57 protein-coding genes and 2 pseudogenes (1 of these 59 only partly in view) are annotated in these 55320 nt (G+C 73.0%); 13 read left to right on the top strand and 46 right to left on the bottom strand.

Going from position 1 to position 55320, the window contains the following annotated elements; all coding sequences use genetic code 11:
• The 5 genes in view from AB4Z02_RS09305 to AB4Z02_RS09285 are tightly spaced (at most 59 nt apart) and all read left to right on the top strand, a layout consistent with a single transcriptional unit that may run on beyond the window.
• Window positions 1-808: the 3' portion of an aspartate aminotransferase family protein gene (locus AB4Z02_RS09305; protein WP_056883670.1), read on the top strand. It extends 632 nt beyond the left edge of the window; 808 of the gene's 1440 nt are visible here — the last part of the coding sequence; the start codon falls outside the window, past its left edge; the stop codon is at window positions 806-808.
• A gap of 7 nt (window positions 809-815) precedes the next feature.
• On the top strand, window positions 816-2210 hold the full coding sequence (locus AB4Z02_RS09300) for an NAD(P)/FAD-dependent oxidoreductase (RefSeq protein WP_441970510.1): 1395 nt from the start codon (window positions 816-818) through the stop codon (window positions 2208-2210).
• Between the two features lie 59 nt (window positions 2211-2269).
• Window positions 2270-2659 (top strand): pyridoxamine 5'-phosphate oxidase family protein, encoded by a 390-nt coding sequence (locus AB4Z02_RS09295; protein ID WP_441970508.1) that lies wholly within the window; start codon window positions 2270-2272, stop codon window positions 2657-2659.
• A gap of 24 nt (window positions 2660-2683) precedes the next feature.
• Window positions 2684-3883, top strand: a complete 1200-nt coding sequence (locus AB4Z02_RS09290; protein ID WP_441970506.1) for an LOG family protein — start codon at window positions 2684-2686, stop codon at window positions 3881-3883.
• Window positions 3880-4401, top strand: coding sequence for a DUF1990 family protein (locus AB4Z02_RS09285; protein ID WP_441970504.1), 522 nt, complete (start codon window positions 3880-3882; stop codon window positions 4399-4401). The genes AB4Z02_RS09290 and AB4Z02_RS09285 overlap by 4 nt, the downstream gene beginning before the upstream one ends.
• A gap of 72 nt (window positions 4402-4473) precedes the next feature.
• On the opposite strand, the gene purU is transcribed toward AB4Z02_RS09285, so the two are convergent.
• From purU to pyrH, 6 genes are all read right to left on the bottom strand, one after another.
• Window positions 4474-5358: a formyltetrahydrofolate deformylase gene (purU, locus tag AB4Z02_RS09280; RefSeq protein ID WP_056883666.1), complete on the bottom strand. Its 885-nt coding sequence runs from the start codon at window positions 5356-5358 to the stop codon at window positions 4474-4476.
• 9 nt (window positions 5359-5367) lie between these two features.
• On the bottom strand, window positions 5368-6561 hold the full coding sequence (locus AB4Z02_RS09275) for a monooxygenase (RefSeq protein WP_441970502.1): 1194 nt from the start codon (window positions 6559-6561) through the stop codon (window positions 5368-5370).
• Between the two features lie 74 nt (window positions 6562-6635).
• Window positions 6636-7871 (bottom strand): 23S rRNA (adenine(2503)-C(2))-methyltransferase RlmN, encoded by a 1236-nt coding sequence (gene rlmN, locus AB4Z02_RS09270; protein WP_056883665.1) that lies wholly within the window; start codon window positions 7869-7871, stop codon window positions 6636-6638.
• A gap of 78 nt (window positions 7872-7949) precedes the next feature.
• Entirely contained in the window at window positions 7950-8846 is an 897-nt protein-coding gene (locus AB4Z02_RS09265) for a phosphatidate cytidylyltransferase (RefSeq protein ID WP_056883664.1), read from the bottom strand.
• A 65-nt stretch (window positions 8847-8911) separates the two neighbouring features.
• Window positions 8912-9469 carry a ribosome recycling factor gene (gene frr, locus AB4Z02_RS09260; RefSeq protein WP_056883663.1) on the bottom strand — a complete coding sequence of 186 codons (558 nt, stop codon included), beginning with the start codon at window positions 9467-9469 and terminating at the stop codon, window positions 8912-8914.
• A gap of 81 nt (window positions 9470-9550) precedes the next feature.
• Complete coding sequence (gene pyrH / locus AB4Z02_RS09255) at window positions 9551-10270, bottom strand: UMP kinase (protein ID WP_056884124.1); 720 nt, start codon at window positions 10268-10270, stop codon at window positions 9551-9553.
• A 226-nt stretch (window positions 10271-10496) separates the two neighbouring features.
• Between pyrH and AB4Z02_RS09250 the strand changes: the two genes are divergently transcribed.
• Window positions 10497-12458: a M13 family metallopeptidase gene (locus AB4Z02_RS09250; protein WP_441970498.1), complete on the top strand. Its 1962-nt coding sequence runs from the start codon at window positions 10497-10499 to the stop codon at window positions 12456-12458.
• Window positions 12459-12467: 9 nt separating this feature from the next.
• Entirely contained in the window at window positions 12468-13004 is a 537-nt protein-coding gene (locus AB4Z02_RS09245; RefSeq protein ID WP_441970497.1) for a mismatch-specific DNA-glycosylase, read from the top strand.
• On the opposite strand, the gene AB4Z02_RS09240 is transcribed toward AB4Z02_RS09245, so the two are convergent.
• The 3 genes from AB4Z02_RS09240 to rpsB form a co-directional block, all read right to left on the bottom strand.
• On the bottom strand, window positions 12979-13161 hold the full coding sequence (locus tag AB4Z02_RS09240; RefSeq protein WP_441970495.1) for a heme biosynthesis protein HemY: 183 nt from the start codon (window positions 13159-13161) through the stop codon (window positions 12979-12981). The two genes, AB4Z02_RS09245 and AB4Z02_RS09240, sit on opposite strands and share 26 nt — an antisense overlap.
• Window positions 13162-13291: 130 nt before the next feature.
• Entirely contained in the window at window positions 13292-14122 is an 831-nt protein-coding gene (gene tsf, locus AB4Z02_RS09235; protein ID WP_441970493.1) for a translation elongation factor Ts, read from the bottom strand.
• A 44-nt stretch (window positions 14123-14166) separates the two neighbouring features.
• Complete coding sequence (rpsB, locus tag AB4Z02_RS09230) at window positions 14167-15096, bottom strand: 30S ribosomal protein S2 (protein ID WP_441970491.1); 930 nt, start codon at window positions 15094-15096, stop codon at window positions 14167-14169.
• A gap of 351 nt (window positions 15097-15447) precedes the next feature.
• Here rpsB and AB4Z02_RS09225 point away from each other — a divergent pair.
• Together AB4Z02_RS09225 and AB4Z02_RS09220 are read left to right on the top strand one after the other, a co-directional pair.
• Window positions 15448-16125, top strand: a pseudogene (locus tag AB4Z02_RS09225) (MFS transporter); the annotation flags it as partial.
• A gap of 52 nt (window positions 16126-16177) precedes the next feature.
• On the top strand, window positions 16178-16696 hold the full coding sequence (locus AB4Z02_RS09220) for an MFS transporter (RefSeq protein ID WP_441970489.1): 519 nt from the start codon (window positions 16178-16180) through the stop codon (window positions 16694-16696).
• 3 nt (window positions 16697-16699) lie between these two features.
• Here AB4Z02_RS09220 and AB4Z02_RS09215 read toward each other — a convergent pair whose 3' ends face one another.
• Together AB4Z02_RS09215 and AB4Z02_RS09210 are read right to left on the bottom strand one after the other, a co-directional pair.
• The gene (locus AB4Z02_RS09215) at window positions 16700-17080 is read right to left on the bottom strand and encodes an SET domain-containing protein (RefSeq protein WP_082590441.1); all 381 of its coding nucleotides are present in this window, start codon (window positions 17078-17080) and stop codon (window positions 16700-16702) included.
• 9 nt (window positions 17081-17089) lie between these two features.
• Window positions 17090-18034 carry a hypothetical protein gene (locus AB4Z02_RS09210; RefSeq protein ID WP_441970486.1) on the bottom strand — a complete coding sequence of 315 codons (945 nt, stop codon included), beginning with the start codon at window positions 18032-18034 and terminating at the stop codon, window positions 17090-17092.
• A 69-nt stretch (window positions 18035-18103) separates the two neighbouring features.
• On the opposite strand from AB4Z02_RS09210, the gene AB4Z02_RS09205 reads away from it, so the two are divergent.
• Both AB4Z02_RS09205 and AB4Z02_RS09200 read left to right on the top strand, forming a co-directional pair.
• Window positions 18104-19264, top strand: coding sequence for a pyridoxal phosphate-dependent aminotransferase (locus tag AB4Z02_RS09205; RefSeq protein ID WP_441970484.1), 1161 nt, complete (start codon window positions 18104-18106; stop codon window positions 19262-19264).
• 368 nt (window positions 19265-19632) lie between these two features.
• Entirely contained in the window at window positions 19633-20085 is a 453-nt protein-coding gene (locus AB4Z02_RS09200; RefSeq protein WP_441970482.1) for a murein hydrolase activator EnvC family protein, read from the top strand.
• 61 nt (window positions 20086-20146) lie between these two features.
• Here the strand turns inward: AB4Z02_RS09200 and AB4Z02_RS09195 are convergent, their stop codons facing one another.
• The 10 genes from AB4Z02_RS09195 to rplS all read right to left on the bottom strand — a co-directional run bounded on the left by AB4Z02_RS09195 (window position 20147) and on the right by rplS (window position 28912).
• Entirely contained in the window at window positions 20147-20974 is an 828-nt protein-coding gene (locus AB4Z02_RS09195; RefSeq protein WP_441970480.1) for a DUF3152 domain-containing protein, read from the bottom strand.
• 105 nt (window positions 20975-21079) lie between these two features.
• Window positions 21080-22000, bottom strand: a complete 921-nt coding sequence (locus tag AB4Z02_RS09190) for a tyrosine recombinase XerC (RefSeq protein ID WP_441970478.1) — start codon at window positions 21998-22000, stop codon at window positions 21080-21082.
• Window positions 22001-22068: 68 nt separating this feature from the next.
• Window positions 22069-23187, bottom strand: a complete 1119-nt coding sequence (dprA, locus tag AB4Z02_RS09185) for a DNA-processing protein DprA (RefSeq protein WP_441970476.1) — start codon at window positions 23185-23187, stop codon at window positions 22069-22071.
• Window positions 23184-24722 (bottom strand): YifB family Mg chelatase-like AAA ATPase, encoded by a 1539-nt coding sequence (locus tag AB4Z02_RS09180; RefSeq protein WP_441970474.1) that lies wholly within the window; start codon window positions 24720-24722, stop codon window positions 23184-23186. Before AB4Z02_RS09180 ends, dprA begins: the two co-directional genes overlap by 4 nt.
• Window positions 24719-25105: a YraN family protein gene (locus tag AB4Z02_RS09175; RefSeq protein ID WP_056883650.1), complete on the bottom strand. Its 387-nt coding sequence runs from the start codon at window positions 25103-25105 to the stop codon at window positions 24719-24721. Before AB4Z02_RS09175 ends, AB4Z02_RS09180 begins: the two co-directional genes overlap by 4 nt.
• A 108-nt stretch (window positions 25106-25213) precedes the next feature.
• Window positions 25214-25531, bottom strand: coding sequence for a DUF2469 domain-containing protein (locus tag AB4Z02_RS09170; RefSeq protein WP_056883649.1), 318 nt, complete (start codon window positions 25529-25531; stop codon window positions 25214-25216).
• A complete protein-coding gene (locus AB4Z02_RS09165) occupies window positions 25528-26322 on the bottom strand; it encodes a ribonuclease HII (protein ID WP_441970471.1) in 795 nt (264 codons plus the stop codon). The genes AB4Z02_RS09170 and AB4Z02_RS09165 overlap by 4 nt, the downstream gene beginning before the upstream one ends.
• A 3-nt stretch (window positions 26323-26325) precedes the next feature.
• Window positions 26326-27696, bottom strand: a complete 1371-nt coding sequence (gene lepB, locus AB4Z02_RS09160) for a signal peptidase I (RefSeq protein ID WP_441970470.1) — start codon at window positions 27694-27696, stop codon at window positions 26326-26328.
• Window positions 27693-28481 carry a signal peptidase I gene (lepB, locus tag AB4Z02_RS09155; RefSeq protein ID WP_082590433.1) on the bottom strand — a complete coding sequence of 263 codons (789 nt, stop codon included), beginning with the start codon at window positions 28479-28481 and terminating at the stop codon, window positions 27693-27695. Before lepB (AB4Z02_RS09155) ends, lepB (AB4Z02_RS09160) begins: the two co-directional genes overlap by 4 nt.
• A gap of 71 nt (window positions 28482-28552) precedes the next feature.
• On the bottom strand, window positions 28553-28912 hold the full coding sequence (gene rplS, locus AB4Z02_RS09150) for a 50S ribosomal protein L19 (protein WP_056883648.1): 360 nt from the start codon (window positions 28910-28912) through the stop codon (window positions 28553-28555).
• Window positions 28913-29139: 227 nt separating this feature from the next.
• Between rplS and AB4Z02_RS09145 the strand changes: the two genes are divergently transcribed.
• Window positions 29140-29898, top strand: coding sequence for an ABC transporter permease (locus tag AB4Z02_RS09145; RefSeq protein WP_441970468.1), 759 nt, complete (start codon window positions 29140-29142; stop codon window positions 29896-29898).
• Between the two features lie 9 nt (window positions 29899-29907).
• Here the strand turns inward: AB4Z02_RS09145 and trmD are convergent, their stop codons facing one another.
• The 21 genes and pseudogenes from trmD to AB4Z02_RS09040 all read right to left on the bottom strand — a co-directional run bounded on the left by trmD (window position 29908) and on the right by AB4Z02_RS09040 (window position 49629).
• Window positions 29908-31140 (bottom strand): tRNA (guanosine(37)-N1)-methyltransferase TrmD, encoded by a 1233-nt coding sequence (gene trmD / locus AB4Z02_RS09140; RefSeq protein ID WP_441970466.1) that lies wholly within the window; start codon window positions 31138-31140, stop codon window positions 29908-29910.
• Between the two features lie 10 nt (window positions 31141-31150).
• Window positions 31151-31699 carry a ribosome maturation factor RimM gene (gene rimM / locus AB4Z02_RS09135; protein WP_056883645.1) on the bottom strand — a complete coding sequence of 183 codons (549 nt, stop codon included), beginning with the start codon at window positions 31697-31699 and terminating at the stop codon, window positions 31151-31153.
• 97 nt (window positions 31700-31796) lie between these two features.
• Entirely contained in the window at window positions 31797-32039 is a 243-nt protein-coding gene (locus AB4Z02_RS09130; protein WP_056883644.1) for an RNA-binding protein, read from the bottom strand.
• A gap of 2 nt (window positions 32040-32041) precedes the next feature.
• Window positions 32042-32542, bottom strand: coding sequence for a 30S ribosomal protein S16 (gene rpsP, locus AB4Z02_RS09125; RefSeq protein WP_441970463.1), 501 nt, complete (start codon window positions 32540-32542; stop codon window positions 32042-32044).
• A gap of 231 nt (window positions 32543-32773) precedes the next feature.
• Window positions 32774-34324: an SDR family NAD(P)-dependent oxidoreductase gene (locus AB4Z02_RS09120; protein WP_441970461.1), complete on the bottom strand. Its 1551-nt coding sequence runs from the start codon at window positions 34322-34324 to the stop codon at window positions 32774-32776.
• A complete protein-coding gene (locus tag AB4Z02_RS09115; protein WP_441970459.1) occupies window positions 34321-34794 on the bottom strand; it encodes an RrF2 family transcriptional regulator in 474 nt (157 codons plus the stop codon). The genes AB4Z02_RS09120 and AB4Z02_RS09115 overlap by 4 nt, the downstream gene beginning before the upstream one ends.
• 62 nt (window positions 34795-34856) lie before the next feature.
• Window positions 34857-35177 carry a TOBE-like domain-containing protein gene (locus AB4Z02_RS09110; RefSeq protein ID WP_441970577.1) on the bottom strand — a complete coding sequence of 107 codons (321 nt, stop codon included), beginning with the start codon at window positions 35175-35177 and terminating at the stop codon, window positions 34857-34859.
• Between the two features lie 30 nt (window positions 35178-35207).
• Window positions 35208-35861 (bottom strand): annotated as a pseudogene (locus AB4Z02_RS09105) (sulfate/molybdate ABC transporter ATP-binding protein); the annotation flags it as partial.
• Window positions 35858-36664: a sulfate ABC transporter permease subunit CysW gene (gene cysW, locus AB4Z02_RS09100; RefSeq protein WP_441970458.1), complete on the bottom strand. Its 807-nt coding sequence runs from the start codon at window positions 36662-36664 to the stop codon at window positions 35858-35860. The gene cysW and the pseudogene AB4Z02_RS09105, both read right to left, overlap by 4 nt.
• The gene (gene cysT, locus AB4Z02_RS09095; RefSeq protein ID WP_441970456.1) at window positions 36661-37548 is read right to left on the bottom strand and encodes a sulfate ABC transporter permease subunit CysT; all 888 of its coding nucleotides are present in this window, start codon (window positions 37546-37548) and stop codon (window positions 36661-36663) included. Before cysT ends, cysW begins: the two co-directional genes overlap by 4 nt.
• Window positions 37549-37550: 2 nt before the next feature.
• Complete coding sequence (locus AB4Z02_RS09090) at window positions 37551-38582, bottom strand: sulfate ABC transporter substrate-binding protein (protein WP_441970454.1); 1032 nt, start codon at window positions 38580-38582, stop codon at window positions 37551-37553.
• Between the two features lie 177 nt (window positions 38583-38759).
• On the bottom strand, window positions 38760-39845 hold the full coding sequence (locus AB4Z02_RS09085; protein WP_441970452.1) for an amidohydrolase family protein: 1086 nt from the start codon (window positions 39843-39845) through the stop codon (window positions 38760-38762).
• Window positions 39846-39898: 53 nt separating this feature from the next.
• A complete protein-coding gene (locus tag AB4Z02_RS09080; RefSeq protein ID WP_441970450.1) occupies window positions 39899-40762 on the bottom strand; it encodes an alpha/beta fold hydrolase in 864 nt (287 codons plus the stop codon).
• A complete protein-coding gene (ffh, locus tag AB4Z02_RS09075) occupies window positions 40759-42357 on the bottom strand; it encodes a signal recognition particle protein (RefSeq protein ID WP_441970448.1) in 1599 nt (532 codons plus the stop codon). The genes AB4Z02_RS09080 and ffh overlap by 4 nt, the downstream gene beginning before the upstream one ends.
• 53 nt (window positions 42358-42410) lie before the next feature.
• Window positions 42411-44786, bottom strand: a complete 2376-nt coding sequence (locus tag AB4Z02_RS09070) for a [protein-PII] uridylyltransferase (RefSeq protein ID WP_441970446.1) — start codon at window positions 44784-44786, stop codon at window positions 42411-42413.
• A gap of 134 nt (window positions 44787-44920) precedes the next feature.
• Window positions 44921-45259 (bottom strand): P-II family nitrogen regulator, encoded by a 339-nt coding sequence (locus AB4Z02_RS09065; protein WP_056883635.1) that lies wholly within the window; start codon window positions 45257-45259, stop codon window positions 44921-44923.
• Complete coding sequence (locus AB4Z02_RS09060) at window positions 45256-46587, bottom strand: ammonium transporter (RefSeq protein WP_200949235.1); 1332 nt, start codon at window positions 46585-46587, stop codon at window positions 45256-45258. The genes AB4Z02_RS09065 and AB4Z02_RS09060 overlap by 4 nt, the downstream gene beginning before the upstream one ends.
• 127 nt (window positions 46588-46714) lie before the next feature.
• Entirely contained in the window at window positions 46715-47359 is a 645-nt protein-coding gene (locus AB4Z02_RS09055; RefSeq protein WP_441970443.1) for a maleylpyruvate isomerase N-terminal domain-containing protein, read from the bottom strand.
• Between the two features lie 9 nt (window positions 47360-47368).
• Window positions 47369-48247 (bottom strand): hypothetical protein, encoded by an 879-nt coding sequence (locus AB4Z02_RS09050; RefSeq protein ID WP_441970442.1) that lies wholly within the window; start codon window positions 48245-48247, stop codon window positions 47369-47371.
• Entirely contained in the window at window positions 48244-48705 is a 462-nt protein-coding gene (locus tag AB4Z02_RS09045; RefSeq protein WP_441970440.1) for a hypothetical protein, read from the bottom strand. Before AB4Z02_RS09045 ends, AB4Z02_RS09050 begins: the two co-directional genes overlap by 4 nt.
• A gap of 75 nt (window positions 48706-48780) precedes the next feature.
• Complete coding sequence (locus AB4Z02_RS09040) at window positions 48781-49629, bottom strand: phosphotransferase (protein WP_441970438.1); 849 nt, start codon at window positions 49627-49629, stop codon at window positions 48781-48783.
• Between the two features lie 91 nt (window positions 49630-49720).
• Between AB4Z02_RS09040 and AB4Z02_RS09035 the strand changes: the two genes are divergently transcribed.
• The gene (locus AB4Z02_RS09035) at window positions 49721-51148 is read left to right on the top strand and encodes a lipase maturation factor family protein (protein ID WP_441970436.1); all 1428 of its coding nucleotides are present in this window, start codon (window positions 49721-49723) and stop codon (window positions 51146-51148) included.
• Between the two features lie 37 nt (window positions 51149-51185).
• Here AB4Z02_RS09035 and AB4Z02_RS09030 read toward each other — a convergent pair whose 3' ends face one another.
• From AB4Z02_RS09030 to AB4Z02_RS09015, 4 genes are all read right to left on the bottom strand, one after another.
• Window positions 51186-52265 (bottom strand): hypothetical protein, encoded by a 1080-nt coding sequence (locus tag AB4Z02_RS09030; protein ID WP_441970434.1) that lies wholly within the window; start codon window positions 52263-52265, stop codon window positions 51186-51188.
• A 2-nt stretch (window positions 52266-52267) separates the two neighbouring features.
• On the bottom strand, window positions 52268-53491 hold the full coding sequence (gene ftsY / locus AB4Z02_RS09025) for a signal recognition particle-docking protein FtsY (protein WP_056883628.1): 1224 nt from the start codon (window positions 53489-53491) through the stop codon (window positions 52268-52270).
• A gap of 209 nt (window positions 53492-53700) precedes the next feature.
• A complete protein-coding gene (locus tag AB4Z02_RS09020) occupies window positions 53701-53970 on the bottom strand; it encodes a hypothetical protein (RefSeq protein WP_056883626.1) in 270 nt (89 codons plus the stop codon).
• Between the two features lie 93 nt (window positions 53971-54063).
• Window positions 54064-55320: AAA family ATPase (locus AB4Z02_RS09015; RefSeq protein WP_441970432.1), on the bottom strand; the 1257-nt coding region annotated here is incomplete at its 5' end.

Genomic DNA, 55320 nt, shown 5'->3' with positions numbered 1-55320 from the left:
GGAGCACCTGCGCGAGGACGAGAAGGCGTTCGGCCGCTGGGCCGCCGACCGCATCGCCGAGGCCATCGAGTTCGAGGGCCCCGACACCGTCGCAGCCGTCTTCCTCGAGCCGGTGCAGAACTCCGGTGGCTGCTTCCCGCCGCCGCCCGGCTACTTCGAGCGCGTCCGCGAGATCTGCGACGAGTACGACGTGCTGCTCGTCTCCGACGAGGTCATCTGCTCGTTCGGCCGCATCGGCTCCATGTTCGCGTGCGACGACTTCAACTACGTGCCCGACATCATCACCTGCGCGAAGGGCATGACGTCCGGGTACTCCCCCATCGGCGCGATGATCGCCAGCGACCGGTTGTTCGAGCCGTTCAAGAAGGGCACCAACTACTTCCCGCACGGCTACACCTTCGGTGGCCACCCGGTCAGCGCCGCCGTGGCGATGGAGAACCTCGACATCTTCGAGCGCGAGGGCCTCAACGACCACGTCAAGGAGAACGCCCCGCGGTTCCGGGCGACCCTGGAGAAGCTGCTCGACCTGCCGATCGTCGGCGACGTCCGCGGCGCCGGCTACTTCTACGGCATCGAGCTCGTCAAGGACAAGGAGTCGCGGGAGACGTTCAACGACGAGGAGTCCGAGCGGCTGCTGCGCGGCTACCTGTCCAAGGCCCTGTTCGACGCCGGCATCTACTGCCGCGCCGACGACCGTGGCGACCCGGTCATCCAGCTCGCGCCGCCGCTGATCATCGGCCAGCCCGAGTTCGACGACATCGAGAGCCGGCTGAGGTCCGTCCTCAAGGACGCCGAGCAGCACCTCTGAGCCCGTCGTGACCCTGCCCCTCTGGTCGGAGGGTGCGGGCGAGCAGGCCCCGTACGCCAGCGCACCGGACTTCCCGGTGCCGGCGGACGGGGCCGACTCGTCCGACCTGCCCTCCCACGCCGACGTCGTCGTCGTGGGAGGCGGCTTCACCGGCCTCTGGACCGCGCACTACCTGCTCCTCGCCGACCCGTCGCTGTCGGTGATGGTCCTCGAGGCCGAGCACGTCGGCTTCGGTGCCAGCGGACGCAACGGCGGCTGGGTGTCGGCCCTGTGGCCGGTCGGCCCCGACACCCTCGCCCGCGCCCACGGACGCGCGGCGGCAGCCGCGATGCTCGCCGAGCTCCGCGACACCGTCGACGAGGTCGGTCGGGCGTCGGCAGCGGCTGGCATCGACTGCGGCTACCACCGCGGCGGCAGCGTGGTGCTCGCGCGCTCGGCCGCCCAGGTGTCCCGGGCGAGGGCGGAGGTCGCCCATGCCGACGGCTGGGGCACCGGGACGCAGTGGCTCGACGCGGCGCAGGCGCGCGAGCGTCTCGCCGCCTCGTCGGTGCTGGGGGCGACGTTCACGCCGTACTGCGCCCGCGTCCACCCGCGACGCCTCGTCGACGGCCTCGCGGTCGCCGTCCGGCGGCAGGGAGCCGAGCTCCGGGAAGGGATCCGGGTCGCGACGATCGAGCCCGGCCGGGTCGGCCTCGTCGGGGGTGGGCAGGTCAGCGCGCGGCACGTCATCCGCGCCACCGAGGGGTGGACCCCGGGACTGCCGGGGCACCGCCGCACGGTCGCGCCCGTCTACTCGCTCATGGTGGCCACGGCACCGCTGGCCGCGTCGACGTGGGACGAGATCGGGCTGGCCGACCGCGAGGTGTTCGCCGACCACCGCCACGTCATCATCTACGGCCAGCGGACCGTCGACGACCGCCTCGCGTTCGGGGGACGCGGCGCCCCCTACCACTTCGGGTCGCGCATCCGGCCCGAGTTCGACCACGACGCAACGGTCTTCGCCGACCTGCGTGCCACGCTGACCGGCCTGCTCCCCCAGCTCGACGGGGTCGAGTTCACCCACGCGTGGGGAGGTCCGCTCGGCATCGCCCGCGACTGGCACCCCTCCGTCGGTCACGACCCGTCGACGGGCCTCGGCTGGGCGGGGGGCTACGTCGGGGACGGCGTGGCGGCCAGCAACCTGGCCGGCCGCACCCTCGCCGACCTCGTCCTCGGGCGCCGTACGCCCATCACGCAGCTGCCGTGGGTCGGGCACCGGAGCCGGCGCTGGGAGCCCGAACCCGCCCGCTGGGTCGGCATCAACGCCGGGCTCCGCCTGGCCCACCTCGCGGACGCGGAGGAGGCGCGCACCGGACGGCCTGCCCGGCTGGGGCGGCTGCTGTCGGCGGTGACCGGCCACTGAGCCGAGGGGTCCGTCGGGCGGGGCCGGCACCGTACCGACCCGGCTGGCAGACTCGGCCCGTGTCCACGCCCCCCGCCGAGCTGTCGGCCGCCGCGCTCGAGTTCGTCGCCGTCCGTCACCTCGCCACGCTGACGACACTGCGCCCCGACGGCTCGCCGCACGTCGTGCCGGTGGGGTTCACCTGGGACCCCGAGTCGCTCGTGGCGCGCGTGATCACCAGCGGGTCGAGCCTCAAGGCCCGCAACGCCGCCGCCGGCACCCGGGCCGTGCTGTGCCAGGTCGACGGCCGCGACTGGCTGTCGTTCGAGGGCCCGGCGCGGGTGCTCGACGACCGTGCGTCGGTCGCCGACGCGGAGCGGCGGTATGCCGCCCGCTACCGCGTGCCCCGCGAGAACCCCGAGCGCGTCGTCATCGAGATCGCCGTCGACCGCGTCCTCGGCAACCTCTGAAGGGCGCACCCGTAGGGTCAGGGCATGACGGCCGAGGGCAGGGACAGGCACCGTGAGGTGGAGAGCCTCGCCGCCCTAGACGCGCTCCTGGCGTCGGGGCGCCCGCTGCGCGGCCTGCGGCTGCAGGACCTCGACCTGACCGGCCGTGAGGCGGCCCTCCTCGCGCGGACCGACGTCGAGGGCCTCGTGGTGCTCGGGGGCCGGATGTCAGAGTCCCTCGACGCGCACCTGCGGGCCCACCACGCCCTGGTCTTCCCCACCGACACCCATGCGCCGGTGGACCCCTACCGCGCGAGCCTCTACTCCCCGCTCGAGCTCTACCGCGGGCTGGCCGACCGCGGCTATGCCGCGACGCCCGACGCCCGGGCCTACCGCTGGGCCAGGGAGGCTGCGGTTCACCACGATGCCTTCGTGACGCTGCTGCGCGCCATCCACGACGACTCGGTCACCGACGCCCTGGACGAGTTCGTCGACGGGCGGCCCGTCGTCGGGGTGATGGGTGGCCACGCGCTCGAACGCGGCCGCGCGGCCTACGCGGACGCCGCCCAGCTCGGCAGGACGCTGGCCCGGGCCGGTCTCGTCGTCGCGACCGGCGGCGGGCCCGGGGCCATGGAGGCGGCCAACCTGGGCGCCTACGCCACCCGGGACGACGACCTCGAGGACGCCCTGGCGCGGCTGGCGGCGGTGCCGTCGTTCCGGGACGACGTGGGCCGGTGGGCGCAGCTGGCCCTCGAGGTGCGCGAAGGCCTGGGCCCGGGGTCGGGCCGCAGCCTCGGCATCCCCACCTGGTTCTACGGCCACGAGCCCCCGGGCGTCTTCTGCGACGGCATCGCCAAGTACTTCTCCAACGCCCTGCGCGAGGACGGCCTCCTCGCGCGGTCGACCCACGGCCTGGTCGTGCTCGAAGGTGCGGCCGGCACCGTGCAGGAGGTCTTCCAGGCGGTGACCCCGCTGTTCTACGCCCTGCCCGGGGCGACCCTCCCGCCGCTGGTCCTGGTCGGCCACGAGTACTGGACCGACACCGTCCCCGTGTGGACGGCGGTGACGGCGCTCGCCCGTGGGCGGGACATGGACGGCGTGGTGCACCTCGTCCACAGCGTGCAGGAAGCCGCCGACGTCGTGACCGCCCGACTGTCGGGCGCCGACGCCGCGAGCGCCGGACCCGCGGGTGTTGACGCTCCGCCGGGTGACCGGCCCACCCCCACCCGAGAGGCCCTCCCGTGAAGCTCGCCGACCTGGCCCACCTGCCGCTCACCTACGCGCCGCAGGGGCTCACCCTCGACGGGCCGCTGCCGGCCGGTTTCCACCACCTCGCGGTGGAGCGCCGCATCGGGGCGGGCGACGCGGCCTACGCCCGGGCGGCCGCGGCCCTCATGCACTGGGCGCCGCAGCGCGGGATCGGGCTGCGGCCCGTGACCACGGCTCGCCGCGCCGCGACCGGGGTGGAGATCCTGAGCCGCCTGGTGGTCCTCCCCGTGCCCTGCCGCGTCGTCTGGACCGTCGAGGACTCCCGGCGCACCGGTTTCGGCTACGGCACGCTCGCCGGCCACCCCGAGAGCGGGGAGGAGGGCTTCCTCGTCGAGCGCCGCGGCGACGACGTGTATGCCGTGATCCGCGCCTACGCCCGCCCGGCCACCCTGCTCACCCGGCTCGGAGGCCCGCTCACCTGGGTGGGCCAGCGCGTCGCCGCCCAGGGCTACCTGCGCGCCCTCCAGCACGCCGCCGACGGCCGCCCCCGGTAGCCGCGATCCCGCCCCCGTTAGCGCGACCCCGTCACCGGACGCCGTCACCGGACACGGGGGCCGGTCGGCGCCTCAGTCGAAGACGATGGTGCGGCGGCCGCGCAGGACCACGCGGTGCTCGGCGTGCCAGCGCACGGCCCGGGCGAGCGCCATCGCCTCGAGCTCCTGCCCCACGGAGGCGAGCTGCGCCGGGCTCATGCGGTGGTCCACGCGCCGGAAGTCCTGCTCGATGATCGGCCCCTCGTCGAGGTCGGCCGTGACGTAGTGCGCGGTGGCGCCGATGACCTTGACGCCACGGTCGTGGGCCTGGGTGTAGGGCTTGGCTCCCTTGAAGCTCGGCAGCAGGGAGTGGTGGATGTTGATGACCCGGCCCGGCAGGTCTGCGCACAGCTCCGCGGACAGGATCTGCATGTAGCGCGCGAGGACGACGGTGTCCGCCTCGTAGCGGGCGATGAGCTCGCGCAGCTCCTGCTCCGCCGCTGGCTTGGTCGCGCGAGTGACGGGGACGTGGTGGAAGGGCACGCCGTGCCACTGCGCCAGCCCGCGGAAGTCCTCGTGGTTGGACACGATGGCGGGCACCTCGATGGGCAGCGAGCCGCTCTCCACCCGGAACAGCAGGTCGTTGAGGCAGTGCCCCTGCTGGCTCACCATGACCAGGACGCGGGGCCGGCGCGCGAGGTCGTGCACGGCGTACTCCATGGCGAACCTGCCGGCGACGTCGCGCAGCGCCGCGTCGACGTCGTCCACCGCGATCGGGTCGCCCTCGCGCACGAGGTGCATGCGCAGATGGAACTCCCCCGACGTGGCGTCGGCGAACTGCTGGCTGTCCAGGATCGTCAGGGCGAGCTCGAGCACCACGCCGGAGACCGCGTGGACGATGCCTCGGCGGTCGGGACAGGAGACGGTGAGGACGAACTCGCGTCCGGGCTCGGGGGCGGTGGGGGCGCTCTGCTGCACGCGCCCAGCCTAGGGGCGGGTCACCAGCACGATGCCGAGGCACATCTCGTCGGTGGTGCCCTCGCCCCAGACGACGTAGCGCTCGGGGACTCCCTGCAGCGCCGGCAGCCGGTCGCGCAGCGACTGGTCGTGGCGGCAGGTGACGGTCAGGGTGTCCCCCGGCACCAGGTGCACGGCGGGTGACACCGGTCGGCTGCCCTGGTTGTCGAAGTCCCAGACGGGCAGGTCGAGGATCGTGCGGGCACCTGGCTTACCGTGGTTGACCTCGACCGTGATGCTCCGCCCCAGCAGGTGCATGTGGCCGGCGACCGCCCGGACCGTCTCGGCCCGGCGCACCGTCCTCGTGCACGACTGGGTGCCCGAGGCCCGGATGGGGCCGCACAACAGGTGGAGGGCGTCGGCCGCGAACCCCGCCTCGGCACCGAACCGGCGCTGGACGTCGGCGACCGCCGACGCGCGGTCGCACAGCGGGCCGGTGCGGCCCGGGCGGCACGGCAGCTCCACCGGGCCGGGCAGCAGCACCGTCTGCAGCGCCGTGCGCGTGCCGTCGTCCGCCGCAACCCGCAGGCGCGCCGCACTGAGGTCGGGGTCGTGCCCGGCCAGGAGGTTGTAGTGCACCTGCATGACGATCCGCGAGCCCGCCTCGACCGGCAGGCCGAGGTCCTTCGGCAGCACCTGCTCACCGCCGCCCGGGGCCCAGGCCCCGAGCCAGGGCGCGTCCTCGAGGCCGCTGCCCTGGCTCTCGATGCCGGTGCCGCCGAAGCAGGTCCAGCCCTGTCCCGGCTGGGCCGCGTCGACGGCCTCGGCGCGCGCCACGGCGTCCGGGGGCACCCGGAAGAGGATCACGTGGTGGACCACCTTGGGGTTGCCCGGCAGGACGTCGATGCCGGTGACCATCGACGGCGCCGTGATGCCGGGGTCGAGCAGGAAGCAGCGGTAGTCGTCGGTGCCCGGGGCGGCCGGCGCCTTGGGGGTGTACGCCGCGGGCATCCGTACCGTGACGAGGCGCTCGCCCGGGCCCAGCGGCGCCGAGGGATGCGTCGGCTGCCCGGAGCCGTGGCCGTCGGTGTGACCCGACGAGCCGGACGACGTGACCGGCGCTGCGTTCCCCGGCCGACCCGTGCCGCCGGTCTGCGCGCCGGCGCACCCGGCCAGCAGGAGGGCGGCTGCGGCGAGGGCGGCCGCTGCGCGACGAGGGCTCACCTCACGAGTGTAGGCACGCCCTCCCGGCGTGGCCCCCGTCAAGGGCCCGTCCAGACGTCCGTCGAGGCGTCCGGTCAGGCGGTGGAGGCCGCGAGCTGGCCGCAGGCGCCGTCGATGTCCTGGCCGCGGGTGTCGCGGATCGTGGTGGGGATGCCGTGGGCCCGCAGCCGCTCGACGAACTGCTGCTCGACGCCGGGGCGCGAGGCGGTCCACTTCGAGCCGGGAGTCGGGTTGAGCGGGATCGGGTTGACGTGGACCCAGCCGCGGCCACGCGCGTTGAGCTTCTTCCCGAGCAGATCGGCGCGCCAGGCGTGGTCGTTGATGTCCTTGATGAGGGCGTACTCGATGCTCACGCGGCGCCCGGTGGCCTCGTAGTAGCGGTGTGCCGCGTCAAGGGCCTCGTCGACGCTCCAGCGCGTGTTGATCGGGACCAGCTCGTTGCGCAGCTCGTCGTCCGGGGCGTGCAGCGACAGCGCGAGCGTCACCGGGATGCCCTCCGCGGCGAGCTTGTCGATGGCCGGCACCAGGCCGACGGTCGACATGGTGATGCCCCGCGCGGACATGCCCAGGCCGTCCGGGGCCGGGTCGGTGAGCCGGCGGATCGCGCCGATGGCCGCCTTGTAGTTGGCCAGCGCCTCCCCCATGCCCATGAAGACGACGTTGGAGATGCGCGTCGGGCCGGTGGGCTCGGGCGCCCCGTCCTCGTCGCCGAGCTCGGCGACGTCGGCGTACGCCGTGGAGTCACCGCCCTGCCCGGCGGCACCGGTCGCCGTGGGCAGCTCACCGCGGCGCAGCATCCGGGCGGCCTGGACGACCTGCTCCACGATCTCGCCAGCCGACATGTTGCGCGTCAGGCCGGCCTGGCCGGTGGCGCAGAACGGGCAGTTCATCCCGCAGCCGGCCTGGCTGGAGATGCAGATGGTGACGCGCCTCGGGTAGCGCATGAGCACCGACTCGACGATCGCGCCGTCGTGCAGGCGCCAGGCCGACTTCACGGTCATGCCGTCGTCGGCCGTGCGCTGGACGTGCGGTGTGAGCAGCGTCGGCAGCAGGTCGCGCACCAGGTCGTCGCGGACGCCCTTGGGCAGGTCGGTCATGTCCTCGGGCGACTCCACCAGCCGCTCGAAGTAGTGGGTCGACAGCTGCTTGGCCCGGAAACCCTTGTGGCCCAGCGCCTCGACCGCGGCCTTGCGCTCGGCCGGGTCGAGGTCGGCGAGGTGGCGCGGCGGCTTCCCGCGGCGTGGCGCGGTGAAGGTCAGCGCACCGGGGGCGGGACGCGCGGTCGTGGGCTCGGGCAGGGAGGTCGTCATGGCCCCTCCAGTTTCGCAGGCCGCCGCCGAACCGCCCAATCCCCGGCTGGCAGCGCCAACCGCTCAGCGGGACCGGCCCTAGGCGGGGACGACCCAGGCGAGCAGTGCCCAAGCGACGGGGGCGACGAGGACGAGCGAGTCGAGCCGGTCCATGACCCCGCCGTGGCCGGGCAGGATCGTGCTCATGTCCTTGATGCCCAGGTCGCGCTTGATCGTCGACTCGGTGAGGTCGCCCACGGTCGCGGCCACCGCGACGCAGGCACCGAGGACGGCACCGCCCCACCAGGGTCCGTCGAGGAGCAGGACCACGGCGGCCGCGCCCCCGGCCACACAGGTCAGGACCGAGCCGGCGAAACCCTCCCAGGACTTCTTGGGGCTCACCGACGGTGCCATCGGGTGGCGGCCGAACAGCACGCCGAACGCGTAGCCGCCCACGTCCGAGAGCACGGTCACGAGGATGAAGACGATGATCCGCCGGGCCCCGTCGTCGGGCGCCAGCATCAGGGCGGCGAACCCGGCGAGGAAGGACGGGTAGACCGCCACGAACACCCCGCCGACGACGTCACGCACGGCGTCCAGCACGCCGTCGGCGATCCGCCAGAGCAGGATGCCCACGCACGTCAGGCCGAGGGTGACGATCAGCGCCTCACCGCCGCCGACGTACGCGGAGACGATCATGCTCACGCTGCCGACGAGGCTGGGTACGAGCGGGACGAGGATCGAGACCTGGTGCAGCGCGCGGCGCAGCTCCCACACACCCACGCCGACCGCCGCCACCACGATGACGAGCATGAGCTCCTTGCGCACGACCAGCGACACGATGATCAGCGCGCCGAGCCCGACCCCCACCCCGATGGCGGCCGGCAGGTTGCGGCCCGCCCGGGACGTGGAGGCTCCCCGCGCAGCCGCGCGACCGCCGTCACCGGAGCCGGAGGGGTCCTGGTGGCGCGCGCTGCGGGACTGGGGTCCGGACATGGGCAGGAGCTGCGTCGTGACTGCGTCAGGGGCTGCGTCGGTGCTCGGCAGGAGCAGCGAGCGCCTCAGACCTCGAGGAGCTCGGCCTCCTTGCCCTTGAGCAGCTCGTCGACGCTCTCGACGTACTTCTTGGTCGTGGAGTCGAGCTCCTTCTCACCACGCGCGCCGTCGTCCTCGCCGACCTCGCCGTCCTTGACCAGCTTGTCCAGCTCGTCCTTGGCCTTGCGGCGGATGTTGCGGATGGAGACCTTGGCCTCCTCGCCCTTGTGGCGCGCCAGCTTGATGTAGTCGCGGCGGCGCTCCTCGGTGAGCTGCGGCAGGACGCACCGGATGACGTTGCCGTCGTTGCTCGGGTTGACGCCGAGGTCGGAGTCGCGCAGGGTCTTCTCGATCTCGTGCATCGCCGACTTGTCGAACGGGGAGATGAGGATGGTGCGCGCCTCCGGCGTCTGGAACGACGCGAGCTGCTGCAGCGGCGTCGGCGCGCCGTAGTAGCTGACCATCAGCTTGTTGAACATCCCCGGGGTCGCCCGACCGGTGCGGATGCCCGCGAAGTCCTCCTTGGCGACCTCGACGGCCTTCTCCATCTTCTCCTCTGCCTCGAGGAGGGTCTCTTCGATCATGTCCGGCTCCTTCTGGGCGCTCCCTGCGGGGATCGCCGGTCGTGGGTGGTCAGTCGTGCGGGTGGCTGGGTCGTCGCCGACTCACCCCGGGGTGACCAGCGTCCCGATCCTCTCACCACGCAGGGCCTTGACGACGTTGCCCTCACCCTCCATGCCGAAGACGACCATGGGCAGCTTGTTGTCCATGCAGAGGCTGAAGGCGGCCGTGTCGACGACCCGCAGGCCCTGCTGCATCGCGTCCGAGTAGGTGATCTCGTCGTACTTGGTGGCCTCGGGGTGCTGCCGCGGGTCGGCGTCGTAGACCCCGTCGACCCCGTTCTTGCTCATGAGCACGGCGTCGCACTTGATCTCGAGGGCGCGCTGGGCGGAGACGGTGTCGGTGGAGAAGAACGGCATCCCGGCGCCGGCGCCGAAGATGACCACGCGCCCCTTCTCGAGGTGGCGGATCGCGCGGCGCGGGATGTAGGGCTCGGCGACCTGGCCCATCGCGATCGCGGTCTGCACCCGCGTCTCGATGCCTTCCTTCTCCAGGAAGTCCTGCAGGGCCAGGCAGTTCATGACCGTGCCGAGCATGCCCATGTAGTCGGCCCGGGTGCGGTCCATCCCCTGCTGCTGCAGCTCGGCGCCGCGGAAGAAGTTGCCGCCGCCGATGACCACGGCCACCTGGATGCCCTCGCGCACCGACTGGGCGATCTGCCGGGCGATCTGCCGCACGACGTCGGGGGCCAGGCCGACCTTGCCCCCACCGAAGACCTCGCCCGAGAGCTTGAGCAGCACGCGGCGGTGCGGGTGGGGGGCCAGGGAGACGGACGATCCGGCTGGGGCGGTCTGCTCGGTGGCAGAAGTCACGACAGATCCTCCTGGGTGGTGAGGGGGTGGCGCGGGGGTGGCGCGAGCGGTCACCGAATACTTCCACACGTTGCGCCCGGCGCCCCACCACGTGCTGCCCACCGGTTCCGCCGACCGGTTCGTGGGCCGCCCGGCCGCATGGCAGGGTGGGGCCATCGATCTGCGAAGGAGACGCACCATGAGGTCAGGCATCCTCCCCGGGCACCGCGACGAGACGGTCCGGCCCCAGGACGACCTGTTCGGCTACGCCAACGGCACCTGGGTGCGCGAGACGCAGATCCCGGGCGACCGCGGCCGCTACGGCACGTTCGACCTGCTGCGTGAGCAGTCCGACGAGCGGGTCCGCCGCCTCATCGACCGGGCCGCGGACGACACGACCGCCGAGGCCGGCTCCCCCACCCGCAAGGTGGGCGACCTCTACCGCGCGTTCATGGACGAGGAGCGGGTCGAGGCGCTGGGCCGCACGCCCATCGACGACGACCTCGACGCGATCTCCAAGATCACCGGCACCGACGAGCTCTTCCTCACCATGGGCCGGCTCCAGCGCCAGGGCCTGGCGGGCGTCATGGGCCTGCACGTCGCGCCCGACGCCAAGTCCCCCGAGGACTACATCCTCTACCTCCACCAGGGCGGCCTCGGCCTCCCGGACGAGTCCTACTACCGGGAGGAGCGCCACGCCGCGGTCCGCGAGGCCTACCTCCCGCACGTCGCCCGGATGCTGGCCCTCGCGGGGGTCGGTGACGGGTCGACCGGCGAGGACTCCCGCGCGGCCCGCGTCGTGGCCCTGGAGACCCGCCTGGCCGGCCACCACTGGGACAACGTCGCGACGCGGGACGCGGTGAAGAGCTACAACCCCAACACCCGATACGGGCTGGAGGACCTCGCCCCGGACGTGCCGTGGGAGGACTACCTGCGCGGCCTCAAGGCGAAGCAGGCCTTCGAGCACGTCGTGGTCGGCCAGCCGGAGTTCCTCGAGGGGCTGTCGGTCCTGCTCGACGAGGTCATCATCGACGACTGGCGCGACTGGCTCGCCTTCCACCTCGTCAGCGGCGCCGCTCCCCTGCTCAGCCGCGAGTTCGTCGACGCCGAGTTCGACTTCTCCGGGCGCGTCATCTCCGGCCTCCCCGAGAACCGCGACCGGTGGAAGCGCGGCGTCTCCCTCGTCGAGGGCGCGATCGGCGAGGCCGTGGGCCAGCTGTACGCCGCCGAGTTCTTCCCGCCCGCCGCCAAGGAGCGCATGCTCGAGCTGGTGGGCAACCTCGTCGAGGCGTTCCGCCGCTCCTTCGAGGGGCTGGACTGGATGGGGCCGCGGACCCGCGAGCAGGCGATGGAGAAGCTCGCCTCGTTCACCCCGAAGGTCGGCTACCCCGACGTGTGGCGCGACTACTCCGCGCTCGAGGTCGACGACGACCTGATGGGTACGGTGCGGCGGGCCAACGTCTTCGAGTTCGAGCGCCAGCTCGGCCACCTCGGCGGCCCGATCGACCGCACCGAGTGGATGATGCTGCCGCAGACGGTCAACGCCTACTACCACCCGCTGCTCAACGAGATCGTGTTCCCGGCCGGCATCCTGCAGCCGCCGTTCTTCGACCTCGACGCCGACGACGCCGTCAACTACGGCGCGATCGGCGCGGTCATCGGGCACGAGATCGGCCACGGCTTCGACGACCAGGGCTCGCGCTACGACGCCCACGGTGCGCTGCGCGACTGGTGGACCGAGGAGGACCGGGCCCGCTTCGACGAGCGCACCCAGGCGCTCATCGCCCAGTTCAGCGAGCTGTCGCCGCTGGCCTCCCCCGAGGACAAGGTCAACGGCGCCCTGACCGTGGGCGAGAACATCGGCGACCTCGGCGGCCTGGCCATCGGCTACGCCGCGTACCGCATCGCCACCGAGGGCCAGCACGTCCCCGAGCTCGACGGGCTCACCGGCCCCCAGCGCTTCTTCGTGGGCTGGGCGCAGGTCTGGTCGGGCAAGGCACGCCCCGAGGAGGCCAAGCGCCTGCTGGCCATCGACCCGCACTCGCCGACCGAGGTCCGAGCCAACGCGGTGCGCAACTGCGACGAGTTCCACGAGGCGTTCGGGGTGCGCGAGGGCGACGGCATGTGGCTGGCCCCCGAGCAGCGCGTGCACATCTTCTAGGGCCCGCGCGTGGAGGTGCTGCCGGACATCGTGGGCTCGGACCCCGTCATCCTGTTCTGCGGGACGGCGGGGGCCGAGAGCACCAAGCACCGTGAGCACTACTACGCCTCGCCCGGCAACAGCTTCTGGGAGAGCGCGCACCTGAGCGGCCTCACGCCGCGACGGCTGCTGCCCGAGGAGGACCACACGGTCGTGGAGCACAGCCTGGGGCTGACCGACCTCGTCGGCCACTGGGACCACCACACCGGCCGGGGCTGGGTCGAGATCGACCGCCTCGTCGAGGCCGTCGAGAGGTGGCAGCCGGCGTTCCTCGCCTTCACCGCCAAGGGCACCGCCGCGCATGCGGCCCGGGCGCTGGGCCACCGTCCCCCGGGCCTCGGGATCGCGCCGTGGGGCCTTGGACCCTCGGACGTCTTCGTGCTGCCGGGCACGAGCGGCGCCAACCAGCGCAAGGACTACGACGGGCGGCCCACCCGCATCGCCTGGTGGCGTGACCTGGCCTCGCTGGCGGAGCCGGAGCTCAGAACCCGGCGTACCGGAGCATGAACTCGGTCTCGGTGTCCCGGCCCCCCTGCGGGTCGGGCGCCGGGTCGACGTCCTGGACCGTCCGCAGCTGCTCCGGCGGGACCCGCTCGGGCAGGTGGGTGTAGTCCCGCGGCGGGTGGTCCCGTGGCGGCGGCGTGGCCTTGCGTGCTCTCCCCATACCTCAGTATGCCGCGCGGCCGGCCCCGTCACGCGGCGTACGTCGTCAACGCGCGAGGCCCGCCCCCCGAAGGGGACGGGCCTCGTGTGCTGCGGTGGAGCCTGGCGAGCAGGCCCCGGTGGAGCCGGTGTCAGCTGCCGACGCGGAAGCGCGCGAAGGACGTCGCGGTCGCGCCGGCCTCCTCGAGCACCTTGGCGACGGTCTTCTTGGCGTCCTTGGCGAACGGCTGCTCGAGCAGGACGTTCTCCTTGAAGAAGCCGTTGACGCGACCCTCGACGATCTTCGGGAGGGCGGCCTCGGGCTTGCCCTCCTCCTTCGCGGTGGCCTCGGCGACGCGACGCTCGTTCTCGACGGTGGTCGGGTCGACCTCGTCACGGGTCAGCACGGTGGGGCTGAAGGCCGCCACGTGCATCGCGACGTCGCGCACGACCTGCTCGTCGCCACCCTCGGCGCCGACGAGGACACCGATCTGGGCGGGGAGGTCGGGGCTGGTCTTGTGCAGGTAGGACACGACGACCGGGGCCTCGACGCGGGCGACCCGCTTGACCTCGATCTTCTCGCCGATGGTGGCGTTGGCGTCGTCGAGCAGCTCCTGGACGGTGCGGCCGTCCTCGAGGTTGCTCTTGAGCAGCGCATCGGCGTCGGAAGCACCGGCGGCGACGGCCTGGGCGAGGACCTGGTCGGCCAGGGCGATGAACTTCTCGCCCTTCGCGACGAAGTCGGTCTCGCACAGGACCTCGACGAGGGTGCCCGTGCCGCCCTCGGCCTTGGCGGTGACCAGGCCGTTGGAGGTGGTGCGGCCCTCGCGCTTGGTGACGCCCTTGAGGCCCTTCACACGAAGGATCTCGGTGGCCTTGGCGCGGTCGCCGTCGGCCTCGTCGAGGGCCTTCTTGACGTCGAGCATGCCGGCGCCCGTGGACTCACGCAGCGCCTTGATGTCAGCGGCGGTGTAGTTCGCCATGTGTGTGTCTCAGCTCTTCTCTGTCAGCAGGTGCGGGTGGAAGCTCAGGCCTTGGCGTCGGCGTCGCTGGCCGCCGCCTCGGCGGGGGCCTCGGTCGCCTCGGCGGGGGCCTCGGTCGCCTCGGCAGCAGCCTCGGGGGCGTCGGCAGCAGCGGTCTCGCCGGCCTCGGGGGCCACGGTCTCCGCGGTCTTGGCGGCGTCGCCACCGAGCAGCTCGCGCTCCCACTCGGCGAGGGGCTCGTCACCGGCGACGACACCCTCGGCCTGCTCGCCGTTCTTGCCGGCGGAGCGGGAGATGAGGCCGTCGGCCACGGCGTCCGCGATCACGCGGGTGAGCAGCGTGACGGAGCGGATCGCGTCGTCGTTGCCGGGGATCTTGTAGTCGACCTCGTCGGGGTCGCAGTTGGTGTCGAGGATCGCGATGACCGGCAGGCCGAGCTTGCGCGCCTCGTCGACGGCGAGGTGCTCCTTCTTGGTGTCGACGATCCACACGGCCGAGGGGACCTTGGCCATGTTGCGGATGCCGCCGAGGGTCTTCTCGAGCTTGTCGCGCTCCCGCTTGAAGATCAGGAGCTCCTTCTTGGTGTAGCCCGAGCCCGCGACGTTGTCGTAGTCGAGCTCCTCGAGCTCCTTGAGGCGCGTGAGGCGCTTGGAGATCGTGTTGAAGTTGGTGAGCATGCCACCGAGCCAGCGGTGGTTGACGTACGGCATGCCGACGCGGGTCGCCTGCTCGGCGATGGGCTCCTGGGCCTGCTTCTTCGTGCCGACGAAGAGGATGGAGCCGCCGTGGGCGACGGTCTCGCGGACGAACTCGTACGCGTTGTTGATGTAGGTCAGCGACTGCTGCAGGTCGATGATGTAGATGCCGTTGCGCTCGGTCATGATGAAGCGCTTCATCTTGGGGTTCCAGCGACGGGTCTGGTGCCCGAAGTGGACGCCGCTCTCGAGGAGCTGGCGCATGGTAACGACGGCCATGCCGTGTCTCCTATGTGTCGTTGTCAGTTTCGTCGGACCCGCCATGGGGGCGTGGTCCTGCCTGGCGCCTGCACGCACCCCGCCGGCTGCCGTTGGCGGCCGGACTGCTGTGGTGCGCCCCTGTTCGGAGGTTCCTCGTCACAGGTGGGAAGACGCGCGAATTGGGTCGCCGCGTGCGAACACACGATGACCGTCGTCCATCGTACGTGCAGGGCGGCGTGATCGGGAAATCCGGGCAGGCGCGGGCGCCGCACCGAAACCGGGACGACCACGCCATACCGGCCGGGGTAGGGTCGCGCTCTTGTGACCCCCGTCCTGTCCCGCCTCGGTGAGTGGGTGGCCCCTGCGCGGATGGGGGTGCCGTTCCGCTGGAACCTCGCCTCGTCGTGGGTGGGCCAGCTCGGCGACGGGATCGCCCTCGCGGCGGGCCCGCTGCTCGTCGCCTCGCTGACGCGGGACCCCGCCCTGATCGCCGCCGCGGCGATGGTGCAGAACCTGCCCACCCTCCTGCTGGGCCTGTATGCCGGCGCGCTCGCCGACCGGGTCGACCGGCGGCGGCTCGTGCTCACGGCGAACCTCGTGCGGGTGGCCGTGCTGGCCGTCCTCGTCGTCACCATCGCCACCGGCACGGTGTCGATCGCGCTGCTGCTCGTGACGCTGTTCGCGGTGGGGGTTGCGGAGCTGTTCGCCGACACGGGCTGGCGCGCGGTGCTGCCGATGATCGTGCCCAAGGCCGACCTCGGCATCGGCAACGCCCGGCAGATGTCCGGCTTCCTCGTCGCGAACCAGTTCATCGGGCCGGCCGTCGGCGCCAGCCTGTTCGCCCTCGGCTCGGCGGTGCCGTTCGGGGTGCAGGCCACCGCCCTGCTGCTGGCGGCGGTGCTCTTCGCCAGGGTCCGGCTCCCCCGCGAGGAGTCCTCCTCGCGCCCGGAGCAGCACATCGGCCACGACATCCTCGACGGGCTGCGCTGGATCGCCGGCAACGCGCCCATCCGCACCCTCACCCTCGTGATCTTCATCTTCAACATCACTTGGGGGGCGCCCTGGGGCGTCCTCGTCTACTGGGCGCAGGAGCGGCTCGGTGTGGGGGGCGATCGGGTTCGGCCTGCTCACCACCTGCTCGGCCATCGGGGGCGTCACCTCCGTGCTGCTGTACGACCGCCTCGAGGCCCGGGTGCCGCTGGACCGGCTCATGAAGGCCTGCCTGACCCTCGAGGTGCTCACCCACCTCGCCCTGGCACTGACCACCGTGCCGTGGGTCGCCATGGCGATCATGGTCGTGTTCGGGGGGTATGCGTTCGTGTGGGGCTCGCTGTCGTCGGCGGTCCGCCAGCGGGCCACGCCGAACGAGTACCAGGGGCGCGTCGGCAGCGTCTACTGGCTCGGGCTGATCGTGGGACTGCTGGTCGGCCAGCTGCTCGGGGGCCTCATCGCCCGGCACTTCGGGGCGGCGGCGCCGTTCTGGTTCGCGTTCGTGGGCGCCGGGGTCACGCTGCTCGCGGTGTGGCGCCAGCTCGACCTGATCTCGCACGCCGAGGCGCCCGAGGAGGCCGAGGCGTCCGAGGCTTCCTCAGAGGCCAAAGGCGTCGAGGACCGCTGAGGGTCAGTCGGGGCCGTCGGGGTCGACGCCGTCCACGGCGCGCTGGACCTCCCGCGCCAGGTGGCCGGCGTAGCGCTGCTGGAGCTGCGGGATGCGCCAGTCGTCGCCGGTCACGAGCTGGCGGCACCGGTAGGTCTCGCAGTGGCAGCGCACGAGCAGGTCGGGGTCGGTGCTTCCCGTCGCGTAGTCGACCGTCAGCTCCTCCCCCGCGCCGATGTCGCGGAACGCGACGACCCCCGTGTCGTCAGGCGCCCACGCGAGCGAGGGGTCGCACGAGTGGTTGAGGGTGCCCGGGTCGACGTCCACGGTGGCCCCACGCCGGATGGCGGCGTCCGTGAACACCCCGTTCCCGGCGATCGCTGAGGCACGTCGCTCGGTGGCCATGGCGGCAGGCTACGCGCGCCGCGGTGCGGCGGACCCCCAGAGCCCGGTACGCAGCGCGAGCTGGTGCAGGGGCAGGCCGCGGCTGGCCAGCCACGTGGGCGACACCTCCGCCATGGACCCGGCGAGCCGCTCGGCGCGGTCCTCCCGCCCGATGCCCACGTGGCGGACCTCGAGCACGACGCCGGAACGGACCGTGGTCGCCACCATCGAGAAGCTCGAGCTGCCCTCCGGCTGCCGGCGGACCGACGGCACCGGCGAGTCCGGCTTCGACGGGTCGTTGGTGAGCGACACGTCGACGTACCCGCCGCGGACACCGTCGCACCACCACGAGTAGCGCAGGACGCCCGGCCCGGTGCTGGTGACGTAGCGCGGCTCGCAGCTCGGGTCGTCGCCCGTCGGCACCCAGACCGTGACCCCAGCCGTTCGCACGTCCCGGAGGACGTGCTCCACCTCCACCCGCTCCCCCAGCCACACATCGAGCGAGAGCATGGCCGCGAGGACGCCGATCGCGGTGACGGCCGGGAGCGCCCTGCGCCCGGAGACGAGCGACCACCGTCCGGCCAGCGCGGCGAGGAGCGGCACGAGGAGCCCGATGACCCAGATGAGCCCCGTCGTCTCGAACGTGGAGACCACCAGGACGACGAGCGCCACGGCGACGACGAAGACCGGGCCGGACCGGCGCTGCCCGCGCCAGAGCGCCGTCCCCACCCACGCCGTGGCAACCAGCACCGAGGCGCCGAAGACGAGCAGACCCACGACAAAGGCCGCCAGCGGGTCCGCCCCCGCAGCCAGGCCCAGTGGGAAGACAGCCATGGCGGCGCCGGCACCGACGACCAGCGACAGCACGATCCGCGTGTAGCTGCGCTGCAACGTCTCCGCCAGGGTCGAGGGCGGGACCGGCGCGTCGTGCGGAGCAGCAGCCGGCGCTCCCCCCTCGGACGGCCCTGACGACATGGCGGTCACCCTAGGACGGCGCGCCCCGGTTCGGGGTCGAAACCGGCGTGGACCGCATACCGTCGGCGCATGGCCACCCCGCTCGTCTCCCGCATGCACGGCTTCGGCACCACGATCTTCGCCGAGATGACCGGACTCGCCACCCAGCACGGCGCGGTCAACCTCGGGCAGGGCTTCCCCGACACCGACGGTCCGCAGGAGATGCTCGACGCCGCCAAGGCGGCGATCGACGGCGGTCGCAACCAGTACCCACCGGGCCCCGGGGTGCCCGAGCTGCTCGAGGCGGTGGCCGCCCACCAGTCCCGGTTCTACGGCATCGACCTCGACCCCCGCTCGGAGGTCCTGGTCACCGTGGGCGCGACCGAGGCGATCGCCGCGACCATCCTCGCTCTGTGCGAGGTCGGCGACGAGGTGGTCACCTTCGAGCCCTACTACGACTCGTACGCCGCCTCGATCGCCCTCGCCGGCGCGGTGCGGCGCACGTCGGTGCTGAGGTTCCCCGACTTCGCCGTCGACGAGGCGTCGCTGCGTGCTGCGTTCTCGCCGCGGACCCGGCTGGTGCTGCTCAACACCCCGCACAACCCGACGGGCAAGGTCTTCACACGCGCGGAGCTCGAGCTGATCTGCTCCCTCGCCAAGGAGTTCGACGCGTGGGTCGTCACCGACGAGGTCTACGAGCACCTGGTCTTCGGGGACGCGGTGCACGTCCCGGTCGCGACCCTGCCGGCGATGCGTGAGCGGACGCTGACGATCTCCTCGGCCGGCAAGACGTTCTCCGCCACGGGCTGGAAGGTCGGCTGGGTGGCCGGACCCGCGGAGGCCGTTGCGGCCGTGCGCACCGTCAAGCAGTTCCTCACCTTCGTCGGCTCGGGCCCGTTCCAGCCGGCCGTGGCGGTGGCGCTCGGGCTCGGCGACGACGTGTATGCCGGTCTTGCCTCGTCGCTGCAGGCCAAGCGCGACCTGCTCGTGTCGGGGCTGCGCGGTGCCGGGCTGAAGGTGTCGGTGCCGGACGGCACCTACTTCGTGATCGCCGATGCCGCCGCCCTCGGGGCCACCGACGCCCTGGAGTTCTGCCGTGAGCTGCCCCTCCGCGCCGGGGTGGTCGGCGTGCCGGTGTCGGTGTTCCACGACGACGTCGAGGCGGCCAGGACGCTCGTGCGGTTCGCGTTCTGCAAGCGCGACGAGGTGCTGCACGAGGCGGTCGAGCGGCTGGCCGCCCTGCGGCCGTAGGCGGCTGCGTTCTTCCGCTCCCTGGTGGGAGCGCCTCCACAGGAGGCGTCCCGGCGGTGGTGCGTCCACAGCCCGGCTGCGCAGTGCTGGCCGGGTGTCCCGCCGCCGGGCACGGTCGACAGGTGAGATCACTCCTCGTGTCGACGCTGCTCGTTGCCTCCGCGGCCGCCCTCGCCGGCGCGTCGGTGTCGGCGCCCACGGCACCAGCACCCCCTGCCACCTGGATGCCGGCGCCCCCGTCCATCAGGACGGCGTCGTCCCGTGGTGTCGCGCTCGCCCGGGTCCTGACGGCCGGAGCCGTGCCGCCGCGAACGAGCCCCGCGACATCGACGCCTGCGCGGGCGTCGGCACCGTCGAGGCAGGTTCCCGTGGCCGTCCCCTCTCCCGGTGCCGGCGGCACGGTGCTGCGCGGCCGGTGGTCGTGGCCGCTGACGCCGCGCCCGGAGGTCGTGCGGCCGTTCGTGCGCCCCGCCAGCCGCTACGGCGTCGGCCACCGCGGGGTCGACCTCGCCGGGCAGTCAGGTCAGCCGGTGCTCGCGGTGGACGACGGCGTGGTCAGCCACGTCGGGGTCATCGCCGGGCGGGGCACCGTGACCGTGGTCCACACCTCGGGTCTGCGGTCGACGTACGAGCCTGTGGACGCCGGGGTGCAACGCGGGGACCTCGTCGTCAGGGGCAGTCCCCTGGGGTCGCTCTCCGAGGCGGGTTCGCACTGCGGGGCGCTGGCCTGCCTGCACCTCGGCGCGATCCGCGACGCCGACTACCTCGACCCGCTCACGCTCCTCGGCGGCGCGAGGGTGCGACTGCTGCCACTGCGCTGACGGGCTCGGGTGGGGCGGCTCCGGTGGGGTCAGGCTCCGCCGGAGTCAGGCTCCGCCGGAGTCAGGCTCCGCTGGGGAAGGGCCAGGGGCTGCAGCCGCCGAGGCTCAGGGTCTGCTGCACCATGACGGGTGCGCGCTTGCCCTTCTGCGGGCACTGGCGGTGCTGGTGGCCCAGGCCGTGGCCGACCTCGTGGTTGACCTGGTACATCCGGTAGCGCGCGACGTCGGTGCCGTAGCTGTCGTCGCCGAGCATCCAGCGGCGCAGGTTGAGGACGGAGCGTTCGCCGTTCCAGCAGGACACCTGCGAGAGGGTCTGCATGGGCGCGCACAACTTGTCCGTGAGGCTGGGGCTGGCGAGGGTGACCCGGATGTCGACCGGGGCGCCCTTGGCGGCCTCGGCCGGGCTCACGTTGACGAAGTGGATGCCGTCGACGCCCTGCCAGCCGCGGGAGTCCAGGAGCACGGCTTGCACCGTGCCGGCGACCTGGGTGGTGTCGACACCGAGGCCCCCCTCGACCTCGACGGTGTAGCGGACGGCCCGACCCGAGGTGGCCTCCTTGGCATCGGGCACCGGGACGACCGAGATCTTGCCGTTGCCGTGCTCGGGTACCGAGGCCTCGTCGACCGCAGGCGTCTCCGTGGCGGACGAGCCGTCCTCCGGGTTGGGCGTGGCCGTCGTCCGGGAAGCGGTGGGCGCCGTGGTCGTCGTGGAGCCGCCCGCCGGCACGGCCTTGACCGGCGCGGGGGTGTCGTCCTGCAGGAGGTGGCGGACCCCGAGCGCAGCGAGCAGGACGAGGGCCAGCGTCACCGCGAGGGTGCGCCGCAGGCGCACCTGCCGGCTCGTGCGGGGGTGTGCGAACCGCTTGGCGGTCGTGCGCGGGGCGCTCACGTGCTGGCTCCGAACCTCTCGTGTGGTGCCGCTGCGGTGCGGGACGGGTCCTCGCGGGTGCCCCATTCTCCACCAGGCCGGCCCATCACGGTGAGCGGCACGCCGTCAGGCGCGCGGGTGGGCCTGACGGTAGGACTGCTTGAGGCGGTCGACGGACACGTGGGTGTAGATCTGCGTCGTCGCCAGCGAGGCGTGGCCGAGCAGCTCCTGGACGAGGCGGAGGTCGGCACCCCCTTCGAGCAGGTGCGTCGCGGCGCTGTGGCGCAAGCCGTGCGGCCCGATGTCTGGGGCGTCGGGCACGTGGCTGAGCAGGTCGTGCAGGGCCGACCGGATCTGGCGCGGGTCGGCTCGGCGTCCCCGGCGCCCCAGCAGCAGGGCCGGACCGCTGGCGGGACCTGCGACCTGGGGCCGTCCGAGCTCCACCCAGGCGATGACGGCCTCACGCGCAGGTGTTCCGAAGGGCACGGTGCGCTCCTTGCTGCCCTTGCCCATGACCCGGACGACGCACCGGTCGAGGTCGACGTCGTCGATGTCGAGCGCTGCGAGCTCACCGACGCGGATGCCGCTGGCGTAGAGCAGCTCCAGCGCCGCCCGGTCGCGCAGGTGGATCGGGTCCTGGTCGTCGCTGGCGACCGCAGCGACGTCGAGCAGGGCCGTGGCATCGGCCTGGCGCAGCACCTCGGGCAGGTGACGGCCGCGCTTCGGCGCCACGAGCCGCAGGGAGGGGTCGCTGTCGAGGCGCCCGGTCTGCGTGGCCCAGCCCAGGAACGTGCGTACCGCGGCCGACCTCCTGGCGATCGTGGACCGCGCAGCACCGGACTGGGCCTGCTGCGCGAGCCAGGCCCTCAGGTCCTGGAGCCGGACGTCGCGGAGCCCGCCGACCCCGGTCTCGTCCAGGAACGACACGAGGCTCCGCACGTCGCCGAGGTAGGCGCGGGTCGTGTGCTCCGACCGACCGCGCTCACTGCGCAGGTGTCGCTCGAAGGCAGCCAGGACCTCGCCCCAGCCCTTCTCCCTCGTCTCCACACGGGTCACCGTCGCCCACCGGCCGCCCCGGGCACAAGCCGCCACCCCGCGGACCCCGACCCTGGCGTCTATGTCGGCGATGGCCTGCGCGCTCGGCGGTAGCCGTCCTGGTCGCGAGCCGCGAGGTCGTTGGCGACGAGGATGCCCAGCGCGCTGACGGCCTCCGCGGTGCTGGTGCCGCACTGCCGAGCGACGTCTTCCGCCGTGGTGGAGGCGTGGACCCGCAGGAAACCCAGGACTGCCCGGTGCACGGGCTCGAGGTCGTCCTCCGGTGTGTACGGGCCTTCCTTGTGCGGCGCCAGCTCGCCGATGGGCCCGACCTCCTGTGCGACCTCCGCCGCGTCGGTGACCAGGATGGCGCCGTCACGGATGAGCACGTGGCAGCCTGCCGACGCGGCCGAGCTCACCGGTCCGGGCACGGCGCAGACCACGCGGTGGTGGTCGCGCGCCGTCGTGGCCGTGTTGCGCGAGCCCGACCGCAGGCCGGCCTCGACGACCACGGTCCCCTGGGTCATCGTCGCGATGAGCCGGTTGCGGCTGAGGAAGCGCCACCGGGTGGGCGACGAGCCGGGCGGGACCTCGCTCACCACGGCGCCCACCGCGGTGATGCGGCCAAGCAACCCCGCGTGTCCCGCGGGGTAAGGACGGTCCAGGCCACCGGCGACCACGGCCACGGTGGCGCCGTAGACCGCGAGGGCGCCCTCGTGCGCAGCCCCGTCGATGCCGTACGCCGCGCCGGAGACGACGGTGAACCGGCGTTCGGCGAGGCCGGCAGCGAGCTCCCGCGCCTGGTGGACGCCGTAGCCGGTCGCGGCCCTCGCCCCCACCACCGCCACGCTGCGCGCGCAGGCCTCCCTCAGCTCGAGCGGGCCCTTCACCCAGAGGCAGAAAGGTGGCGCGGCCAGGCCGTCGAGCCCGGCAGGCCACTCCTCGTCACCCGGGACGACCAAGCGGGCCCCGAGCGCCCGGGCGATCTCGAGGTCGCGCACCACGTCGAGGGTCTCCAGCCGTGGCAGCAGCCGCTGCGCCAGGGCGCTGGCGGGGTCGAGCCCGTGCAGCGCCTGTTCGGCACCGACCGCGCCGACGAGCCTGGCCGCGGCGGGGTCACCGGGCTCGACCAGCCGCGCCCAGGCCACCCGTGCGGCGCGGTCACCCTCGGGCACCCGCAGCCGTGGTAGGGCGGTCATGCGGCCACCGGGCCCTGGTTGCGCAGGGTCAGGGCCGTGCCGAGGTCGTCGCGGGACGGCCCGGTCCTGCCGGAGAGGTCGGCCACGGTCCAGCCCAGGCGCAGCACGCGGTCGTAGCCGCGCAGCGTCAGCTGGCCGCGGTCGAGGGCCCGGTCGATGTCGGTCGTCACCGCCCTCCCGAGCCGACGCGTTCCCCTGCGCAGGAAGGCACCCGGCACGTGGCTGTTGAGCTGCCACGGCAACCCGCTCCACCGCTCGGCCTGGACCGCCCGCGCCTCGCCGACGCGGGCAGCCACGCACTCGCTGGACTCCCCGAGCTCACCGCCCAGCGACGACAGGCTCACCGCCGGGACGTGGACCTGCAGGTCGACCCGGTCCAGCAGCGGACCCGACAGGCGCCCGACGTAGTTGCGCTTGGCCATCGGGCTGCACGCGCAGCCGACCCCCTTGCCGAACCCGAGCCCGCAGGGACACGGGTTGGCGGCCATCACGAGCTGGAAACGGGCCGGGAACCGCACGGCGGTCCGCGCCCTGGCCACGACCACCTCGCCGGACTCCAGCGGCTGCCGCAGCGCCTGCAGGGCGCCGGTCTTGAACTCGGGCGCCTCGTCGAGGAACAGCACGCCGTGGTGCGCCTGCGAGATCGCCCCCGGTCGGACCGCGCTGCTGCCGCCGCCGATGATCGCCGCCTGGGTCGCGCTGTGGTGCGGCGCGACGAACGGTGGAACCCCCTCGACGTCGAGCTCGGCAGCGGTCACGCCCAGCAGGGACTTCACCGCCAGGACGTCGATGGACTGCTCGCGGGTCAGGCGGGGCAGCACGGAGACGAGCCGCTCGGCCAGCATCGTCTTCCCCGAGCCTGGTGGGCCTAGCAGGAAGAGGTGGTGGCCACCGGCGGCGGCCAGCTCGAGGGCGGTCCGGGCCTCGGGTTGCCCCACCACGTCGGCGAGGTCGTGGGTGGGGCTGGACGGGGCCGTCGGACGCGTCGCCGACTCCGGCACCCCGAGGTCGAGGCGGTCGCCACCGAGGCGGTAGGCGGCGACGAGGTCGTTGAGGTGGCGCACGGCGTGGACCCGGATCCCCGGGACCAGGGCGGCCTCGGCGGCGTTGTCCTCGGGCACGACCACGTCGGTGCAGCCGGCCCGGGCGGCGCACAGGACCGCGGGCAGGACGCCGCGCACGCGCCGTACCTCGCCGTTGAGCCCGAGCTCGCCGAGGTGGACGGTGTCGGCCACCCGCCCTGCGGGCACGAGGTCGATGGCGGCCAGGACGGCCACCGCGATCGGCAGGTCGAACCCGCTGCCGTTCTTGGGGATCGAGGCCGGCGAGAGGTTGACGGTGAGCCGGTCCTGGGCCAGCGAGCGCCCGATGCTGGCCGTGGCCGCCTTCACCCGGTTGGGCGACTGGGCGCAGGCCGTGTCGGGCAGCCCGCCGAGCATGAACGCGGGCAGCCCACCGGAGAGGTGGGCCTCCACCTCCACGACGGCGCCGTCGAGGCCCTCCAGGGTCACCGACCGCGTGCGACCGAAGCTCATGCGCCGACCCCCACCAGGTGGCTGAGGCGGGCCGGGCCCCGGTGCGGCCTCAGGATCCCGATGACGTCGATCCGCACCCGCGGGGCCCGGTCGTCGTGGGCCTGCAGCCACGCGGCTGCCAACGTGCGCAGCCGCACCGCCTTGCGCCCGTCGACCGCCTCGACGGCCGAGCCGAAGCGGGAGGTGCGCCGCGTCTTGACCTCGCAGAACACCAGGCAGTCGCCGTCGCGGGCGACGAGGTCGATCTCGCCGCGGGCGCAGCGCCAGTTGCGGTCGACGACCACCATCCCCTGGTCCTGCAGGTAGCGCGCGGCGAGCTGCTCGCCGTACGCGCCGAGCTCTCGCCGTCGGTCCGGAGCCGGTCGCCCAGTCGCTGGTTGCATGCCCCCAGACAAGCGGGGACGAGCCGCTCGGGACCACCACCGGGCCTGGGCCTGTGGACGGTCCCGCCCGCGCGCCCGGCCTGTGGACTGCGGGCGGGGGGCGGTGTCCTAGAAGCCGGAGTCCTTCGGCAGCTCGAGCTCGGACTTCGCGAGCTCCTCGACGTTGACGTCCTTGAACGTCACCACGCGCACCTGCTTGGCGAACCGGGCCGGGCGGTAGATGTCCCAGACCCAGGCGTCCTGCATGGTGACGTCGAAGTAGACCTCTCCCCCGTCGCTGCGCACCTTCACGTCGACGGAGTTGCACAGGTAGAAACGGCGCTCGGTCTCGACCACGTGGGAGAACAGCCCGACCACGTCGCGGTACTCGCGGTAGAGCGCGAGCTCCATCTCGCTCTCGTACTTCTCGAGGTCCTCGGAACTCATGGCCTGCTCATCTCCGGTTCGTTCGCGGCGGTCGTGGGCTGGTCGACACCGTCCCCGACCTCGTGGGCCTTCTCGTCGACCCTCTCATCCTGCCCCGGGAGCCCGGGCAGCCGCCACGACCGGCGGTGCAGCTCCGTGGCGCCGTGCAGCTCGAGGGCCGTCATGTGCTCAGGTGCTGCGTACCCCTTGTTGACCTCCCAGCCGTAGACCGGGTGCTGCGGCGCGTATGCCGTCATCATGGCGTCGCGCTCGACCTTGGCCAGCACCGAGGCAGCCGCGACGGAGGAGCACTTGAGGTCGGCCTTGGTCATCGTCGTCACCGGCGGCGTGGCCGGCGGCTCCTCCCCCGTGAACGCGAACAGCCCCACCTCGTCGGGCGCGGTCAGCCAGTCGTGGTTGCCGTCGAGGATCACCAGGTCGGGAACGACCCCCATGGCGGCCAGCGCCCGGCACCCGGCCAGCCGCAGCGCAGCGATGATGCCGATCTCGTCGATCTCCGCCGGTGAGGCGTGGCCGACGGCGTGGGCCAGGCACCAGCGCTGGATCTTCGGCACCATGGCGACCCGGGCAGCGGGGGTCAGCAGCTTGGAGTCCTTGACGCCGGTCGGGGCGCTGCGGCAGGTCTCGTCGATCATCACGACCCCGACGCTGACGGGACCGGCGAGGGCGCCGCGGCCCACCTCGTCCATCCCGGCGAGCACGCGGTGCCCGTCGCGCTGCAGGGCGCGCTCGACCCGGAGGCTCGGCTTGCGCGAGCCGGTGCGGGCGGCCGTGGTGGCGGTGGTGGCCACTGCTCAGCCCCCGCCGTCCGTCGTCCCGCTGCCGGTCGCGGAGTTCCCGTCGGTGCCGGACTCGGTGCCGGACTCGCTGCCGGTGTCGTTGCCGGGCACCTCGGTGCCACCGCTGCCGGGGACGCCGGGGCCGGACGGCGCCTGCTGCCCGACGGCAGGGCTGTCGGAGCTCGGTGCGGGGACCTTGGCGAAGACCTCGCGCGGGTTGGACAGCCACGTCATGTGGTCCAGCGGCCAGACGAGGGCGACGGCGCGACCGACGATGAGCCGCTCGTCCACAGAGCCCTGGCTGCCGTTGTCCTCGGGGCCGTCGTGGGCTCGGGAGTCGGCGGAGTTGGAGCGGTGGTCGCCCATCACCCAGACGCGCCCGCGGGGCACGGTGATGTCGAAGTCCTGCTCGCTCGCCGCGTCGCCGGGCTTGAGGTAGGGCTCCTTGATGGCGGTGCCGTTGATGGTGATCCGACCACCCTCGTCGCAGCAGACGACGTGGTCGCCGGGCAGGCCGATGACGCGCTTGATGAGGTGGTTCTCGGAGTTGTCCGGCAGCAGGCCGACGAACGTCATGGTCTCGCGGATGGCGGTGACGACCTTGCCGTGCGGCACGGCCGGCGTCTCCTCGAGCCAGTTGCCGGGGTCGGCGAACACGACGATGTCGCCGCGCTTGAGGTCGACCGGCCCGGGCGTGAGCTTGCTGACGATGACCCGGTCGTTGAGGACGAGGGTGTCCTCCATCGACCCGGAGGGGATGTAGAAGGCCTGCAGCAGCCAGGTCTTGACGATGAACGAGAGCACCAGCGCCATGCCCACGACGATGGCGAACTCCTTGACGGCCGCCCCGACCACCGCCAGCGGGCTCGCGTCCTGCGGTGCGTCGTCGGCACCGTCCTGGTCGGACCCCGTACGCGGTCGGGTGGCGTCGTCATCGCCGGACCCCACGCCCACGGTCGAGGCCGCGCCTGCGGCCGCGCCGGCGCCCAGGGTCGGGGGCACCCCGGTGTCGTGGCGCTCGTCCGCGGCGTCCTGCGTGGTGACGGCGTCGTGGGTGTGGTCGGCCGCGTGGGTGTCGTCGGCGCGACCCGTACGGTGCGCGGGCACCTGGTCCTCCTGCGGGTCGTGGTCGGCGGTGGGGACCTCGAGCTCCGGCTCGAGCCAGGCGGGGTCGCGCGCGTCGGAGGGCGCGGAACCAGGGGCAGCGGCAGGGTCGGCGTCGGCGCCTTCGTCCGCAGCCAGGTCGTGGCGCAGCCACGGGCTCCCGGGAACCTCCTGCGCACCGTTGCCCTGCGCCCCGTTGCCCTGGGGGTCGGCCGGGGCGGACGCCTGCTCGCGGTCGAAGCCGAGCCAGCCGCGGTCCTCCCCGCCGGGAGCGCGGGTCACCGCTGCCCCGCCCGGGGGATGTCGGCGAGCGCGGCGGGGCTCGGGAAGCCACCCAACCGACCCAGGGGCCAGAACGTCACGCCGGCTCGGCCCACGACGTCCTTCTCGCGGACCATGCCGCCGCCGGGGTCGCCGAGGTGGGCCCGGGAGTCGGCGCTGTCGCTGCGGTGGTCGCCCATGACCCAGAGCCGCCCGGCCGGGACGGTCACGTCGAAGGTGAGGTCGCTGGGCTTGTCGCCGGGGTGCAGGTAGTCCTCCTGGACGGCCTTGCCGTTGACCGTGAGGCGACCGTCGGTGTCGCAGCAGACGACGTGGTCACCGGGGAGGCCGACCACGCGCTTGACGAAGTCCTGCTCCCCGAGGTCGATGCCCACGGCCGACGCGGCGCCCGCGAGGGTGCGCCCGATGAGGCCGTCGGCCTGGTGCGGGCTGCGGTCGGCGGCCGCGAAGGTGGTCGTCCCGTCGAACACGACCACGTCGCCCCGGGACAGGTCGCCGCCGGAGACCAGCTTGTTGACCAGGATGCGGTCGCCGGGCTCGATCGTGGGCTCCATCGACCCGGACGGCACGTAGAACGACTGCACGAGGAAACCCCGGACCAGGAGCATGACCACCACGGCGATGACGGCGAGCACGAGCCACGAGGGGCCCTGCCGCCGGTCGTCGGCGCTCGCGTCGACCGCCCGCTGCGAGGCGGGGTCGACGGGCACGGACACCGCCGCCGCGTCAGCGCGAGCTGACGCGGCGGCCGGGTCCTGCTGGGGTGTTCCGGGTCCGGGGTTCATCGCTTCCGGAGCCTAGCCCTCGAGTCTGGGTCGGACGTGCCGGGGCACCCGAGGGCCGAGATGACGTCGCCCTACTTGGCGGGGGTCGTCTCGCGCTTCTCCTTGATCTTGGCGGCCTTGCCGCGCAGGTCGCGCAGGTAGTAGAGCTTGGCGCGACGGACGTCACCGCGGGTGACGACCTCGATCTTCTCGATGATCGGGGTGTGCAGCGGGAACGTGCGCTCCACGCCGACACCGAAGGAGACCTTGCGGACGGTGAAGGTCTCGCCGACCCCACCACCGTGGCGGCGGATCACGACGCCCTTGAAGACCTGGACGCGGGAGCGGGTGCCCTCGACGACCTTGACGTGGACGTTGATGGTGTCACCGGCGCGGAAGGCGGGGACGTCGTCGCGCAGGGACGCCTTGTCGATCTCGTCGAAACGCTGCATGGCGGATTCGCTTTCTTCTCGGCGCCACAGGTCGCCCAGGGTGTAGTCGTGCGTGGTGTGGTGGTGCGTGCTGCCTGCGCCGCGTGCGTGGCTGGTGGGCCCGGCACCCGGAGAACCGGGGCCGTTGCACTCCCCCTGTGGCAGGGGCGTGTGTCGAGCAGACGCAAGGAGTCATTCTGCCACGACGGGGGCCCCGCCCCGAAATCGCGCCCCACTAGCGTGGGCGCGTGACCATCAACCCGGGCTGGCCCGTCGGAGTGGCCCTCGTCGTGCTCCTCGCCGTAGCCCTGGCCGCGCACCGGGTCAGCGGCTACGGCCTCGAGCGGCCCTCCCTCGTCGCGGCGGTCCGGGCCGTCGCCCAGCTCGGTGTCGCCGCCATGCTCATCACGGCCGTGATCGAGAACCTCTGGCTCTCGGTGCTGCTCGTCCTGGCCATGTTCTCGATGGGGGTGGCCACCACGACCCGCCGCGTCGAGGCCCCTGCGGCGTGGGCGCCGGCGGCCGCGTCCATGGCGGCCGGGATCCTGCCGGTGCTCGTGGTGGTGCTGGGCACCGGCACCATCCCGTTGAAGGGCATCGCGCTCATCCCCGTCGCCGGGATCATCGTCGGCAACGCGATGACCGCCCACACGCTCGTGGGCAGGCGTGCCTTCGCGGCACTGCGGGAGGAGCACGCGCAGTACGAGGCGCTGCTGTCCCTGGGCCTGCTGCCCGACCAGGCGATCACCGAGATCATCCACCGCCGCGCCCCCGAGGCCCTGCTGCCCGGGCTCGACCAGGTGAAGACCACCGGTGTCGTGACGCTTCCGGGCGCGTTCATCGGCGTCATGCTCGGTGGCGGCTCGCCCGTGCAGGCGGCGACCGCGCAGGTGCTGGTGCTGTTCGGGATCATGGCCGCGCAGACCGTGACCGTCGGTGTGGCGGAGCGGCTGATCGCCGCCCGCCGCCTGGTCACCCCGGACCTGCGGACCGCGCTGGTCGACTGAGGACGTCGTTCAGGACGAGGTGGCGCGCCGCCGCTTGGTGAGGTCGACGGTGCCGGGGTGCGAGCCCTCGCCGGGCACGGCGCGGTACCCGGCCCTGCGGTAGGTGCGCTGGTTGCGCTCGCTCCCCCGCCCGGTGTTGATCCAGTACGTGGTGACGTCCGCGGGTGCGGCGGCCTCGGCGTGGGCGAGCAGGGCGCGGCCCAGGCCGCGACCCTGGAGGTCGGGGGCGACCATGAGGCGACCCACCTGCCACGTGGCGGGGTCCTCCGGGTCCCGGCGGCCGCGCACCGAGCCCACGAGCCGTCCGCCCGCGCGCACGGTCCACGTCTGCCACTGCCCGAGTCCCTCGACCACGTCGTCCAGCGACTCCACCAGCGGCGGGATGTCGAACGAGGCGTTGTCGCGTCCCTCGGTGACCCAGCAGGCCCGCGCGAGGGTGAGCAGCTCGGGTGCGTCGGCCGCCGTGGCGGTGGCCACGTCGAAGCCGGTCAGGACCTCCTCGCCGCTCCTGCCCGCCGCCGCCTGGGACGCGTGCAGCAGGTCGGGGCGCCGAGCGGCGGTCCGCTCGAGCCGCTGCTGGTGCCGCCACCGCGCGATGGCGCCGTGGTCGCCGGACAGGAGCACCGGGGGGACGCCGCGGGTGACGCCGGGGGCGGACTCCCACGACGCGGGCTTGGTGTAGACGGGGTACTCGAGCAGCCCGTCCTCGTGCGACTCCTCGACGAGGGACTCGGCGTTGCCGATGACGCCGGGCAGCAACCGGGCGACGGCCTCGACGATCGCCAGGACCGCCACCTCTCCCCCGTTGAGGACGTAGTCGCCGAGCGACACCACCGAGACCTCGAGGCCGAGGTCCTGCGCGGCGTACTCGTAGACCCGCTCGTCGATGCCCTCGTAACGGCCGCACGCGAAGGCGATCCACGACTCCGCCGCGAGCTCACGCGCCATCGCCTGGGTGAACGGCGCGCCGCCCGGCCCCGGGACGACGAGCCTGGGCCGTGCCCCCTCGACGCCGGAGCCGGCGACCGCCGCGAGCGCCTCGGCCCACGGCTGCGGCTTCATGACCATGCCCGCGCCACCGCCGTACGGGGTGTCGTCCACGCTCCGGTGCCGGTCGTGGGCGAAGTCGCGCAGGTCGTGCACGCGCACGTCGAGCAGCCCGTCGCGCCGGGCCTTGCCGATGAGCGACAGGTCGAGCGGCGCGAGGTAGTCGGGGAAGATCGAGACGACGTCGAGGCGCATGGTCAGGGGGTCACTCGCCGGCGAGCTCGAGCAGGCCCGGTGGCGGGTCGATCACGACGCGGCCGGCCTCGAGGTCGACCTCCGGGACGATCGCCTCGACGAACGGGACGAGCGCGCGCCCACCGGTCGCGAGCGTGACAACCAGCAGGTCCTGGGCAGGGCCGGTCTCGAGGCCGGCCACCTCACCCACGACGGCACCGGTGGTGTCGACCACGGCCAGCCCGACCAGCTCGTCCTCGTACCAGCCGTCCTCGTCGTCGTCAGCGTCGTCGATGACGTCACCGAGGGTCACGAACAGCCGCGTGCCACGCAGGCCCTCCGCCCCGGTGCGGTCCGGGACCTCCTCGAAGCCGAGCAGCCAGATCTCCCGGTGCAGGCGAGCGGTCGCCAGGGTCAGCGCACGCGGCACCCCGGACCCGGCCGGCGCCTCGGTCGTGAAGACCACGCCGGGGACGAAGCGGCGCTCGGGGTCGTCGGTGTGGGTCTGCACGGTGACCTCACCGCGCAGGCCGTGCGGCTTGCCGATGCGGGCGACGAGCAGCTGGTCGGTGGCAGGCATGGCCACGATCCTCTCAGGGTGGGTGGGGGCATGCCGAGGGCCGCCGGGACGGTGGTCCCAGCGGCCCTCGGTACGACCGGTTGTCAGGTGGCGCCGGTCAGCGGACCTTGTCGGTGTCGACGATGTCGACCCGGACGGTGTGGCCACCGGCCAGCGCGCCCATGACGGTGCGCAGGGCGCTGGCGGTGCGGCCGGAGCGGCCGATCACGCGCCCGAGGTCGTCGGGGTGGACCCGGACCTCGAGCACCTCACCGCGGCGGAGCTCCTTGCGTCGAACGGCAACCTCGTCCTTGTGGTCGACGATGCCCTTGACGAGGTGCTCGAGCGCCTCCTCCAGCACGGTCAGGCCTGGTCCGCGGCCTCGGCGGCCGGGGCCTCCGTGGTCGCAGCCTCGTCAGCCTTGGCCTCCTCGGCCTTCGGCTCCTCGGCGGGGGTCTCCTCGGCCTTCTTGGCAGCCTTCTTCTTCGGCGTGGTGGCCGAGTCGGTGCCGGCGTCGGACTTGCCGGCGGCGGCGATGGCAGCCTCGTAGAGGTCCTTCTTGGACGTCTTCGGGGCCTTCACCTTCAGGGTGCCCTCGGCGCCGGGCTCGCCCTTGTACTTCTGCCAGTCACCGGTGACCTTGAGCAGCGCGGCGACGGCCTCGGTGGGCTGCGCGCCCTGGCCCAGCCAGTACTGCGCGCGGTCGGAGTCGATGTCGATGAGCGAGGGCTCCTCGGTGGGGTGGTACTTGCCGATCTCCTCGATGGCCCGGCCATCGCGCTTGGCGCGCGAGTCCATGACGACGACGCGGTAGAACGGTGCACGGATCTTGCCCATGCGCTTCAGACGGATCTTGACGGCCACGGTGGTGGTGTCTCCTTGTTCGTGTTGTGGGCACGGCGAGACCGCGCACGGTTCGCGCGGGGTGCCGGAACCCGGTGTAGGCGTTCCAGAGCCAGGAGGCCCGGTGCGGGCGGGGAGACGTGCTCCGCGCCGTACGAGGGGCCCGTGCCTGGACGGGTACAGCCGCCCATTCTGCCAGATGGCCGGGGGTGCCCCCGACCACGCGAAGACCCTGCTCCCGGCTGGGCCCGCTCACCAGGGGCTGGGGGCGTAGTCCTTCACGAAGCAGCCGTACACGTCCTCGCCGGCCTCGCCACGCACGATCGGGTCGTAGACGCGCGCGGCGCCGTCGACGAGGTCGAGCGGGGCGTGCCAGCCCTCGGCGGCGATCCGCAGCTTCTCGTGGTGGGGGCGCTCGTCGGTGATCCAGCCGGTGTCGACGGCGGTCATGAGGATGCGGTCGGTCTCGAACATCTCCCCTGCACTGGTGCGCGTGAGCATGTTGAGGGCGGCCTTGGCCATGTTGGTGTGCGGGTGGCCGGCGCCCTTGTAGCGGCGCGAGAACTGGCCCTCCATCGCAGAGACGTTGACGACGTAGGCGCGCCGCGCCCCCGCGGCGACCGCGGCCCGCATCGCCGGCCGCAGCCGGGACACGAGGATGAACGGTGCCGTGGCGTTGCAGAGCTGCACCTCGAGCAGCTCGAGCGGGTCGACCTCCTCGACCTTCTGGGTCCAGGAGTTGTTGACCTGGGTGTCGGGCAGGAGGCCGCCCGCGTCGAGCGCCGTGCCGGCGAGGTGGGCGTCGAGGCTGGCGTGGCCGGCGGAGAGCGCCATCGCCGTCATCGAGGCAGCGGTGCGCTCGGCCAGCACCTGCTCGGCGTGCTCGGCCGACTCGCCCTCGTGGTGGGCCACCTGGTGCTCGCGCAGGGTGCCGATGAGGTTGGCCGGGTGCGCCTCGCTGATCCGGTCGAAGGTCACGAGCTCGGGCAGGTCGATGCCCTGCGGGAGCGGGGCGTTCTCGCCGTCGACGAGGTGGCCGTAGGACCCGGGCGATCGCCGCACCGTCTGCGCCGCGTTGTTGATGAGGATGTCGAGCGGACCGGCTGCGGCGACCTCGTCGGCGAGCGCGACGACCTGGGTGGGGTCGCGCAGGTCGATGCCGACGACCTTGAGCCGGTGGATCCAGTCGGCCGAGTCCTCCTGTGCCGCAAAGCGTCTCGCGGCGTCGCGCGGGAAACGTGTGGTGATGGTGAGGTGCGCGCCGTCGCGCAGGAGGCGCAGGGCGATGTACATCCCGATCTTGGCGCGGCCACCGGTGAGCAGGGCGCGACGACCGGTGAGGTCGGTGCGCTGGTCGCGCTTGGCGTGGCTCAGCTCGGCGCAGTCGGGGCACAGCCAGTGGTAGAACGCGTCGACGAGGGTGTACTCGGCCTTGCAGATGTAGCAGCCGCGCGGCTTGATGAGCTCTCCCGCGTGCGCGCCTCGGACGCTGGACACCAGAGGGATGCCCTTGGTCTCGTCGTCGATGCGCATGGGCGAGCCCGTCGCGGTGAGGGCGATGACCGCCTCGTCGTGCTCGACCTGGGGCTGGAGGGCAGCGCGACGGCGCGACTTGCGGACGCGCTTGTACATCCGGCCCGTCGCCCGCTTGACCGCCTCGATGTCGGGGTGGCCGGCGTCGAGGTCTGGCAGCTGCTCGAGCACCCGCAGGGCGGTGGCCAGGTCGTCGGGGTCGATCCGGTCCAGGGGCGCGCCAGTGGGCTGCGGCTCCGGCACCGAGGACTCGCCCGCTGTGCCGGTCATCGATTTCGCCACGCGTCGGGGTCCGCGGCCAGGGCGGCGACGCGCTCGGGGAGCTCGCCGGACAGGACGTCCGCGAGGGAGGTCTCGTCGAGCACCGAGCGCAGGCTGGCGCGGACGGCGACCCACACGGTGGGCAGGTGCTCGGCCACGCCTTCGTACTGCGTCTCGTGGGGGCGCAGGCCGCGCACCTCCGCGAGCGGGCCGTCGACCGCGCGGAAGACGTCGCCGAGGCTGATGTCGCGCGGCTCGCGGGTCAGCGCGTAACCGCCCCGCGCGCCTCGCGTGCTGCGCAGCAGGCCGGCGTTCTTGAGGTCGGCGGCGATGGTCTCGAGGAACTTGCGGGGCAGCGACTGGCGCAACGCCAGGCTCTCCACGCTGACCGGGCCGCTCGCGGTGGCCGACGCCTCGGCGAGGATGAGCATGGCCCGGACTGCGTACTCCGTGCGTGCCGAGATGTCCACGGGCGGCATCTTCCCCCATGCCCGGGGGAGATCGGAAACCGCGCCCCGGGTGGCGAGCCCTCGCGACGACCTCAGATCGCGGCGCCGGCCCCCACGAGCTCGGGGTCCTGTCCCCTGGCCGCGCGGGCGAACACCGTCTCCCCGACCCGCAGGTCGAGGTCGGCGGCCTGCGACCGCGTCATCTGCACCGCGAACCGCTCCCCCGCGTCGGTCCCCAGGTCGACCCGCACCTCGAAGCCGAGGCGGACGATCCGCTCCACCCGCGCCCGGACCCGTGCGGGCGCCGAGTGGCCCGGGGCGACGAGCTCCACCGAGGCCTCACGCTCGAGCTCGATGTCGTGCGGGCGCACCAGGACGCCGTTGAGCGTCGCGACCGAGCCGAGGAACGACATGACGAAGTCGTTGGCCGGGCGCTCGTAGAGCGACACCGGGTCACCCACCTGCTCGATGCGTCCCTTGTTGAGCACGGCGATGCGGTCGGCGACGTCGAGCGCCTCCTCCTGGTCATGGGTCACCAGGACGGTCGTCACGTGCACCTCGTCGTGCAGGCGCCGCAGCCACTGGCGCAGGTCGGCGCGCACCTTGGCGTCGAGGGCCCCGAACGGCTCGTCGAGCAGCAGCACCTCGGGGTCGACGGCGAGTGCCCGGGCGAGGGCCATGCGCTGGCGCTGGCCGCCTGAGAGCTGGGCGGGGTAGCGGTGCTGGAAGCCGTCGAGCCCGACGATCTCGAGGAGGTCGTCGACCTTCCTGGCGATCTCGGCCTTCGGGCGCTTGCGGATGCTCAGCCCGAACGCGACGTTGTCCCGCACCGTCATGTGCTTGAACGCCGCGTAGTGCTGGAACACGAACCCGATCCCGCGCTTCTGCGGGGCCACGTGGGTCAGGTCGCGGCCGCCGATGACGACGGTGCCGGCGTCGAGCCGCTCGAGCCCGGCGATCGAGCGCAGCAGGGTCGACTTGCCCGAGCCGCTCGGGCCGAGCAGCGCGGTGAGCGTGCCCGCCGGGATGTCGAGGCTGACGTCGTCGAGCGCGGCGAAGTCGCCGTAGCTCTTGCGGGCGCCGGTCACGGTGATCATGTCGTGCTCCTCTTGCGGTCCAGAACGGTCATCAGCAGCAGGGTCAGCACGGCCAGGCCCATGAGGAGGGTGGCCGCGGCGTAGGCGCCGTAGATGTTGTGGTCGTCGATGTAGCGGGAGTGGACGAGCAGGGTCAGCGTCTGGGACACCCCGGGGAAGCCGGAGCTCACCATGATCACGGCCCCGAACTCGCCGAGGGAGCGGGCGATGGTGAGCACCACGCCGTACGTCAGGCCCCAGCGGATCGCGGGGATCGTGATGCGCCACAACGTCTGCCACGACGAGGCGCCCAGGGTGGCGGCGGCCTGCTCCTGGTCGGTGCCGATCTCGTGCAGCACCGGCTCGACCTCGCGGACGACGAAGGGCAGCGTCACGAAGATCGTCGCGAGCACCATCCCCGGCAGGCCGAAGATGACGCGGATCCCGAGGTGGTCGAGGCCGCCGAACCAGCCGCCGACGCCCCACAGCATGATCAGCGAGACGCCGACGACGATGGGCGAGACGGCGAACGGCAGGTCGACGACGGCCTGCAGCAGCCCACGTCCCGGGAACCTGCCCCGCACGAGCGCCAGGGCCGTGGCGACGCCGAACACGACGTTGAGCGGGACGACGATGGCCACGATGAGCAACGACAGGTTGAGCGCCGAGATCGCCGCGGGGGTGCGGACGGAGTCGATGAAGGCGCCCAACCCGTCGCCGAAGGTGCGCCACAGGATCAGGCCGATGGGCACGGCCAGCAGCGCGAACAGGTAGCCCAGCGCGACGGTGCGCAGCGTCAGCCTGGTGCCGGTCGAGGTCCTCATGCCGAGGCCTCCTCACGGCGCTGGCTGCGGCCGGCCGCGAGGCGCAGGACGAACAGGGTGGCGAAGGCGATGGCCAGCAGCGCCACGGAGACCGCCGCCGCGTTGACCGGGCGGTCGATCTCGATCTGCTGCTGGATGTACTGCGAGGCCACCTGCGTCTGGCGGGGGATGTTGCCCCCGATGAGCACGACCGAGCCGTACTCGCCGATCGCCCGGGCGAAGGACAGGCCGGTGCCGCTGATGACGGCCGGCGCCAGGGTCGGCAGCACGATGCGGCGGAAGGTGGTCCAGCCGGAGGCGCCGAGCGAGGCAGCCGCCTCCTCCACCTCGCGGTCGGCCTCGATGAGGACCGGCTGCACCGAGCGCACCACGAACGGCAGGGTGACGAAGGCGAGCGCGACGAGCAGGCCGGGCCGGGTGGCGTTGAGGTGGATGCCGAGGGGGCTGCTCGGGCCGTAGAGCGAGAGCAGCACGATGCTGGCGACGATGGTCGGCAGCGCGAACGGCAGGTCGATCAGGGCGTCGACGAAGCGCTTGCCGCGGAAGTCGTCACGCACCAGCACCCAGGCGATGAGGGTGCCCATGACCGCGTTGACCAGGGCCACGACGACCGACACCCCCACCGTGACCCGCAGCGAGGCGAGCGCGACCGGGGCCGTGACGGCGTCCCAGAAGCCCGACCAGCCCTCGTCGAACGAGGTCACCGTCAGGGCGGCCAGCGGCAGCAGGACGATGAGGCTGAGCCAGAGGCCGACGAGCCCGACGCCGAGCGGCCGGCCGAGACCGGGACGCGCCCTGGGCGCCCCCGCGGTGGGGGGCGCCGAGGGGTCGGCCGGCGTCGGGAGGGCCGGGACGTCGGCCCTGCGGAACAGGGTGGCGGTCATGGCTACTGCGTCGCCTTGTCGTAGATGAGGGCGATAGAGCCCGTCTCCTTCTTGAACAGCGTCCCGTCGACGGTCTTCCACCCCCCGAGGTCGTCGATCGTCCAGAGCTTCTGCGGCGCCGGGAAGTCGGTGGCGAACTCCTTGGCCACGGTCTGGTCCACGGGACGGAACCCGGCCTCGGCGAACAGCTTCTGTGCCTCCGGGGTGAACAGGTAGTCGTCGAACGCCTTGGCCTTGGCGAGGTTCTTGCTCTTGGACAGCACCGCGACGGGGTTCTCGATCTTGAACGTCGTCGGCGGCGTCACGTGCTGCACCGGGTCGCCGCTGCGCTCGGCGAACAGCGCCTCGTTCTCGTAGCTGAGCAGGACGTCACCGGTCCCCTGCAGGAACGTCTCGGTCGCCTCTCGCGCGGACTTGGGCTGGACCTTGACGTGACCGGTGACGAACTTGTCGATGTACGCGAGGCCCGCGGCCTGGTCCTTGCCGCCGTTGCTCTTCGCGGAGTACGGGGCCAGGAGGTTCCACTTGGCGCTGCCGGAGCTGAACGGGTTGGGCGTGACCACCTCGACGCCGGGCTTCAGCAGGTCGTCCCAGTCCTTGATGCCCTTGGGGTTGCCCTTGCGGACCACCATGGTCACGACCGAGCCGAACGGGATCCCCTTGTACTGGTTGGCGTTCCAGTCCTTGGCCACCAGGCCGGCGTCCACCAGGCGGGTGATGTCCGGCTCGACGGAGAAGTTCACGAAGTCGGCCGGTGCCCCGGCCTGTACCTTGCGGGACTGGTCGCCGGAGGGGCCGTAGGACTGCTCGAACTGCACCCCCTTGCCCGCGGCGGTCTTGGTGAAGGCGGGGATGACCTTGTCGTAGCCCACCTTCGGGGCCGAGTAGGCGTAGAGCTGCAGCGTGGTCTTCGCCGCCCCACCGGCGTCGGCTGCGGCACCCACCGTGTCGCTCGATCCACCGGCGCAGGCGCTCAGCACCAGCACCCCGGCGGACAGCGCCCCTGTCACCGCAACGGCATTCCTGCGTCTCATCTGTCTCTCCCTCTCCCGGCCTTCGCCAGAACCCCTTAGTCCTATGAGTTAAGTAGGAGTTAACGGGAGCGTGGCAGGGAGGGTCAACCGCCCGAGCGGGCCATCTCGGATGGTGGCGTGACTACTCCACCTGGTGGATGACAGGGACAGGCCCCGCGTGCGGGGTGGTACGGCCCGTCAGACCTCGGCGCCGCGGAGCACGATGTGCTCGGGGGCGGACAGGGCGCGGATCTCCTCGCGCGGGTCCGTGGCGTAGACGACGAGGTCGGCGTCCGCCCCCTCCTCCAGCCCGGGTCGGCCGAGCCACTCGCGAGCCCCCCAGGTGGCCGCCCACAGGGCCTCGCTCGCGCTCATACCGGCCTTGGTCAGCTCGTGCGCCTCGTCGGCGACGAGGCCGTGGCGCAGCGAGCCACCGGCGTCGGTGCCGAGGTAGATGGGGATGCCTGCCTCCCGGGCTGCGGCGACCGTGGCGTAGCGCCGGTCGTGCAGCGCGAGCATCCGCCGGTGGTAGTCGGGGAACTTCTCCCGGGCCGGCTCGGCGATGGCCGGGAAGGTCGCGATGTTGACCAGGGTCGGGACGATGGCGATCTGCTGCTCGGCGAACTGGGCGATGGTCTCGGGCTTCAGCCCCGTGGCGTGCTCGATGCAGTCGGTCCCCGCGGCGGCGAAGTCGTAGAGCGAGGCCTCGCCGAAGCAGTGGGCCGTGACGCGCGCGCCCTCCTCGTGGGCGGCGGCGATGGCGTCGGTCAGGACGTCGACGGGCCAGCAGGTCGCGAGGTCGCCGGTGTCGCGGTCGATCCAGTCGCCGACGAGCTTGACCCACCCGTCGCCGGCGTGCGCCTCGAGGCGCACGCGCTCGACGAGCTGGTCCGGCTCGACCTCGTGGGCGAAGTTGCGGATGTAGCGGCGGGTGCGGGCGATGTGCCTGCCCGCGCGGATGATCTTGGGCAGGTCGTCGCGCTCGTCGACCCACCGCGTGTCCGCGGGCGAGCCGGCGTCGCGGATGAGCAAGGTGCCCGCGTCACGGTCGGCGAGGGCCTGCTTCTCCGAGGTCGCGTCGTCGACCGCGCCGTGGGCGTCGAGGCCCACGTGGCAGTGGGCGTCCACCAGCCCGGGCAGCACCCAGCCGCGCAGGGTCTGCATGTCCGTGCCGGGGGCACTCGGCCGCTCGAACGTCAGCCGCCCGCCGACGACCCAGGCCTCCGGCCGCACGTCCTGCGGGCCGACGAGGATCTCACCCTGCAGGTGCAGCACCGTTGCCATGCGCCGACCCTAGCGAGGTCGGCAGCAGCAGGCGCGGACGGCTTCCCCCACCCTCAGGACTGGTCGGCGAGCGGTCGCACGAAGCGACGAAGGGCGTCCACGACGACGTCCGGGGCGTCGGTGTGCACCCAGTGCGAGGCACCCTTGACGGTGAGCGAGCGCACCTTCGGGAACAGCGCCTGCATCGCCGGGAGGTCCTCGTCGGCGATGTAGGCCGACTCCGACCCCGCGACCCACAGGACCGGCCCCTCGTACGGCGCGAGCTCACCGGCCGAGGACGGCCAGTCCGCGATGCGCGAGCCGGTGCCCTTGGCCGCGTCGGCGGAGAACAGGTCGAGGTTGGCCTGCCAGCGCCACGCTTCGCCGTCGCGGCGCAGGTTCTGCAGGAGGAACGCCTTGACGCCGGGGTTCGGCTCGTCGAAACGGGCCTCGGCCTCGGCCCGGGTGGCCAGCGACCCCAGCGGGAGCCGCTCCATCTCGGCGATGTAGCCGCTGAACCGCTCGAGGCTGCCGTAGGACTTCGGCGCGATGTCGACGACGACGAGCCTGGCCACGAGCTCGGGGTGCTGCAGCGCCAGCAGCATGGCCGTCTTGCCGCCCAGGGAGTGGCCGACGACCATCCAGCGCGCCTCGGGGTCGACGGCGCGCAGGGTGGCCGCGACGGCGTCGGCGTAGGCGCTGAACGAGAACTCGGTGCTCCACGGTGACCGACCGTGGTCGGGCAGGTCGACCAGGGTCGAGCGCGCGCCCTGCCCGTCAGGCCCCGCGAGCGCCTTGGCGATCTGCGTCCAGTTGCGGCCCTGCCCGAACAGCCCGTGCAGGAAGGCGACCCGCGGCCCGCCGGTGCCGACCGAGAGGGTGTTGAGGGGTGTCGACGGGGTGTCGAGCGGGGCGGGCGGCACGGCGCCGGCCGTCACCGGCCGAGGAACTTCTCGAAGCCTGCCGGCAGCTTGGCAGGGTCGAGGTCCGGCGCGGTGGCGGAGCCCGAACCGAAGGCGGAACCGCCGCCACCGGTCTTGGCGGCCTGGGCCTTCTCGGCCGCAGCCCGCTCCTCGGCAGCCCGCTTGGCGGGGTTGCCGGACTTGGACTTCTTGCGCTGCGGCTGCTGCTTCCCGCGCTTGCCGCCACCCATCCCGGGCATGCCCGGCATCCCGGGGATGCCGCCGCCACGGGCGAGCTGCTTCATCATCTTCTGCGCCTCGGTGAACCGCTCGAGCAGGCCGTTGACCTCGGAGACCTGCACGCCCGCACCCTTGGCGATGCGCAGGCGGCGCGAGCCGTTGATCTGCTTGGAGTGCGTGCGCTCGAACGGCGTCATCGAGCGCACCATGGCCTCGATGCGGTCGAACTCGCGGGGGTCGAGGTTGTCGAGCTGGGCCTTCATCTGGCCCATGCCCGGCATCATGCCGAGCATCGACTTCAGGCCGCCCATCTTCTTCAGGGCCGACATCTGGTCGAGGAAGTCGTCGAAGGTGAAGTCCTCCTCGGCGAGGAACTTGCGCTGCATCTCCTCGGCCTGGCGGGCGTCGAACGCCTTCTCCGCCTGCTCGATGAGGGTCAGCACGTCACCCATGTCGAGGATGCGCGAGGCCATCCGGTCGGGGTGGAAGACCTCGAAGTCCTTCACGCCCTCGCCGGTGCTGGCGAACATGATCGGGCGTCCCGTGACCGAGGCCACCGACAGGGCCGCGCCACCGCGGGCGTCGCCGTCGAGCTTGGACAGGACGACACCGGTGAAGTCGACGCCCTCCTGGAAGGCCTGGGCCGTCTCGACCGCCGCCTGGCCGATCATCGCGTCGATGACGAACAGGACCTCGTCGGGTGCGATGGCGGTGCGGATGTCGGCGGCCTGCTGCATGAGGTCGGCATCCACGGCGAGGCGACCGGCGGTGTCGACGATGACGACGTCGTGCTGGTTGCGGCGGGCGTGCTCGATACCGGCCCGGGACACGCCGACCGGGTCACCGAACGAGCGGGTCCCCTCCCCCGTCGGGCCCACGGCGTCGTGGCCGCCGATGTTGCCGCGCTCAGGCGCGTAGACCGGGACACCGGCGCGCTCCCCGACGACCTCGAGCTGGGTGACGGCGTTGGGGCGCTGCAGGTCGGCGGCGACGAGGATCGGGGTGTGGCCCTGCTCCTTGAGCCAGCGGGCGAGCTTGCCGGCCAGGGTCGTCTTGCCGGCGCCCTGGAGGCCGGCGAGCATGATCACGGTCGGCGGGTTCTTGGCGAACTGGATCGTGCGCGTCGCGCCGCCGAGGATGCCGACGAGCTCCTCGTTGACGATCTTCACGACCTGCTGACCCGGGTTCAGGGCTCCCGAGACCTCGGCACCGAGCGCGCGCTCGCGCACCGCCGAGGTGAAGTGCTTCACCACGGGCAGGGAGACGTCTGCGTCGAGCAGGGCGAGGCGGATGTCGCGCACGGTGGCGTTGACATCGGACTCGGACAGCCGCCCCTTGCCCCGGAGGTTCTTGAAGGTGGCGGTCAGGCGGTCGGAGAGAGACGTGAACACGGGCCTCAGACTAATCGGTCGTCACGGGCCGCACCGACACGCCCGCGGGCCGTTCACGGGCCCGCCGCGCCGTCGCAGGTGTCGATGACCATGGCCACCGTCTGCGCCACCTTGGCCGGCGACAGCAACCGCCCGCCGAACTCGGTGACGTAGAACGTGTCGAGGGTCTGCCCGGCATACGTCGCGATGTGTGCCGAGCGCACCGACAGCCCGGCCTTGGCGAACCCCATCCCGAGCTCGTGGAGCAGGCCGGGCCGGTCCTGGGCTCGCACCTCGATGACCGTGGCCTCCTGCGAGGCGTGCGGGACCACGAGCGCGCGGGCCTGTCCCGGCGAACCGGTGCCGGCCTGCGCGCTCGGCCGCGAGGCGAACTGCCGCCGGCGGTCGAGCAGGCCGAGCGGGCCGCGGTCGCCTTGCGCCAGCCGCTCCAGCCCGCGGACGATGCGCTCCTCGTCCGGCGCCTCGGTGCTCGGGCTCTCCACGTGCCACTCGTTGGCCGCGACGCCGTCGACGGTGCGCAGGATGGCGGTGCGCACGACCAGCCCGTACGCCGCGAGCAGGCCGGCCGTGTCGGCGAACAGTCCCAGCCGGTCGCGGTCGAAGACGTCGATCCGGTAGGACCCGCCCTGCGGGCGCACCACCACGCGCGGCTCCCCCGCGGCGACGGACTCCAGGTCGGCCGGGTCGACCGCGGTGGGCTCGGCCGGTGGCGGCACGCTGCCCTCCTCCCACCCGGTGCGGGCGGCGTCGGCGAGCTGGCGCAGCAGTGTGGCGCGCCAGTCGGTCCACGCCTGCGGACCCGCGGCGGAGGCGTCGGCCTCGGTGAGGGCCACGAGCAGGTCGAACACCTCGCGCGACCCGCCGACGCACGCCCGGGCGGCCGTGACGGTGCCCGGGTCCTGGTGGTCGCGCCGGGTGGCGAGGTCGATGAGCGTGAGGTGCTCGCGCACCAGGGTCGTCACGACCTCCACGTCGGCAGCCGGGTAGCCGAGCCGGGTGGCGATGGCCGTGGCAAGCGGCGCCCCCGTCGCACTGTGGTCGTGGGCACCGGCCACCTTCCCGATGTCGTGCAGCAGGGCCGCGAGCAGCAGCAGGTCGGCCCTGCTGACGCCGCGGACCAGTCCCCCGGCGATGACCACGGTCTCGACGAGGTGGCGGTCGACGGTGTGCCGGTGCACCGGGCTGCGCTGGGGCCGCGAGCGCACCGCGGCCCACTCGGGCAGCCAGCGGTCGACGATGCCGGCCTGGTCCAGCCCCTCCCACACCCCGATGAGCCCCGGGCCCGTGGCCAGCAGGTCGGCGAAGAGGTCCCGGGCGATCTCGGGCCACGGCTCCGGCAGCGTCGGCGGCTGGCCGGCGAGGTTGGCCAGCGTGGTCGGCGCGATCGGCAGGTTGTGGCGGGCGGCGACGACCGCGGCCCGCAGCGGCAGCAGCGGGTCGCTCGACAGCGTGCTGCGCGGCCCGAGCACCACCTCCCCGTCGTGCTCGAACATGCCGAACCCCAGCGGGTTCAGCTGCGGTCGGCGGGGACCCACGCGCAGGGTGCGGGCGCGCTGGGACTGGCCGGCGCGCCGTACCGTGCCGTCGAGGGCGTAGGCGATGGTGCGGCCGGCGGTCGCGACCTCGGTGAGGAGCTCGTCGGCGTCCTGGTGGCCCAGCAGGGCCGCGACCGCGTCGTGGTCCTCGCGGGTGAGGCGGTCGCGGCCCTTGCCGGTGACGACGTGCACGGCGTCGCGCACGTCGAGCAGGGTGCGGTGGGCCTCGTCGACGCCACCGTGGGGCCGGTCGGTGAGCCACGCCGCCACCAGCGCGTTCAGCACCGTCATGTCGCGCAGCCCCCCGTGCGCCTCCTTGAGGTCGGCCTCGAGGCTCTGGGCGAGGTCGCCATGGCGGGCGTGCCGGGCACGCAGGCCCTCGACGAGCTGCGGCAGCCGCTTGCGCGCGTTGGCCCGCCAGTCGTGGGCCACGGTGGAGCGTGCAGCGGTGACGACCTCGGGGTCCCCGGCCACGCACGTCAGGTCGAGCAGGCCGACCGCGGCGGCGAGGTCGCCCGAGGCGACGGTGCGGCACTGGTTGACGGTCCGGACCGCGTGGTCGAGGCGGATGCCGGCATCCCACACCGGGTACCAGATCCGGTCGGCGAGGCCGCGCAGGTCCTCCCCGCTCAGGGAGCGCCCGAAGTGCAGCAGGACCAGGTCGACGTCGCTGAGGGGTCCCGCGTCGCCCCGCGCCAGGCTGCCGACGGCGGCGAGCGCGATGCCCTCGCTGCTGCGGCCGTCGAGCGCGTGCTCCCACGCCTGCCCCAGCCAGTCGCGGGTCAGGGCTGCGATCGCGGCGCGGCGCGCCTGCCCGGCCCCCGGTGCGTCGAATCCGCGCGCCCCCGCCAGGTCGAGGCGACGGGCCGCCAGGTCGGTCTGCTCGACTGTCATGGGTTCACTGTGCCCGTATGGCGTTTCGCGCAGTGCGCACGTGTGTTACGTCCGTGTTAGCGCGCCTGCGACACGAGGGCCGGCGTCCGGGACGAGGTCCCGGGCGCCGGCCCGATGGGTGTGGGTGTGGTCGGTCAGAGGGCGTCGACGCCGCGCTCGCCGGTGCGGACGCGGACGACGTCCTCGACCGGGACGGTCCAGATCTTGCCGTCGCCGATCCGGCCAGTCTGGGCCGACTTGAGGATGACGTCGGCCACCGAGCCTGCGTCGATGTCGTCGACGAGGACCTCGACCCGCACCTTCGGCACGAAGTCGACGGTGTACTCGGCGCCGCGGTAGACCTCGCTGTGGCCGCGTTGCCGGCCGTAGCCGGACGCCTCGCTCACGGTCATGCCGGAGATGCCGTAGGCCTCCAGGGCCTCCTTGACCTCGTCGAGCTGGTGGGGCTTGATGATGGCGGTCACGAGCTTCATGCGGACGCTCCCTCGTGGGTCTTGGTCGCCGCGGTCGGGACGGCCGCACCGGATCCGGTGCCGAACCGCCCGCTCGCGAGGCCGTTGATGTCGTAGCTGGTCTCAGCGTGCTCCTCGAGGTCGATGCCGGCGACCTCGGCCTCGGTCTCCAGGCGGAACCCGATCGTCCGCTGGATCACCGTGCCGATGACGTAGGTGACCACGAACGAGAAGACGAGCACGGCCAGTGCACCCACGACCTGGCGCCACAGCTGGTCGACCCCGCCGCCGTAGAAGAGGCCGTCGACACCGGCCGGGGCGCTCGCGCTGCCCAGGAAGCCGACGCCGATGGTGCCGATGAGGCCACCGACGAGGTGGACGCCCACGACGTCGAGGCTGTCGTCGAAACCGAACCGGAACTTCAGGCCCACGGCGTAGGCACACGCCGCGCCGGCGACGACGCCGAGGACGACCGATCCGACCGGGGTCAGGGCCGAGCAGGCCGGGGTGATGGCGACCAGGCCGGCGACGACGCCGGAGGCAGCACCGAGCGAGGTCGGGTGGCCGTCACGCGACTTCTCCACCACCAGCCAGCCGAGCATCGCCGCACCGGTGGCCGCGAGGGTGTTGACCCAGGCGACGGCCGCGGTGCCGTTGGCGCCCAGCGCCGAGCCGGCGTTGAAGCCGAACCAGCCGAACCACAGGATGCCCGCGCCGATCATCACGAGGGTGAGGTTGTGGGGCCGCATCGGGTCCTTGCCGAACCCGACCCGCTTGCCGAGGACGAAGGCGAGGGCCAGGCCGGCTGCACCCGCGTTGATGTGGATGGCGGTGCCGCCGGCGAAGTCGATCGCCTTGAGCTGGTTGGCGATCCAGCCCCCCTTGTCCGCCGCGAACCCGTCGAACGCGAACACCCAGTGCGCGACCGGGAAGTAGACGATGGTCGCCCACACCACGGTGAACACGGTCCACGCGGTGAACTTCGCCCGGTCCGCGATCGCGCCGCTCACCAAGGCCACCGCGATGATCGCGAAGACCGACTGGAAGGCGACGAACGCCGCTGCCGGGATGGTGCCGAAGACGCGCTCCCCCAGCAGGCCGTCGAGGCCGAAGTGCTGGAAGGGGTTGCCGATGAGGCCGTTCCACGACTCGCCGAACGCCTCGCTGTAGCCCCACAGCACCCAGGACACCGAGATGGTGCCGAGTGCGATGAAGCTCATCATCATCATGTTCAGGACGCTCTTGCTCCTGACCATGCCGCCGTAGAAAAGGGCCAGACCGGGGGTCATGAACAGCACCAACGCGGCACTGGCCAGGACCCAAGCGGTGTCGCCGGTGTTGATCTCCATGCCAGAACTGTGCCGACGGCGCGTTTCCGGAGTGCGCGGCGCGTGTTACGGGCGTGTTAGCGGATCTGCGGGACCGTAAGCATCAGGTAAAGGGGGCGTCTGCGTCCCGGATGGTGGGACCGCCTCCTCAGAAGGCGGAGACGACCGCAGGCGCCCGTTGGGGACGGCTGAGCGCCCGGACCACCGCGGCCTGGCCGTGCCGACGCACCGCGACCCCGGTGAGCAGCCCGAGCACCGGGGCGATGACGCCCTCGGGGTAGGTCGGCGTGTCCAGCCCCACGCTGCTCGCCAGGTCGTCGCCGTGCACGACCATCTCCATCATCCGCGTGGTCAGGAAGTCGTCGGTCGTGAGGGCCCAGCCCTGCCACGGGATGTAGATGGTGTCGGGGTCGCGGGGGCGGGTCAGCAGGTCCGGGAGGGCGTCGATGCCCTCGCGCGCTGCCGCCAGCACGGCGTCCGGGCCGACCAGGGCCTGCTCGTTGTCGCCGTCCCGGATGCCGACGTTGACCTCGTCGTCCGGGTCGGCGCGCACCCACGCCGCGCTCTCGTAGTGGGCCAGCAGCGGGATCGGCTGGTCGGGCCGGGGCTCTGCGGCCAGGCCCTTGGCGGTGTGGCCCGCCTGGTTGAGCAGGTGGTGGGTCAGCCCACCCACGGTCATCCCGGCGCAGCTGCTCTCCTGCGCCCAGGCGTCACGCACCTGCGGCGTGGTGGCGAGCTCCCAGGTGAGGTCGACAGCGGCGAGGAAGGCGGCGACGTGGTCGGCACGGCTCATCCCGCGATGCTAGCCAGCACCCCGCGCCGCCGCCTCCGGCTCACGCGCACTGAGGTCCGGGCGTCGCGGAAGGCGTGCACGCAGCCGGGCGGCGTACTGCTCGAGCGGCAGGAAGGCGAGCATCATCACCAGGTGCGGCCAGAAGGCGATGGTGATGGCTGCGTACGTCATGGCGTGGAAGACGAACCAGCCGGCCACGACCCGGCGCCGCCACCGCTCGGACAGCAGGAAGATCACCGGGGAGGTGAGCTCGGCGGTGAACAGCACCCACTGGAACCAGTGCAGCGTCCACGGCACCTCCAGCAGCCACTGCGCCCACGGGGTCCCGCGCCGGACCACCGCGCGGACCATGGTGGCCGAGTTGACCCACTCCCAGCCGCCGAACCGGACCTTCGCCCACGCCGACAGGAAGTAGGTGGCGACCGCGGCGAGCTGGACCGCGCGCAGGGCGAACGCGGCTGCCTCGCTGCGCCGCCGGTCGGACAGGTGGGCCAGCCCGACGGTCGGCAGGAGGGCCAGGGCGACGACGAAGTCGGCCCGGTCGTGGTCGACCTTGCCGTAGCTGAAGGCGACGTACTGGTACCAGGTCCATCCCACGGCCACGGTCCAGCCGAGCAGCCGCGGGGCGCGGCCCGTCATGGCGGCCACGGCGGCGGCGACGCAGCCCCACTTCAGGGTCTCGACGAGCAGCACCGTCGCGGCGGGCAAGTGCAGGACCCGGCCCATGACCAGCGGCTCGTACCAGACCGGGTCTGCGTATCCGTGGTACCAGCCGGACGTGTGCAGGAGCAGCACGTCGACGACCACGAAGGCGAAGACGAGCAGGCGCAGCACGGCCACCCGGGCCAGCGGCATCGGGGCGAACAGCCATGCCGCCAGCCGGTTCACCGCGCTCCCCACTCGGCGAGGACCTGCGTGCGGACCTCGCCCGTTGGCCTGCGGTCCACGACGACGATCTGGCGCCGGACGACGCGCAACGCCGTCCATGCGGGGGTCTCGGGGCGCAGGCGCGCGTGGCTGTGCGCGAGCGTGCCGAGACGCTCGGGGTCGGCGGCGATCTGCGGTATGCGGCCCTCGATCTCGGCGCGGTTGAGGCCGGTGTTCTCGGGTGTGAGCGGCGCGGGGACCCAGTGACCGGGGTCGGCGGCGGTCTGCACCTCGATGCCGGTGGAGATCACCGAGCCCGTCGAGGCCTGCGAGGTCGAGAACATCCGCCACGGGCTGAACGGCCACCAGTCGTCCTGGCCGACGAGGGAGCCCGCGCAGAACAGGACCGTGAGCCCCAGGACCACGGCGACGCGCCAGGCCTTCGCCGTGGCGCCCAGCCGCCCCACCCCGGTCTCCACGCCCACAGGGTAGGCCATGGCGGCCGGCCGAACGGGTGGCCCAGCGGGTGGCTCAACGCGTGGCCCAGTAGGTGCTCAGCGGGTGGCGTCGGGCGCCGCGGCCGCAGCGAACAGGTCGCGTCGACGGACGAACCAGGCGGCGTCACGCCGCGGCCGGTCCGCGTGCCCCTCGGCGTGCATGCGCACGAAGGCCGGGTCGCCCTCGGCAGCCAGCTCCTCGACGCTCCGGGCATGGCCCTCCATGCACTCGAGCACGGCGTCGGTGACGCGGGCGCGCTGGCCGGCGTCGGCGCCGTACCCGTCGACGAGGGCGGCGAACTTGTGGAGCCGGTCGGCCATCGTGACCTCGCCCATCTCGCGGCGGACGGCGCGGGGGTCGTGCCACAGCGGCGTCCACGACCACAGGATGTAGGCGAGGTCCTCGAGCGGGTCGCCCGGCGAGGCGAAGTCGAAGTCGATCACCGCGAACGACCCGTCCGGGCGCAGCACCGTGTTGTAGGTGCCCACGTCGTGGTGGACGACGACCTCCCCCGGCCGGAGGGGACGCCCGGGGGAGACCCGCCACGGCAGGGCGGGATCGGGGAGGAACCCCTCCTGCGCGTCGTGGAACCCCCGGAGCCAGGCGCCGATGGCGCGGCACGCGTCGAGGGTCTGGAACGCTGTCGGGAGCCGCTGCGGTCCCAGTGCGCCCCCGACCCCCTCGACGTAGGTGAGCACCTCGCGGCCCTGCTCGTCGGTGCCCAGCGGCCTCGGTACGGCGTCGAAGCCCGCCTCGGCGAGGTGCTCGAGGAGGGCGTGCACAGCCGGGGTCCAGTGGCCCGCCCGGCGCCGCACGGTGTCGGCCACACGGACCACGTGGCCGGTGTTGCCGCCGTGCAGGACCTCCTCCTGCGCCCCGACCCGCTCGTCCTCGCCGGCCGCCACGCGGTCAGGGTAGGCCATGATGGGGCCATGGCCGGGAACAGCAGGTCAGGGTGGCCGACCCGCGCGCGCGGCGGGTGACCCGGGGGACGTCATGGACTGGTTCGCCGCCGAGGGCTACCGGGTCTCGCGCCTGCTGTTCCAGCGGGGGCTGGGTGGCCTCTACCTCGTGGCGTTCCTCGCCGCGGCACTGCAGTTCCGGGCTCTGCTCGGCAGCCGCGGACTCCTGCCGGTGCCGGAGTTCGTCGCCCGCGTGCCGTTCCGCCGCTCCCCCAGCCTGTTCCACTGGCGCTACACCGACGGGCTGTTCGCCACCGTGGCGTGGGCCGGGGTCGGGCTGGCCGGGCTGACGGTCGGGGGCGTCACCGAGCGGATGCCGCTGCCCCTCTCGATGGCGGTGTGGCTGGTCCTGTGGGGCCTGTACCTGTCGATCGTCAACGTGGGGCAGCGCTGGTACGGGTTCGGCTGGGAGTCGCTGCTGCTCGAGATGGGGTTCCTCGCCGTCTTCCTCGGCAACGCTGCGACGGCCCCACCGCTGCCCGTCCTGCTGGCCCTGCGGTGGGTGCTCTTCCGGCTCGAGTTCGGCGCGGGCCTGATCAAGTGGCGGGGCGACCCGTGCTGGCGCGACCTGACCTGCCTCTACTTCCACCACGAGACCCAGCCCATGCCGGGGCCGCTGTCGTGGTGGTTCCACCACCTGCCGAGGCCGCTGCACCGGGTCGAGGTGGCGGCCAACCACGTCACCCAGCTCGTCCTGCCGTTCGGGCTGTTCCTGCCGCAACCGGTCGCCGGCGGCTGCGCCGTCGTCATGGTGGTGACCCAGCTGTGGCTCGTGCTCAGCGGCAACTTCGCCTGGCTCAACTGGAGCGCCATCGTCCTCGGTGTGGCCGTCGTGCCCGACGCGTTCTGGACGCGCGTGCTCCCGCTCCACCCCGACACCGGCGCGACGGCCACGCCGCTGTGGTGGGAGGTCGCCTGCCTGGCGGTGGTGCTGCTCGTGGTGGTGCTCAGCCGGCGGCCGGTGCTCAACCTCATCTCCTCGCAGCAGGCGATGAACGCCTCGTTCGACGTCCTCCACCTCGTCAACACCTACGGCGCGTTCGGCAGCGTGACCCGGACCCGGTACGAGGTCGTGGTGGAGGGCGCCGCGGGCGAGCCCGGGTCGCCGTGGCTGGAGTACGAGTTCAAGGGCAAGCCGGGCGCGGTCGGGCGGATGCCGCCGCAGTGGGCGCCGTACCACCTGCGGCTCGACTGGCTGCTGTGGTTCGCCGCCATCTCGCCCCGGTATGCCGAGCCGTGGTTCCCGCGGCTGCTGCAGCGTCTGCTCGAGGGAGACCGGTCGACCCTGCGGCTGCTGCGGCACAACCCCTTCCCGGACCAGCCACCCGTGGTCGTCCGGGCGATGCTCTACCGGTACCGGTTCACGAGCCGCGCCGAGCGACGCGGGACCGGCGCCTGGTGGCACCGCGAGGCCGTGAGCCGGTTCGGGCCGCCGCAGACCCTGGCCGGCCACCGGCGCTGAGCGGGTCGGTCCCCGATGCTGAGCGGGTCGGTCCGCGTCAGCGGTGCCCGCCCGCTGCCCGCCGGGCGAGCCAGGTGCTGAGGAGGGCGAAAGCCACCAGCCCCACCGACGCGGAGGCGCCCCAGACGACCTGCCGCGCGCTGACCGGCGGCGAACCAGGGCGTGCCGAGGTGCTCGGCGCGGTGGTTGCCGACGCAGCCGTGGGCGTGGTCGGCGAGCCGGTCGCCGGCGTGGTCGGAGCGGCGGTCGCCGGCGTGGTCGGCGCGGCGGTCGCCCGCGTGGTCGGCGCGGCGGGGGCCGACGGGACGTCGACGACGCGGACCGTCGAGCGCACCCCCTCGCTGCCGACCAGCAGCCGGCTGCCACCCGGCGCCAGGGCGATCGTCTCGCCCTGCCGCTGCAGGGGCAGGAAGGCCGAGCCGACCTCGTCGAAGGCGGTGGCGTCGAGCCGGACGACCTGGGTGTAGGTGCGCACCAGGAGGGCGGACCCGTCGGCCAGGTACACCGCGTCGGTCGCGACCGCGGGGGCCGTGGCGACACGGGTGAGCCGGTTGACCCCACGCCGGCTCGGGACGCGGGGCAGGGCGTAGACGGCGCCGCTCGCGCCCTTGGTCACGACGTAGACGCGCCCGCTGCGCGGGTCGACGGCCAGCGACTCCGCGTCGTGCGGGCCGTCGGGGTACTCGAGCTCCCAGGACGCCCAGCCGCCCGCCGTGTCACCGAGGTCGGGCTCGTCGAACCAGAAGACCCGGACCACGCTGCGGCTGGTCGTGTTGTCGCCGAGGTCGCCCACCAGGACCCGTCCCTGCGGGGTGATGGCGAGCGCCTCGACGTCACGCACCGGGGCGCCGTACTGGTGCACGCCCGTGGTCCGCCCCGTGCGGGTGTCCACGGCGAAGAGCCGTGCGCTGTCGCCCGAGTCGTTGGTGGTCCAGACGGTGTGCGGGTGGCGCCGGCTCAGCGCCAGGCCGGACGACTCGGCGACCCGGGCGTCGAGCAGCTGGAAGTCGCCACCGGCCGCACCGGCTGGTGACGCCGCCGCACCCCACCCGACGCCGAGCAGCCCCGTGGTGAGCAGGGCTGCGGCGAGCGCAGGGCGTGCCGTGGCCGAGGGCACCCTCAGTCGAGCAGCGCGTCGACGAACGCCTCGGGGTCGAAGGGGGCCAGGTCGTCCGGGCCCTCCCCCAGGCCGACGAGCTTGACCGGCACGCCGAGCTTGCGCTGCACGGACACGACGATGCCGCCCTTGGCGGTGCCGTCGAGCTTGGTGAGCACGATGCCCGTGACGTCGACGACCTGGGCGAACACCTCGGCCTGGCGCAGGCCGTTCTGGCCCGTGGTGGCGTCGAGGACCAGCAGCACCTCGTCGATGGGGCTCTGCTTCTCGATGACGCGCTTGACCTTGCCGAGCTCGTCCATGAGGCCGACCTTGTTGTGCAGCCGGCCCGCGGTGTCGACGATGACGACGTCGGCCTCCATCTCGGCGCCGGCCTTGACCGCGTCGAACGCGACCGCCGCCGGGTCGGCGCCGTCACGGTCGGACCGCACGGTGGGCACGCCGACACGGGCGCCCCAGGTCTCGAGCTGGTCGGCGGCCGCGGCGCGGAACGTGTCGGCGGCGCCGAGCACGACGTCCTTGTCCTCGGCGACGAGGACCCGCGCGAGCTTGCCCACGGTCGTGGTCTTGCCGGTGCCGTTGACGCCGACGACGAGCACGACGGCGGGTCGGCCCTCGACGCGGCTGCTCGCCACGGCGCGGTCCATCGACGGGTCGACCAGGCGCAGCAGGTCCTCCCGCAGCCACCCGCGGACCGTCGCCTCGTCGGTGGTGCCCTCGACCGCGACCTGGGTGCGCAGGCGGTCGACGAGCTCGGTCGTGGCCTCGACGCCGAGGTCGGACCCGATGAGGGTGTCCTCGACCTCCTCCCACGCCGCCTCGTCGAGGTGCCCGCGGGACAGCAGCGCGAGCAGGCCCTTGCCGAGGGCCGAGTTGGAGCGGGACAGCCGGGCGCGCAGTCGGGTCAGACGGCCCTGGGCCGAGGCCGGCCGCTCGAGCGTCGGGGTGGGCTCGGGCTCAGGCAGGGTCTCCGGCTGGCCGGGCGCGGGCAGGGTGTCGACGCTGCCGACGTCCTCGACCGAGCGCTTGGGCGCGTCCCTCGGTGGGGTGGCGTCGTCGCCGACCCCGGGCAGCACGTCGGTGCCGCCCGTGCGACCCGACGGCGGCGCCTGACGGGTCCTCCCCCCGCGCCCGCGCAGGAGGCCGACGACGAGTGCGCCGAACACCACGAGGAGCCCGACGGCGATGGCGATCCATTCCCAGAGCTGATCAATCACGCGCGCCATCCTCTCACCTGCGCCGATCCGCGCCGGACACCACAGCCGTGGGTCGCGGCGTGGAGATCGCGGTCTGGCGCGTCCTCAAGGTCGATCACGACCGTGAGCGGCAGGGCCCGAGCCGAGCCGCTGCCAAGAGGTGCGCCCTGCCGCCCGGCCGAGGGCGCCGAGCCACCGTCGGTCGTCTCCGGAGGTGAAACCCCCGAGGCGAGTGGGGGTCAGCCGGCGCGGTGCCGGCCTGCGTCCTCCGCACTGTCGCGCTGCACGGTCTCGCCCACCTTGTCGCGGGTGGCGCTGATGACGTCGTTCGTCTTCTCCACGGTGGCCTCGAGGGTGGCCTCGGTCTTCTCCTTGACCGACGCCACGATCTCCTCGCCCTGGGGGCTGAGCAGCACGCGGCCCTCCCGACGTGCCGGGACGGCGACGACGGCGACGACGGCGACCGCCAGCCCGACGCACAGCACCATTCCGATGATCAGCGCAACCATGGGTCTAGGGTGCCCTGCCGAGCACGACTGGCCAAATCGACACCCCGCTCGTGGACACCCGCTGCGCCGGTCGGACGACCCGGTGCGCCGGGCTCAGGCGCTCTGCGCAGCGACGTCGCGAATGCGCTGGGAGACCACGGTGGTGACGCCGTCGCCGCGCATGGAGACGCCGTACAGCGCGTCGGCCACCTCCATGGTGCGCTTCTGGTGCGTGATGACGATGAGCTGGCTGGAGTCGCGCAGCTCCTCGAACAGGGTGATGAGGCGGCCGAGGTTGGCGTCGTCGAGCGCCGCCTCGACCTCGTCCATGATGTAGAAGGGGCTGGGGCGCGCCTTGAAGATCGAGACCAGCAGCGCCACGGCCACCAGCGACCGCTCGCCGCCGGACAGCAGCGAGAGCCGCTTGATCTTCTTGCCGGGCGGGCGGGCCTCGACCTCGATGCCGGTGGTGAGCATGTTGGCCGGGTCGGTGAGGGTGAGCCGCCCCTCGCCACCGGGAAAGAGCCGACCGAACACCTGCTCGAACTGGGCCGCCGTGTCGTGGTAGGCCTCGGTGAAGACGCGCTCGACCCGCTCGTCGACCTCGCGGACGATGTCGAGCAGGTCGCGCTTGGACTTCTTGAGGTCCTCGAGCTGCTCGGTGAGGAACTTGTGCCGCTCCTCCAGCGCCGCGAACTCCTCCAGCGCCAGCGGGTTGACCCGGCCGAGGGCGTTCAGCGCGCGCTCGGCCTTGCGCAGCCGCTTCTCCTGCACGTCGCGCACGAACGGCGCCGGCTCCGGCTGGGCGTCCGGGTCCTCGTCCGGGCCTGCGATGTGGGGCACGAGCTGGTGCGGGCCGTAGTCCTCCATGAGGACGGTCGGGTCCATACCCAGCTCCTCGACGGCCTTGGCCTGCATGGCCTCGATGCGCAGCCGCTGCTGGGTGCGGGCGACCTCGTCGCGGTGGACGGTGTCGGTGAGCTCGCGCAGCTCGTCCTGCAGGGTGCTGACCTCGCGCCGGACCTGCGCCAGCGCCTGGTCGCGCTCGGTCCGCGCGGTCTCCGCCGCCGCCCGCTGCTTGGCGGCGGTGTCGAGCGTCCCCGCCACGAGCGAGACCGCGTAGGCAGCCCCTCGACGGACCGCCTCGGCCACCGCGGCCTCGCGCTTGCGGCGCTCCTGGCGTGCGGCGAGCCGCTGCCGTGCGGCCAGCTCGTTGCGCGCGGCACCCTCGAGGGAGTCGGCGCGGCCCTTGAGGGCGCGGGCGCGCTCCTCCTTCGTACGCAGCGTGAGCCGCAGCTCGGTCTCGGTCGCCCGGCCGCGGCTGGCCTCGGCCTCGAGGCGGTCGCGCTCGTCGGTGCTCGGGTCCTGGGC

Source organism: Pedococcus sp. 2YAF34 (assembly GCF_052114585.1).
Taxonomy (GTDB): Bacteria; Actinomycetota; Actinomycetes; order Actinomycetales; family Dermatophilaceae; genus Pedococcus.
Note: the sequence above shows the minus strand (reverse complement) of the source record. Positions and strands in the feature narration are given on the sequence as shown.

What these genes read in the sequence shown, in the direction of transcription:
- cysT (WP_441970456.1), bottom strand. Translation starts at nt 37,548, where the DNA reads ATGACCGCCACCCTGTTCCGCAGGGCCGACGTCCCGGCCCTCCCGACG.
- AB4Z02_RS09290 (WP_441970506.1), top strand. Translation starts at nt 2,684, where the DNA reads ATGACGGCCGAGGGCAGGGACAGGCACCGTGAGGTGGAGAGCCTCGCC.
- AB4Z02_RS09175 (WP_056883650.1), bottom strand. Translation starts at nt 25,105, where the DNA reads ATGCAACCAGCGACTGGGCGACCGGCTCCGGACCGACGGCGAGAGCTC.
- AB4Z02_RS09090 (WP_441970454.1), bottom strand. Translation starts at nt 38,582, where the DNA reads ATGAGACGCAGGAATGCCGTTGCGGTGACAGGGGCGCTGTCCGCCGGG.
- AB4Z02_RS09055 (WP_441970443.1), bottom strand. Translation starts at nt 47,359, where the DNA reads ATGAGCCGTGCCGACCACGTCGCCGCCTTCCTCGCCGCTGTCGACCTC.
- AB4Z02_RS09215 (WP_082590441.1), bottom strand. Translation starts at nt 17,080, where the DNA reads ATGGCCACCGAGCGACGTGCCTCAGCGATCGCCGGGAACGGGGTGTTC.
- AB4Z02_RS09205 (WP_441970484.1), top strand. Translation starts at nt 18,104, where the DNA reads ATGGCCACCCCGCTCGTCTCCCGCATGCACGGCTTCGGCACCACGATC.
- cysW (WP_441970458.1), bottom strand. Translation starts at nt 36,664, where the DNA reads ATGAGGACCTCGACCGGCACCAGGCTGACGCTGCGCACCGTCGCGCTG.
- rpsB (WP_441970491.1), bottom strand. Translation starts at nt 15,096, where the DNA reads ATGGCCGTCGTTACCATGCGCCAGCTCCTCGAGAGCGGCGTCCACTTC.
- AB4Z02_RS09240 (WP_441970495.1), bottom strand. Translation starts at nt 13,161, where the DNA reads ATGGGGAGAGCACGCAAGGCCACGCCGCCGCCACGGGACCACCCGCCG.
- rplS (WP_056883648.1), bottom strand. Translation starts at nt 28,912, where the DNA reads ATGCAGCGTTTCGACGAGATCGACAAGGCGTCCCTGCGCGACGACGTC.
- AB4Z02_RS09170 (WP_056883649.1), bottom strand. Translation starts at nt 25,531, where the DNA reads ATGAGTTCCGAGGACCTCGAGAAGTACGAGAGCGAGATGGAGCTCGCG.
- AB4Z02_RS09060 (WP_200949235.1), bottom strand. Translation starts at nt 46,587, where the DNA reads ATGGAGATCAACACCGGCGACACCGCTTGGGTCCTGGCCAGTGCCGCG.
- AB4Z02_RS09120 (WP_441970461.1), bottom strand. Translation starts at nt 34,324, where the DNA reads ATGACCGGCACAGCGGGCGAGTCCTCGGTGCCGGAGCCGCAGCCCACT.
- AB4Z02_RS09085 (WP_441970452.1), bottom strand. Translation starts at nt 39,845, where the DNA reads ATGGCAACGGTGCTGCACCTGCAGGGTGAGATCCTCGTCGGCCCGCAG.
- AB4Z02_RS09265 (WP_056883664.1), bottom strand. Translation starts at nt 8,846, where the DNA reads ATGTCCGGACCCCAGTCCCGCAGCGCGCGCCACCAGGACCCCTCCGGC.
- AB4Z02_RS09210 (WP_441970486.1), bottom strand. Translation starts at nt 18,034, where the DNA reads ATGTCGTCAGGGCCGTCCGAGGGGGGAGCGCCGGCTGCTGCTCCGCAC.
- AB4Z02_RS09250 (WP_441970498.1), top strand. Translation starts at nt 10,497, where the DNA reads ATGAGGTCAGGCATCCTCCCCGGGCACCGCGACGAGACGGTCCGGCCC.
- dprA (WP_441970476.1), bottom strand. Translation starts at nt 23,187, where the DNA reads ATGACCGCCCTACCACGGCTGCGGGTGCCCGAGGGTGACCGCGCCGCA.
- frr (WP_056883663.1), bottom strand. Translation starts at nt 9,469, where the DNA reads ATGATCGAAGAGACCCTCCTCGAGGCAGAGGAGAAGATGGAGAAGGCC.
- AB4Z02_RS09110 (WP_441970577.1), bottom strand. Translation starts at nt 35,177, where the DNA reads ATGTCGTTCCTCGGCTCGGTCGCGACGCTCAACGGCGTCCTGGTGCGC.
- AB4Z02_RS09020 (WP_056883626.1), bottom strand. Translation starts at nt 53,970, where the DNA reads ATGGTTGCGCTGATCATCGGAATGGTGCTGTGCGTCGGGCTGGCGGTC.
- AB4Z02_RS09070 (WP_441970446.1), bottom strand. Translation starts at nt 44,786, where the DNA reads ATGACAGTCGAGCAGACCGACCTGGCGGCCCGTCGCCTCGACCTGGCG.
- AB4Z02_RS09115 (WP_441970459.1), bottom strand. Translation starts at nt 34,794, where the DNA reads ATGCCGCCCGTGGACATCTCGGCACGCACGGAGTACGCAGTCCGGGCC.
- ftsY (WP_056883628.1), bottom strand. Translation starts at nt 53,491, where the DNA reads ATGGCGCGCGTGATTGATCAGCTCTGGGAATGGATCGCCATCGCCGTC.
- lepB (WP_082590433.1), bottom strand. Translation starts at nt 28,481, where the DNA reads ATGAACCCCGGACCCGGAACACCCCAGCAGGACCCGGCCGCCGCGTCA.
- rimM (WP_056883645.1), bottom strand. Translation starts at nt 31,699, where the DNA reads ATGCCTGCCACCGACCAGCTGCTCGTCGCCCGCATCGGCAAGCCGCAC.
- tsf (WP_441970493.1), bottom strand. Translation starts at nt 14,122, where the DNA reads ATGGCGAACTACACCGCCGCTGACATCAAGGCGCTGCGTGAGTCCACG.
- AB4Z02_RS09065 (WP_056883635.1), bottom strand. Translation starts at nt 45,259, where the DNA reads ATGAAGCTCGTGACCGCCATCATCAAGCCCCACCAGCTCGACGAGGTC.
- rlmN (WP_056883665.1), bottom strand. Translation starts at nt 7,871, where the DNA reads ATGACGACCTCCCTGCCCGAGCCCACGACCGCGCGTCCCGCCCCCGGT.
- trmD (WP_441970466.1), bottom strand. Translation starts at nt 31,140, where the DNA reads ATGCGCCTCGACGTCGTCTCGATCTTCCCCGACTACCTCGCGCCGCTC.
- AB4Z02_RS09035 (WP_441970436.1), top strand. Translation starts at nt 49,721, where the DNA reads ATGGACTGGTTCGCCGCCGAGGGCTACCGGGTCTCGCGCCTGCTGTTC.
- AB4Z02_RS09180 (WP_441970474.1), bottom strand. Translation starts at nt 24,722, where the DNA reads ATGAGCTTCGGTCGCACGCGGTCGGTGACCCTGGAGGGCCTCGACGGC.